The sequence below is a fragment of the Martinezella miluonensis genome, assembly GCF_900094545.1.
In the GTDB taxonomy this organism is placed as follows: domain Bacteria; phylum Pseudomonadota; class Alphaproteobacteria; order Rhizobiales; family Rhizobiaceae; genus Rhizobium; species Rhizobium miluonense.
Map to the genome: position 1 here is coordinate 1 of NZ_FMAH01000005.1, position 57671 is coordinate 57671.

Annotated in this window: 48 protein-coding genes and 1 pseudogene (1 of these 49 running past the window's edge); 37 read left to right on the top strand and 12 right to left on the bottom strand. The window is 60.2% G+C overall.

Translation table 11 applies throughout. The features are described 5' to 3' along the window. The 7 genes and pseudogenes from GA0061102_RS06990 to GA0061102_RS33850 all read left to right on the top strand — a co-directional run. Positions 1-429, top strand: a pseudogene (locus GA0061102_RS06990) (bifunctional methylenetetrahydrofolate dehydrogenase/methenyltetrahydrofolate cyclohydrolase); the annotation flags it as partial. Positions 430-541: 112 nt separating this feature from the next. Beyond that, the gene (locus GA0061102_RS06995; RefSeq protein WP_092845315.1) at positions 542-1675 is read left to right on the top strand and encodes an aminomethyl transferase family protein; all 1134 of its coding nucleotides are present in this window, start codon (positions 542-544) and stop codon (positions 1673-1675) included. A 10-nt stretch (positions 1676-1685) separates the two neighbouring features. After that, on the top strand, positions 1686-2291 hold the full coding sequence (locus GA0061102_RS07000) for a dimethylamine monooxygenase subunit DmmA family protein (RefSeq protein ID WP_092845317.1): 606 nt from the start codon (positions 1686-1688) through the stop codon (positions 2289-2291). Next, positions 2288-3253 carry a PDR/VanB family oxidoreductase gene (locus GA0061102_RS07005; RefSeq protein WP_092845319.1) on the top strand — a complete coding sequence of 322 codons (966 nt, stop codon included), beginning with the start codon at positions 2288-2290 and terminating at the stop codon, positions 3251-3253. Before GA0061102_RS07000 ends, GA0061102_RS07005 begins: the two co-directional genes overlap by 4 nt. A 29-nt stretch (positions 3254-3282) precedes the next feature. Continuing rightward, positions 3283-4323 carry a heme-dependent oxidative N-demethylase family protein gene (locus tag GA0061102_RS07010; RefSeq protein ID WP_092845321.1) on the top strand — a complete coding sequence of 347 codons (1041 nt, stop codon included), beginning with the start codon at positions 3283-3285 and terminating at the stop codon, positions 4321-4323. Positions 4324-4390: 67 nt separating this feature from the next. Continuing rightward, positions 4391-5728, top strand: coding sequence for an NAD(P)-binding domain-containing protein (locus GA0061102_RS07015; protein WP_092845323.1), 1338 nt, complete (start codon positions 4391-4393; stop codon positions 5726-5728). 117 nt (positions 5729-5845) lie between these two features. Further along, the gene (locus tag GA0061102_RS33850) at positions 5846-6445 is read left to right on the top strand and encodes a methyl-accepting chemotaxis protein (RefSeq protein WP_092845325.1); all 600 of its coding nucleotides are present in this window, start codon (positions 5846-5848) and stop codon (positions 6443-6445) included. On the opposite strand, the gene GA0061102_RS07025 is transcribed toward GA0061102_RS33850, so the two are convergent. After that, positions 6442-8811, bottom strand: coding sequence for a trimethylamine N-oxide demethylase (locus tag GA0061102_RS07025; protein WP_092845327.1), 2370 nt, complete (start codon positions 8809-8811; stop codon positions 6442-6444). The genes GA0061102_RS33850 and GA0061102_RS07025 overlap by 4 nt on opposite strands. 244 nt (positions 8812-9055) lie before the next feature. Between GA0061102_RS07025 and GA0061102_RS07030 the strand changes: the two genes are divergently transcribed. Then, positions 9056-10840: a trimethylamine N-oxide permease gene (locus GA0061102_RS07030; RefSeq protein ID WP_092845329.1), complete on the top strand. Its 1785-nt coding sequence runs from the start codon at positions 9056-9058 to the stop codon at positions 10838-10840. 643 nt (positions 10841-11483) lie between these two features. Here GA0061102_RS07030 and GA0061102_RS07035 read toward each other — a convergent pair. Beyond that, positions 11484-11789: a hypothetical protein gene (locus GA0061102_RS07035; RefSeq protein WP_092845331.1), complete on the bottom strand. Its 306-nt coding sequence runs from the start codon at positions 11787-11789 to the stop codon at positions 11484-11486. 608 nt (positions 11790-12397) lie between these two features. Between GA0061102_RS07035 and GA0061102_RS07040 the strand changes: the two genes are divergently transcribed. Then, positions 12398-13153, top strand: coding sequence for an IclR family transcriptional regulator (locus GA0061102_RS07040; RefSeq protein WP_092845333.1), 756 nt, complete (start codon positions 12398-12400; stop codon positions 13151-13153). Positions 13154-13365: 212 nt separating this feature from the next. Here GA0061102_RS07040 and GA0061102_RS07045 read toward each other — a convergent pair whose 3' ends face one another. Continuing rightward, positions 13366-14253, bottom strand: a complete 888-nt coding sequence (locus tag GA0061102_RS07045; RefSeq protein ID WP_092845335.1) for a helix-turn-helix domain-containing protein — start codon at positions 14251-14253, stop codon at positions 13366-13368. Positions 14254-14365: 112 nt separating this feature from the next. On the opposite strand from GA0061102_RS07045, the gene pobA reads away from it, so the two are divergent. Further along, complete coding sequence (pobA, locus tag GA0061102_RS07050; protein ID WP_092845337.1) at positions 14366-15538, top strand: 4-hydroxybenzoate 3-monooxygenase; 1173 nt, start codon at positions 14366-14368, stop codon at positions 15536-15538. A 6-nt stretch (positions 15539-15544) separates the two neighbouring features. Here the strand turns inward: pobA and pcaQ are convergent, their stop codons facing one another. Next, on the bottom strand, positions 15545-16471 hold the full coding sequence (gene pcaQ / locus GA0061102_RS07055; RefSeq protein WP_092845339.1) for a pca operon transcription factor PcaQ: 927 nt from the start codon (positions 16469-16471) through the stop codon (positions 15545-15547). A gap of 94 nt (positions 16472-16565) precedes the next feature. Here pcaQ and pcaD point away from each other — a divergent pair, with 94 nt between their 5' ends. The 14 genes from pcaD to GA0061102_RS07125 all read left to right on the top strand — a co-directional run bounded on the left by pcaD (position 16566) and on the right by GA0061102_RS07125 (position 31016). Further along, positions 16566-17375: a 3-oxoadipate enol-lactonase gene (pcaD, locus tag GA0061102_RS07060; RefSeq protein ID WP_092845341.1), complete on the top strand. Its 810-nt coding sequence runs from the start codon at positions 16566-16568 to the stop codon at positions 17373-17375. Continuing rightward, positions 17372-17776, top strand: coding sequence for a 4-carboxymuconolactone decarboxylase (gene pcaC, locus GA0061102_RS07065; protein ID WP_092845343.1), 405 nt, complete (start codon positions 17372-17374; stop codon positions 17774-17776). Before pcaD ends, pcaC begins: the two co-directional genes overlap by 4 nt. Before the next feature lie 12 nt (positions 17777-17788). Then, a complete protein-coding gene (gene pcaH, locus GA0061102_RS07070; RefSeq protein WP_092845345.1) occupies positions 17789-18538 on the top strand; it encodes a protocatechuate 3,4-dioxygenase subunit beta in 750 nt (249 codons plus the stop codon). Next, positions 18538-19152: a protocatechuate 3,4-dioxygenase subunit alpha gene (pcaG, locus tag GA0061102_RS07075; protein WP_092845347.1), complete on the top strand. Its 615-nt coding sequence runs from the start codon at positions 18538-18540 to the stop codon at positions 19150-19152. Before pcaH ends, pcaG begins: the two co-directional genes overlap by 1 nt. Before the next feature lie 3 nt (positions 19153-19155). Continuing rightward, positions 19156-20208 carry a 3-carboxy-cis,cis-muconate cycloisomerase gene (locus tag GA0061102_RS07080; RefSeq protein ID WP_092845349.1) on the top strand — a complete coding sequence of 351 codons (1053 nt, stop codon included), beginning with the start codon at positions 19156-19158 and terminating at the stop codon, positions 20206-20208. A 144-nt stretch (positions 20209-20352) separates the two neighbouring features. Next, entirely contained in the window at positions 20353-21525 is a 1173-nt protein-coding gene (locus tag GA0061102_RS07085; protein WP_092845351.1) for an ABC transporter substrate-binding protein, read from the top strand. 92 nt (positions 21526-21617) lie between these two features. Then, positions 21618-22481 carry a branched-chain amino acid ABC transporter permease gene (locus tag GA0061102_RS07090; protein ID WP_092845353.1) on the top strand — a complete coding sequence of 288 codons (864 nt, stop codon included), beginning with the start codon at positions 21618-21620 and terminating at the stop codon, positions 22479-22481. A gap of 1 nt (position 22482) precedes the next feature. Further along, positions 22483-23487, top strand: a complete 1005-nt coding sequence (locus GA0061102_RS07095) for a branched-chain amino acid ABC transporter permease (RefSeq protein ID WP_092845355.1) — start codon at positions 22483-22485, stop codon at positions 23485-23487. Next, positions 23484-24248 (top strand): ABC transporter ATP-binding protein, encoded by a 765-nt coding sequence (locus GA0061102_RS07100; protein ID WP_092845357.1) that lies wholly within the window; start codon positions 23484-23486, stop codon positions 24246-24248. Before GA0061102_RS07095 ends, GA0061102_RS07100 begins: the two co-directional genes overlap by 4 nt. Beyond that, the gene (locus GA0061102_RS07105; protein ID WP_092845359.1) at positions 24229-24945 is read left to right on the top strand and encodes an ABC transporter ATP-binding protein; all 717 of its coding nucleotides are present in this window, start codon (positions 24229-24231) and stop codon (positions 24943-24945) included. The genes GA0061102_RS07100 and GA0061102_RS07105 overlap by 20 nt, the downstream gene beginning before the upstream one ends. 138 nt (positions 24946-25083) lie before the next feature. Then, positions 25084-25476, top strand: a complete 393-nt coding sequence (locus GA0061102_RS07110) for a GFA family protein (RefSeq protein ID WP_092845361.1) — start codon at positions 25084-25086, stop codon at positions 25474-25476. Positions 25477-25612: 136 nt separating this feature from the next. Beyond that, positions 25613-29269, top strand: a complete 3657-nt coding sequence (locus GA0061102_RS07115) for a hydantoinase B/oxoprolinase family protein (protein WP_092845363.1) — start codon at positions 25613-25615, stop codon at positions 29267-29269. 86 nt (positions 29270-29355) lie between these two features. Further along, entirely contained in the window at positions 29356-29883 is a 528-nt protein-coding gene (locus GA0061102_RS07120) for a winged helix DNA-binding protein (RefSeq protein ID WP_092845365.1), read from the top strand. Positions 29884-30185: 302 nt separating this feature from the next. After that, positions 30186-31016, top strand: a complete 831-nt coding sequence (locus GA0061102_RS07125) for an MBL fold metallo-hydrolase (protein ID WP_092845367.1) — start codon at positions 30186-30188, stop codon at positions 31014-31016. A gap of 36 nt (positions 31017-31052) precedes the next feature. Here the strand turns inward: GA0061102_RS07125 and GA0061102_RS07130 are convergent, their stop codons facing one another. Both GA0061102_RS07130 and GA0061102_RS07135 read right to left on the bottom strand, forming a co-directional pair. Beyond that, positions 31053-31799: a polysaccharide deacetylase family protein gene (locus tag GA0061102_RS07130; RefSeq protein ID WP_092845368.1), complete on the bottom strand. Its 747-nt coding sequence runs from the start codon at positions 31797-31799 to the stop codon at positions 31053-31055. Then, complete coding sequence (locus GA0061102_RS07135; RefSeq protein WP_092845370.1) at positions 31789-32886, bottom strand: glycosyltransferase family 4 protein; 1098 nt, start codon at positions 32884-32886, stop codon at positions 31789-31791. Before GA0061102_RS07135 ends, GA0061102_RS07130 begins: the two co-directional genes overlap by 11 nt. Before the next feature lie 200 nt (positions 32887-33086). Here GA0061102_RS07135 and GA0061102_RS07140 point away from each other — a divergent pair, with 200 nt between their 5' ends. Both GA0061102_RS07140 and GA0061102_RS07145 read left to right on the top strand, forming a co-directional pair. Continuing rightward, on the top strand, positions 33087-34811 hold the full coding sequence (locus GA0061102_RS07140) for an adenylate/guanylate cyclase domain-containing protein (protein WP_092845372.1): 1725 nt from the start codon (positions 33087-33089) through the stop codon (positions 34809-34811). A 90-nt stretch (positions 34812-34901) separates the two neighbouring features. Beyond that, positions 34902-35780: an FkbM family methyltransferase gene (locus tag GA0061102_RS07145; protein ID WP_092845374.1), complete on the top strand. Its 879-nt coding sequence runs from the start codon at positions 34902-34904 to the stop codon at positions 35778-35780. A gap of 2 nt (positions 35781-35782) precedes the next feature. Here GA0061102_RS07145 and GA0061102_RS07150 read toward each other — a convergent pair whose 3' ends face one another. After that, on the bottom strand, positions 35783-36262 hold the full coding sequence (locus tag GA0061102_RS07150; protein ID WP_092845376.1) for a class I SAM-dependent methyltransferase: 480 nt from the start codon (positions 36260-36262) through the stop codon (positions 35783-35785). A 144-nt stretch (positions 36263-36406) separates the two neighbouring features. Here GA0061102_RS07150 and GA0061102_RS07155 point away from each other — a divergent pair, with 144 nt between their 5' ends. From GA0061102_RS07155 to GA0061102_RS07205, 11 genes are all read left to right on the top strand, one after another. Next, positions 36407-37582, top strand: a complete 1176-nt coding sequence (locus tag GA0061102_RS07155) for a DUF3095 domain-containing protein (protein WP_092845378.1) — start codon at positions 36407-36409, stop codon at positions 37580-37582. A gap of 375 nt (positions 37583-37957) precedes the next feature. Next, entirely contained in the window at positions 37958-39295 is a 1338-nt protein-coding gene (locus GA0061102_RS07160; RefSeq protein WP_092845380.1) for an adenylate/guanylate cyclase domain-containing protein, read from the top strand. Between the two features lie 160 nt (positions 39296-39455). Further along, positions 39456-41366, top strand: coding sequence for an ABC transporter ATP-binding protein (locus GA0061102_RS07165; RefSeq protein WP_092845382.1), 1911 nt, complete (start codon positions 39456-39458; stop codon positions 41364-41366). Then, positions 41360-43276, top strand: a complete 1917-nt coding sequence (locus GA0061102_RS07170) for an ABC transporter substrate-binding protein (RefSeq protein WP_092845384.1) — start codon at positions 41360-41362, stop codon at positions 43274-43276. The genes GA0061102_RS07165 and GA0061102_RS07170 overlap by 7 nt, the downstream gene beginning before the upstream one ends. Next, positions 43269-44267, top strand: a complete 999-nt coding sequence (locus GA0061102_RS07175; protein ID WP_092845386.1) for an ABC transporter permease — start codon at positions 43269-43271, stop codon at positions 44265-44267. Before GA0061102_RS07170 ends, GA0061102_RS07175 begins: the two co-directional genes overlap by 8 nt. Further along, complete coding sequence (locus tag GA0061102_RS07180; protein WP_092845388.1) at positions 44264-45439, top strand: ABC transporter permease; 1176 nt, start codon at positions 44264-44266, stop codon at positions 45437-45439. Before GA0061102_RS07175 ends, GA0061102_RS07180 begins: the two co-directional genes overlap by 4 nt. Positions 45440-45540: 101 nt before the next feature. After that, entirely contained in the window at positions 45541-46755 is a 1215-nt protein-coding gene (locus GA0061102_RS07185; RefSeq protein WP_092845648.1) for a glycosyltransferase family protein, read from the top strand. 17 nt (positions 46756-46772) lie between these two features. Further along, positions 46773-48032, top strand: a complete 1260-nt coding sequence (locus GA0061102_RS07190; RefSeq protein ID WP_092845390.1) for a glycosyltransferase family 4 protein — start codon at positions 46773-46775, stop codon at positions 48030-48032. Next, positions 48029-49174 (top strand): glycosyltransferase family protein, encoded by a 1146-nt coding sequence (locus GA0061102_RS07195; protein ID WP_092845650.1) that lies wholly within the window; start codon positions 48029-48031, stop codon positions 49172-49174. Before GA0061102_RS07190 ends, GA0061102_RS07195 begins: the two co-directional genes overlap by 4 nt. 238 nt (positions 49175-49412) lie before the next feature. After that, positions 49413-52127 (top strand): ABC transporter ATP-binding protein, encoded by a 2715-nt coding sequence (locus tag GA0061102_RS07200; protein WP_092845392.1) that lies wholly within the window; start codon positions 49413-49415, stop codon positions 52125-52127. A gap of 52 nt (positions 52128-52179) precedes the next feature. Continuing rightward, on the top strand, positions 52180-52656 hold the full coding sequence (locus GA0061102_RS07205) for a cyclic nucleotide-binding domain-containing protein (RefSeq protein ID WP_004124544.1): 477 nt from the start codon (positions 52180-52182) through the stop codon (positions 52654-52656). A 90-nt stretch (positions 52657-52746) separates the two neighbouring features. Here the strand turns inward: GA0061102_RS07205 and GA0061102_RS07210 are convergent, their stop codons facing one another. From GA0061102_RS07210 to GA0061102_RS07230, 5 genes are all read right to left on the bottom strand, one after another. Beyond that, on the bottom strand, positions 52747-52980 hold the full coding sequence (locus tag GA0061102_RS07210; RefSeq protein ID WP_139115038.1) for a hypothetical protein: 234 nt from the start codon (positions 52978-52980) through the stop codon (positions 52747-52749). Positions 52981-53029: 49 nt separating this feature from the next. Next, positions 53030-54172, bottom strand: a complete 1143-nt coding sequence (locus tag GA0061102_RS07215) for a fumarylacetoacetate hydrolase family protein (protein WP_092845396.1) — start codon at positions 54170-54172, stop codon at positions 53030-53032. A 180-nt stretch (positions 54173-54352) separates the two neighbouring features. Then, the gene (melA, locus tag GA0061102_RS07220; RefSeq protein ID WP_092845398.1) at positions 54353-55723 is read right to left on the bottom strand and encodes an alpha-glucosidase/alpha-galactosidase; all 1371 of its coding nucleotides are present in this window, start codon (positions 55721-55723) and stop codon (positions 54353-54355) included. A gap of 18 nt (positions 55724-55741) precedes the next feature. Further along, complete coding sequence (locus GA0061102_RS07225; RefSeq protein WP_092845400.1) at positions 55742-57412, bottom strand: ABC transporter ATP-binding protein; 1671 nt, start codon at positions 57410-57412, stop codon at positions 55742-55744. Between the two features lie 13 nt (positions 57413-57425). Then, on the bottom strand, positions 57426-57671 hold the 3' end of the coding sequence (locus tag GA0061102_RS07230; RefSeq protein WP_092845402.1) for an ABC transporter permease. The gene runs 882 nt beyond the window's last position; only the last 246 of its 1128 coding nucleotides appear in the window; its start codon lies off the right edge, out of view; its stop codon occupies positions 57426-57428.

Here is a 57671-nt window from a genome sequence, read left to right on the forward strand (position 1 = left end):
GACCTGTCGGGCCTCAACGCCGCCGTCATCGGCCGCTCCAACCTGTTCGGCAAGCCGATGGCGCAATTGCTGCTCAATGCCAATGCGACTGTCACGACGGCGCATTCGCGCACGAAGGATCTCGCATCCGTCGCAAGAGGTGCGGATATTCTGGTGGCGGCCGTCGGCCGGCCGGAGATGGTCAAGGCCGATTGGATCAAGCCGGGCGCGACGGTCATCGACGTCGGCATCAATCGTATTGATGCACCCGAGCGCGGCGAGGGCAAGAGCCGGTTGGTCGGCGATGTCGCCTTTGCACAGGCGTCCGAAGTCGCCAAGGCCATCACGCCGGTTCCGGGTGGTGTCGGACCGATGACGATCGCCATGCTGATGGCCAATACCGTCATTGCAGCTCATCGCGCAGCCAACAGAAAGCCGCCGAAGTTTTGAAGAAAATGCCCTCCGAGTGATGACAAAAAACCATTCGGATCGGCTTGCCAAGGCATGAAAGACGACTATAGTCAGGAAATAAATATTCCATACAAGAAAATGAGGGAACGAAATGGCATTATCATGGCGTTTCTCCGCCTTGGCGGACCGGCACCGTGCTCTCGGATCGAAACTCGAAGACTGGAGCGGTATGGGAACCGCCTGGACCTACGAGAAGGGCATGTCGGACGAACATGTCGCGATCCGTACCAAGGCCGGGCTAATGGACGTTTCCGGCCTCAAAAAGGTGCATCTGGTCGGCCCGCACGCCATCGCCGTGCTCGACTATATCACCACCCGCGACATGTCGAAGATCTATCCCGGCCGCTCGGTCTATGCCGCGATGCTGAATGATCGCGGCTATTTCACCGACGACTGCATCGTCTATCGCACCGGACCGAATTCCTGGATGCTGGTGCACGGCTCGGGCTCCGGCCACGAGGAACTCGTCAAGCAGGCTGCCGGCCGCAACTGCGCTGTCCTCTTCGACGACGATCTGCACGACCTCTCGCTGCAGGGTCCGATCGCGGTTGACTATCTCGCCAAATATGTGCCCGGGATCCGCGACCTCAAATATTTCCATCATATGCAGACGACGCTGTTCGGCGCTCCTGTAATGATCTCGCGCACCGGCTATACCGGCGAGCGCGGCTATGAAATCTTCGTGCGTGGCCAGGATGCGCCGATGGTCTGGGATCGCATCGTCGCGGAAGGCAAAGAGATGGGGATCATTCCCTGCTGCTTCAGCGTCCTCGATATGCTGCGCGTCGAAAGCTATCTGCTCTTCTACCCCTATGATAACTCGCAGATGTATCCTTTCGCCGATCAGCCTCCCGGTGACAGCCTCTGGGAACTCGGCCTCGACTTTACCGTCAGCCCCGGCAAGACCGGCTTCAGGGGTGCCGAGGAACATGCCCGCCTCAAGGGCAAGGAGCGCTTCAAGATTTTCGGCATGCTGATCGATGCCGATGGCCCGGCCGATCTCGGCGACGAAGTCTTTGCCGATGGCAGACGAGTCGGCGTCATTACCTGCCCGTGCTATTCTGCGCTCACCAAGAAATCGATGGCCATCGCCCGTCTCGATGTCGACAAGGCGGTGCAGGGCACCAAGCTCGAGGTGCGTGGCAAGAGCCTGAAGGCAAGCGCCATCGCCCATACCCTGCCATTCGACGATCCGGAAAAGAAGAAGAGGACGGCCATCGGCTAAGGAGGCGCTCATGCTTGTCGAAGGCATCAAGAGCCGGCCGGTTTACCATGGTCTCGCAATCCAGCCGCATGCTCGCCGGCACCTCTTCGTTCTCGAAGGGGAGGGCGCTCATGCTCTTCTCGATCACAGGCCCGCGCTCGACGACACGATCCTGTCGCGTAGCGAAATCCTCTATGTCGCGCGCGGCTCGCAGGGCAAGGGCCATGACGAGACCCTGCGTAGCCTCGGCGCCGACATGTTCTTCACGGCGCCGACCATCGCAACGCTGCTCTTTCGTCTGAAAGGGTCGCTTTCGACGGCCCATATGGGGACGCGGCTTTATATCGCCGGCACGGAAGGCTTCATCGGCCAGGCGATGATGGTGGCGCTCGATTACGGCATGGACCATGCCTCGATCATCTCGGAGCATCGCGGTTCGCTGGCGCGCCGAGTCCAATGCGTCCACTGCAAGGGCATCACCGAGGACGTCACCCACAGTCCGTTCAGCTGCAGCCATTGCGGGCTTCCGCTTCTGGTGCGCGATCATTATTCGCGTCGCCTCGGTGCCTTCCAAGGCGTCAACATCGACGCCGAAGAGCCCGGCAGTGCGCCCGATCCCGAGGAGTTGTTCCTATGAGCGGTGGTACGGAAATCCCAGTCCGCGTTGCGAAGGTCACTCCCATTGCCGAGCGCATCAAGCGGTTTCGTTTCGAGCGCCTCGACGGCAAGCCCATGCCATATTTCTCCGGCGGCGCCCATGTGATCGTCTCGATGAACGACGAAGGGCACATGAGGCGCAATGCCTATTCGCTGATGTCGCCGCCGCATGATTGTTCGGCCTATGAGATCAGCGTGCTGCGCGTCGAGGATTCGCGTGGCGGTTCGGCCTTCATGCATGAGAAGGTGAGGGAGGGCGACCAACTCAAAGTCAGCTATCCTGTCAATCTTTTTCAGCCGGATTGGCGCGGCCGCAAGCACCTCCTCATCGCCGGCGGCATCGGCATCACGCCCTTCATCGCGATGATGCAGCAGTTTTCGCGCGAGGGGGTCAATTTCGAGCTGCATTATGCCGTGCGTTCGCTGGATCGCGGAGCCTATTGCCGCGAGCTTGTCGAACAATATGGCTCGCAGCGCGTGAAGATCTATTGCGATGCAGACCGCAATTTCATCCCCGTCGCCCGTCTCCTCGAAAGCCAGCCGCTCGGCACGCATCTCTATGTCTGCGGCCCCTCAGGCATGATCGACGGCGTGCTGAGAACGGGTATCGAGGCCGGCTGGCCAGAGCAGAACCTGCACTCCGAGCGCTTCCTGTCCTCGCAGCCCGGCAAGCCTTTCTCGATCGAGCTGACGCGCTCCGGCAAAACTGTTCACGTCGGCCATCATGAGAGCATGCTGGAGGCGATCGAGGCAGCTGGCGTCGACGCGCCTTTCCTCTGTCGAGGCGGCGCCTGCGGGCAATGCGAGACCGGTGTTGCCGTCTGCGACGGCAAGCTTCTGCACCAAGACGTTTATCTGACCGAACAAGAAAAGGCTTCCGGCCGAAAGGTGATGATCTGCGTTTCCCGTTTCGAGGGAAGCGCACTGCATCTCGACCTTTAGGCATCGGGCCGATACCCAGGAGAACGGACATGGCAATCGCCTTCAAGCAGGAAACGTTCCGGGACGATTTCAGCTATCGCAACAGTCCGGAAAACATCCGGCGCTTTCCGTTCCCGTTCGATCGCGACGAGTACATGTACTCGGTCAACATGGAACCGCATGTGACGGGGCAGAAGAACACGATCTACGAAAGCCTGATCGATGTCGACGAACACTACGTCGCTGAAATGCATGACAGGGCGCTGGTGCTGAAGGAAGATCCGCTGCGCTATCAGGCGCTGCCGCATATGATGTCGGCCCAGTGGGATACGTTGGAACTGCTGATGGAGGAGCAGGCCGCCGGCTATCCCGAGCACTTCACGCTCACCAAGAACGGTGATCAGTGGCGCTGGATCAACCGGCCGCTCGGCATCGACGACACCTTTACCTTCGGTGATGCGTCGACATTGCCTTACGAACCCTTCGAGTACATCACCCGCCAGGCGCAGGGCGATTTCTGTATCGTCGACCAGCGCGACAGCAATCTCTGGATGGATGCCGGCATGGTGACGACCCAGGCCGACTGGTCGCTCGATTTCGACATCGGCATGAATTTCATGGAGTGGCATGGGCCGGTACCGCTCGCCCACCAGATCGGCGTCTTCGACCGTGCCTTGAAATTCCTTTTGAACCTGCAGCAGGGCAAGCCGACACGCCGATTCAACTGGACGATGACGATCAATCCTCGTCTCGATACCAGCCCGGAAAACTATCCGAAGTGGGGTCCGGACCGCACCACGGTGACGCCGGACAATGTGGGCGAGAAGGTGCATCTGCGCGTCGAACTGCAGAGCCTCTGGCGCCTGCCGCGCTCGAACGCCATTCTCTTCGTCATCCGCTGTTACCTGATGAACATGAACGAGCTCGTGACCGTGCCGAAATGGGCGCGTCGCTTCCCGCGCGTGCTGCGCACCCTGCCGCCGGAGCTCATCGACTACAAGGGCCTCACCCGCTTCCGCGAGATGACGATCGACTGGCTTTCGAAATATGACGACGGGGCGCCGACCAGCGCCGGCACTTTCCCGGATTGATCCCGACCGCCGGGCCGAACGACCGCATGCGATAAAAATTCGATACAATCGAGAAGGGGAATGCTTCATGACAAGAGTTGCCGTTATCGGTGCCGGACCTTCGGGGCTTGCCCAGTTGCGGGCCTTCCAATCGGCAGCGCAGAAGGGTGCCGAGATTCCGGAAATCGTCTGCTACGAAAAGCAGTCCGACTGGGGTGGGCTGTGGAATTACACATGGCGCACCGGCCTCGACGAATATGGCGAGCCCGTCCACGGCAGCATGTATCGATACCTCTGGTCGAACGGCCCCAAGGAATGCCTGGAATTTGCTGACTATTCTTTCGAAGAGCATTTTGGCAAGCCGATCGCCTCCTATCCGCCGCGCGCCGTACTCTGGGATTATATCAAGGGCCGTGTCGAGAAAGCCGACGTGCGCAAATGGGTGCGTTTCAGCACCCCCGTGCGCATGGTGCGCTTTGACGAGGAAACGAAGAAGTTCACCGTGACGGCGCATGATCGCGCCCAGGACCGGATGTATGACGAGGAGTTCGATTACGTCGTGGTCGCTAGCGGCCACTTCTCGACGCCGAATGTTCCCTATTTCGAAGGCGTGAAGACCTTCAACGGCCGCGTATTGCATGCGCATGACTTCCGCGATGCGGTGGAATTCAAGGGCAAAGACGTGTTGCTCGTGGGCCGCAGCTATTCAGCCGAAGATATCGGTTCGCAATGCTGGAAATACGGCGCGAAATCGGTCACGACGAGCTATCGTTCCAAGCCGATGGGCTTCAAATGGCCCGGGAATTTCGAGGAGCGGCCGCTGCTGACGCGGCTCGAGAACAAGACGGCCCACTTCCTCGACGGCTCTTCCAAGGAGGTCGACGCACTGATCCTCTGCACCGGCTATCACCATCATTTTCCGTTCCTGCCGGATGAGTTGCGGCTGAAGACGGCCAACCGCCTCTGGGCCGATCATCTCTACAAGGGCGTGATCTTCGACAAGAATCCGCAGCTGTTCTACATCGGCATGCAGGATCAGTTCTACACCTTCAACATGTTCGACGTGCAGGCCTGGTGGGCGCGCGATGTCATGTTGGGCCGCATCAAGTTGCCGCCGGAAGACGAGCTGCAGGCGAATTTCGACAAGTGGCGTGCGCGTGAGGAAACGCTCGAGGATGCCGAGCAGATGATCTGGTACCAGGGCGACTATGTGAAGGAATTGCTCGCCGAGACCGATTATCCGAGCTTCGATATCGAAGGCACGAACAAGACTTTCATGGAATGGGAGCACCACAAGGCGGAGAATATCATGGGCTTCCGCGACCACGCCTATCGCTCGTTGATGACCGGCAATATGTCGCCGAAACACCATACGCCCTGGGTCGATGCGCTCGACGACTCGATGGAAGAATATCTGCGCAACTGATGCGCCCGGCACATTTCCGCGTAAACCGGCAGGGGAGGCTGAAGCCGATCCCTGCCGGCCTGTTTGAGTTGAGATGAAGCAATTTGATCAGCAACTTTTCCTTCGGGTACGGCCTTCATGGATTTTCAAACCAGCGTCCTTGGACGCATGAGCGGCTTCCTTTATCGTTGCCGTGCTGACGAGAACTACACGATGCTTGACATGACCGACGGCATCGAACGCATCTTCGGCTATCCCGTCGACGAGATCGTCGGCAACCGCGCGCGGACCTTCACCTCCATCATGTACGAGGAGGATGTTCCACTCATGGACGAGGTCGTCGGCAGGGCGTTGGAGAGCCGCACGGACTGGACGATGGAATATCGGATCCGTCACCGCGACGGCCATCTCGTCTGGGTGACGGAGACAGGCGGCGGCGTCTGGGACGAGGCCGGGGAGCTGCTCTATCTCGAGGGCAGCATCATCAACATCGAGTCGCTCTATCAGCGTATCGACGAGCAAACCTCGGGCATGCGGGTCACAGCTTCCAAGACCAACGAGATCCTGCAGTCGCTGCGCTACCTGAAGCTCCTTGCGGTCAATGCCGGCATCGAGGCCGCAAGAGCCGGAACGGCAGGGTCCGGTTTTGCGGTCTTGGCCGCGGAAATGCGCTCGCTTGCAAACTCTTCAGAAGAAGCCGCGCGCGCGATCTCGAACGCGCAGAGGAAGACAGACTAGGAGCGTGGCCGCGTCTTCTGCGGGTCGTAGTGGGAAAGCGGCACGATCGTAGCCGGCAACCGCTTCTGGTGGCCATCGAGCTTGCCGATTTCGACCTTGGTGCCTACCGCCGCATGCGTGACGTCGACACGGGCAAGTGCGATCGTCTTGCCGAGGATCGGCGAGCGTGTCGCGCTGGTGACGACGCCGATCTGGGCACGGCCGATATGGATGCAATCGCCGTGGCCGACCGCCTCATTGGCTTCTACATCGAGCCCCACCATCAGGTGGCGCGGATTTTCCTTTCGCCTGATCAGCGCCTCGCGGCCGATGAAATCATCCTGCTTGGATTTCAACGGCACGCTGAAGCCGATACCGGCCTCGAAGGGATCGGTCTGATCGTCGAATTCATGATGGGCAAAGATCAAGCCTGCCTCGATGCGCACCATGTCGAGCGCCTCCAGACCCATGGGCCTCAGCCCAAATGGCTCGCCGGCTTTCCAGACGGCATCGAAGACGGCCGAAGCATCCTTCGGGTGGCAGAAGATCTCGTAGCCGAGCTCGCCGGTATAGCCGGTGCGTGAGACAACGACCGGCGCGCCTTCGAAGTGGCCGATACGGCCCACCGCGAAACGAAACCACTCGAGTTCGCCGATCGTCGGCTGGCGCGGCGCCGTCCAGATGATCTCCTTCAGGATGTCGCGGCTCTTCGGGCCTTGCAGCGCGATGTTGTGCATCTGGTCCGTGGAGGAGCGGACCCAGGCCTTGAAACCTTTCTTCTCCGCCTGTTCGCGCAGCCAGATGCCGCTATAGTCATCGCCGCCGATCCAGCGGAAATTCTTGTCACCGAGACGAAACAGCGTGCCGTCGTCGATCATGCCGCCATGTTCGTAGCACATGGCGGAATAGACGACCTGGCCGGTCGAAAGCTTGCGGACATCGCGGGTCAGGCAATATTGCAGCAACTCTTCCGCGTCCGGTCCGGTCACCTCGAACTTGCGCAGCGGCGAGAGGTCGATGACGACGGCGCGTTCGCGGCAGGCCCAATATTCCTCGATCGGTCCTTCGGAGGAGAAGCGGTTCGGCAGCCAGAAGCCGCGATATTCTGTGTAATCCCGCGTCAAGGCTGAAAGGCGAGAATGGAATGCGGTTTCCCGCGTCAGTTCGGGGTCAGCGTCAGGGGTCATGCGATAGGCCACCGCTCGTGTGAATTTCTCTTTGCCGGAAAAGGTGCGGACATGAATGTCGGTCGGATCCCAGCCGTTGGCCGCGTCGATATCGTCGGGGCAGGAGGAGGAGACGCAAACAAGATCGGTCAGCGCGCGCATCAGCACATAATCGCCCGGCCGCGACCAGGGTTCGTCGAGATAAAGCTGATTATTGTGATCGACGTTGGTGTTGTAGAAGTAGTTGAGTGCCTCCCAGCCTTTGCGGCCGGGAATGCCGTAAGGAGCGAGTACCGCATTGAAGTTGTCGGTGCAGTTCACATGGCCGGGATAGCCAATATCATCGTAATAGCGTGAATTGCAGGCCGTGGCGAAGGCGTCGTGCCGGCCGACCGTATCCTGGACGATTTCCACCAGCGGTTCGAAATCCCGGTCGAAAGCTTTCGATGGCAGACCAGGAGTTGGATAGCTGCGGCCGAGCAGGGTGCGCGTGACGGTGGAGTCGAGCGCAAGATCAAGCCCCTTGTCCACCTTGCGGGCAGAAAAGGCCTGGAAGTCCGTGCACTGCCGCCCGTAAACGTCGATGATCTGGATGAATTCTCCGGCGCGAACGAAATAGGCCGAGGCGGTTGCCGCTCTGATGCGGATATCCTCTATGGGGTCGGCCAAGGGTTCGGGCAGGGCAGAGGTGTAGTCCTGCAGGATCGTGGTGCGCCGGATCCTGATTTCCAACGGCGTTGCGGTGTCCTGCGCCTCGGGCGACATGGGCGCGCCCGGAGCGCAGACGATCAGCAGACCTTTCAGAGCAATGGTAAATTCTGCCGTGCTGCCCGGTGGCGAAGCCTGGCCGAAGACACGCAGCGCCCCTGCGGAGGCGAGATCGGCGCCGCGCCGCTGCAATGCCGCACGCACGCGCGAAGCGCTTTCCTCCTTGGAGGACAGGATGGATTTCAATCCTTCGGCGGCGCAGGTGAAGGCGGTGCCCAATCCGGCGGACTGAAAACGGCCCTTCTCGTCGAGGAAGGAGAGCTCGCATACCTGACCGCCCTCGCAGTCGCTCAGCGTCGCACGGTCGCCCGGCTCCACACGCACGACCAGCGTTCCGCCCCCCTTGCAACGATAGCGTTCCGTGTCGTGTGGTAGCGTCGGAATGCCTGGATAACGAACAGTACTTACCGAAATGGGCCGTATTCCGGCGATCGGCGGATGGAGATCTCGCATGTAGCCCTCTCGGGAAAATGATGTGCCTCACCACACCGGAATCATGCTGACAAAATGCCGCCGGAAAGTAAAGTGATGTTGACTAAAAAGAAAATATCTTCACTATGCATAAAGGTCTTGCCTCTGGAAATCCGCGCACAGACGCGGCTCTCGAAAACCTCCAGCAAGCCCGCAATGCCATGGGAGGCACGTTCAGGAAGACGTACGAGAGATACGTCCGGAACAAAGATGGGGAATATCACCGATGACGGATATTGTGGACGCCGGCGTTTCTGCTGGCACCGAGGGTAAACTTATACGCGCGCTCGACTGGAAGGGCGCGTTCTGGGTGGCTGCAGGTGTGCCGCCGCTCGTTCTTTTCTCCATCGGCGGCATCGCCGGCACGACGGGCAAACTCGCCTTCGTCGTCTGGATCATTTCGATGATCATGGGGTTCCTGCAATCCTTTACCTATGCGGAAATTGCCGGCATGTTCGGCAACAAGTCGGGCGGCGCCTCGGTTTATGGTGCGACGGCCTGGCTGCGTTACTCGAAATTCATCGCTCCGCTTTCGGTGTGGTGCAACTGGTTTGCCTGGTCGCCGGTCCTGTCGCTCGGCTGCGCCATTGCAGCCGGCTATATTCTCAATGCCTTTTTCCCGATCCCGGCGGCGGATTCGCAAGCTGTTCTCAGCTGGATCAGTGCGCATGCGACGTCTATCACCGCCGATAGCCCGAGGGTCGCAGAATATATCGCTGCGCATGCCGGCACCTCTCCGCAAGATGCGGTAAAAGCGCTTCTGAGCGCTGATGGCGTTGCGGCATTCACGCCTGCCATTCGCAACTGGTCGCTCGTCAGCTTCAACATTCCCTTCCTTGCCACGGCCAACATCAATGCCACCTTCTTCATCGGCGGCATCCTGATGCTGGTCATATTCGCGATCCAGCATCGCGGTATCTCCGAGACGGCAAGCGTGCAGAAGTGGCTGGCGATCATCGTCCTCGTGCCGTTGCTCATCATCGGTATCTATCCGATCGTCAGCGGCCAGATCGCCTCCAGCAACGTCACCGGCTTGCTGCCGCCGACCGCCGCCTATGCCGGCACGGACGGGACATGGAGCAATGGTGGCTGGACGCTTTTCCTCGGCGGTCTATATATTGCAGCCTGGTCGACCTACGGGTTCGAAACGGCCGTTTGCTATACGCGGGAACTGAAGAACCCGAAGACGGACACCTTCAAGGCCATCTTCTATTCCGGTCTTGCCTGCTGCATCTTCTTCTTCCTCGTGCCGTTCGCCTTCCAGGGCGTGCTCGGCCATGCAGGCATGCTGGCGCCCGGTATCGTCGACGGCACCGGCGTTGCCGAAGCGCTCGGCGGCCTGATCGGCGCCGGCCGCGTCGTCACCCAGCTCCTTGTCATCCTGATGATCATGGCGCTCTTTTTGGCCATCATGACAGCCATGGCCGGCTCGTCCCGCACGCTCTATCAGGGCTCGAAGGACGGCTGGCTGCCGAAGTATCTCGACCATGTGAACGAGCATGGCGCACCGACCAGGGCGATGTGGACGGATTTTGCCTTCAACCTCTCGCTTCTCGCTATTGCGTCCGACACCAGCGGCTACTTCTTCGTGCTCGCCGTCTCCAACGTCGGATACATCATCTTCAACTTCCTCAATCTTAACTCCGGTTGGATCCACCGCATGGATTCCGGCCATGTAGAGCGCCCGTGGAAGGCACCTTCCTGGCTGATCGGCCTCAACACCGTTCTCGCTTTCGTCAATGCGCTCTTCCTCGGTGCCGGCGCCAAGGTCTGGGGCTATGCGAACGCACTCTGGATAGGCTTTGCTTTTGCCGCATTGATCCTGCCGGTTTTCGCCTACAGGCACTATGTCCGTGACGGCGGCAAGTTTCCGGCCGGCGCCATGGACGATCTGGGTCTTGTCGGCCAAGATCTGGGCGTGAAGAAAGCAGGAATTCTGCCGTACCTGGCCTTGGTCGGCGGCCTAGCCATCGTACTGATTGCCAATTGGGCCTTCCAGTTGCCGGCTTAGAAAAAGACGGATGAAATTAGCTGTCCCCGCTGTGGCGAGCCACGGCGGGGCGACTCTTAGGAGATCTTAGAAGCGGCGGCGACTCCGCCCCCAAAGTTAGAGCTAAATGGAAAGTGTCGAGTCTCGATAATATTTGCTGGCGCAACACCTCAGCCCGTCGCCTGGGATGGCAAAATCGACTGCGACGAGCGATCACCGCCATTCAAGCGCGAAATTCATCGTTGTCGTCGGAGGTTCGTTCGATTCAGCTGAATGACAGTTCCTCCGTCCAAATGCTTACTATCAGCTGCCCCGACAGCATTGGCATTTGAGCGGCCTATCTGGACCATTTCCTCTCCAGCCATATCACGCCGGCTCGCCAGCATTCGGATCCCAGCGCGTGAGCCGAAGTTTAACCATTGTTCCCACTTGTTTTCAGTTCAACCCTGTTGCCGCTGAGAACGACGATCTTGTCAGCCACTGACATTTTCTCGACGTCATCGCGGGTAACGTAGATCATTGCTGTTCCACGTCCGGTATGGAATTCGCATCAACTCGATGCGCTTGTATTTCCATCGCGAAGAACGGTTGTGGATAGCTCCACTCGATTTTGATTTTACCACTCACCGCGCATCGAATCTGCGCGACATGGCGGCGCGAGCTCTTAAATCCCTGATCCGTCGAGCTGCTGGGCGTCGCCGCCTTCCCAAGGCGAGGGCATCGAGGTGCGATTGGGATTGGCCGAAGGCATCGGCATCCAGCACTTCAATTCCGGCTCGGCATATTCGATGATGTGGCCGGGCGAGGAATCGGAGGCGCGCCAGCCTTCTGTACCGAACTGATCGCCATGCGACCAATATGCGAGATCAACTTCTGCCGGCCCCTGTTCGGACGGGCGGATCGTGACAAGGATCCGACTGCCGTCTTTCGGCGCGCTTGCCATGTGACGCCAGCGGTCTGGTTCTTCCATCGCTTTTCCTCCTGCCTTGCTGCAGGTTGCGAGTGTCGCCTTGTCATCGAAAAGGGTCAACTCAAACTTTGAACAACCCATCCGCTATCAATTGGCTTTTCGATCGAGAGATCACTCGGAATCTCCTCAACATCGGCGGAACGCCGCTACTGATGTGGCTCATAGCTCCGCCGAAGAGAGCGGGGCGCAAACTATCAACAGGCAATTTAACCCCAGGCTAGTCCCCGTTCAGTCCCTGCACCCCTCGAAACGTTTAGCGGCAAGCAGGCGACGTCCGGCGCAGGGCGGGCGCTCGAACAGCCGTGTGAGGTGGATGGCTATCTTCCACTTTGGTCAAAACTGCCGGTGAGACGTCCGCGTGCCACAGTGTCTTCCCGCATCCGGTGCAGGTTCTGAACAGACGAAAGAGAACAGCCTTCGCGGGCACCGCCAAACTAGGCTGATGGAACGGTCTCGGGCAGAAAATCACACTTTTTGACGAACTGGCGTCGACAGAGCCGAGCCCCCGGATTTATGCTGACAAATCAAAACGATGCGCACCGTGAATCTCGCAGCAAAAACAGTGTTGAGAATTTGCGCTATGGACACAACAAAAGTGCAGGATCAGGATGCGCGAAACAGATTTCGTCAGCGGCTTTGCCAAGGGATTGAAAGTCATCGAAGCCTTCGGCGAGACGCGGCAGCGCCTGACGATTGCCGAAGCGTCGAAGCTGACCGGGCTCGACCGTGCCACCGTGCGCCGTTCGCTGCTGACGCTTTCTGAGCTAGGCTATGCCGTCTATGACGGGAAGTTCTTCACGCTGACGCCGAAGATCCTCAGGCTCGGTCATGCCTATCTTGCCGCGACGCCGCTGCCGATCATCATCCAGCCGCACCTCGATCAGCTTGCGGAGCGCGCCGGGCAGAATGCTTCGGCTTCCGTGCTCGACGGGACGGAAGTCGTCTATATCGCGCGGGCCTCCCAGCGCCGGGTCATGTCGATCAATCTGACGCCGGGGAGCCGCCTTCCGGCCTTTTGCGCCTCGATGGGCCGCGTCCTGCTCGCCGCCTTGCCGGAAAGTGAGGCGCGTTTGGTGCTTGGGCGGACCGACCTCAAGGCGAATACGCCGAATACCAAGACCGATCCCGAGGAGCTGATGGCCGAATTCCGCCGGGTGAGGGAGCAGGGCTATGCCGTCATCAATCAGGAGCTGGAAATCGGCCTCTGCTCGATAGCGGTGCCGGTGGAAAACGACCGCGGGCAGACCGTGGCGGCAATCAATATCGGCGCACCGGCCGCCTATGTCGCCGCTTCCGACATGGTGGAGCGGTTCCTGCCGCTGCTGAAGGAGACGCAAAAGGCGCTGCGGCTGGTGCTGCCTTAAGCTTCACGGCTCTCGGGGCCATCCTCGTCCTTCGAGGCTCCGCCTTCGGCTACGCACCTCACGATGAGGATTGAGCATGCCCGGTGATCGATATGCTTTGCAGCCTTTTTAGCGAAGCGAAAAGATCAGCCCTCATTGTGAGGAGGCCCAAAGGGTCGTCTCGAACCACGAGGGCGGGTGGTTGCCTGATTTTTCCGCTCAGATTGCTGTGCTTACAAGCCCAGCCTCTCCCGCTCCTCGATGCGCCAGGCGCGGGGCGTCTGGCCGGTCTGCTTCATGAAGAAGCGGGAGAAATAGGCCGGGTCGGCGAAACCGAGGCGATAGCTGATTTCCTGGACGGTCGCGAAGGTGAAGACCAGTTCGCGCTTGGCCTCATCGAGCAGCTTGCGGGTGATCAACTCGTGTGCGCCGTGCCCGGTCCGGCCGCGCACGATGCGGCTGAGATGCGCCGGCGAGATGCCGAGGCTTTCGGCATAGAAGGCGGCCGGCTTGTGCGAGCGGAAGTGGCGCTGGATGAGGCCCTGCAGCATCTCCATCCGGCGCTCGCCGTCATCGTCCGGGCCAGATCCTTCGTCAGCCTTCTGAGCGATGCGCGCCGTCAGCAACAAGGCCGAGGTCAGATAGGCCTCGAGCAAATCGTTGCGGCCATTGCGGTGGCTGGCAAACTCTTCACCCAGGCGCTTTAGCGTGCTGGCGACATGCGCAGCGTCCTCGTTTTGCATGTCGAGCAAGGTCAGATGCGGATCGGCAAGCCATGCTCCCAGCCGGCTGCGATCGCCCGGAGAGGCCTTCAGATGCGAGATCAGCACCGTGATGACGAAGCCGTCTATGTCTCTCGAAAACCGGAAGCCGTGGTTGAGACGTGGCGGCACCGTAATGACGGCGGGTGGCGTAATGGGGTGGGGAACGCCGTCAAATACGGCGTCGCCGGATCCGGCATCTATGTACAAGATCTGAAAGAAGCTCTCATGCCGATGCGGGCGGATTTCCCAGTGATGAAGGCTGCTGCGAGACGGAATCGTCTCGCAATGCAGCCAGAAATCCGGCTTTCGGCCAGTATTTTCACCATAGAGCTCATAGATCGGCACATTCTTCGTCATGGCTCTTCTCCCTCGAAATGTTCGATTTGTGCAATTTCATGACCGAAATGTCCATTGCGAACTTGCGATGCGCCGAAGAGACTTGAAGCAAGATCACGCATGGGAGGAGACGATGCGCACTCAAGTCGCCATTATCGGTTCAGGGCCATCCGGGCTGCTGCTCGGCCAGTTGCTGACGGAGGCCGGCATCGATAACGTCATTCTCGATCGCGTCGGCAAGGATTACATCCTCGGCCGCGTGCGTGCCGGCGTTCTGGAGGAAGGCACCGTCCGATTGCTGGACGAGGCGAAGTCCAGCGCCCGCCTGCATGCGGAGGGACTGCCGCATGATGGCTTCTCGCTCGCCTTCGACGGCCGCGACCATCGCATCGACCTCCATGGTCTCACAGGCGGCAAGCGGGTCGTCATCTACGGCCAGACGGAGATGACCCGCGACCTCATGGCCCGCCGCGAGGAAAGCGGCGCTCCGACCATCTACAGCGCGATCAATGTCCAGCCGCACGGCTTCGATGGCGATACGCCCTATCTGACCTACGAGAAGGACGGCGTTTCCCATCGCATCGATTGCGATTTCATCGCCGGCTGCGACGGCTTTCATGGCGTCAGCCGCAAATCGGTTCCGGAAAAGGCGGTCCGCAGCTTCGAAAAGGTCTATCCTTTCGGTTGGCTCGGCGTGCTGGCCGACGTGGCGCCCGTCAATCATGAGCTGATCTACGCTAATCATCCTCGCGGCTTTGCGCTATGCTCCATGCGCTCGATGACGCGCAGTCGCTATTACATCCAGTGTCCGCTCGACGAAAAGGTCGAGGACTGGAGTGACGACCGCTTCTGGGATGAGCTGCGCCGTCGACTGCCCGCTCATCATGCCGAGGCGCTGATTGCGGCACCATCCTTCGAAAAATCGATCGCGCCGCTGCGCTCTTTCGTGGCCGAACCCATGCGTTTCGGTCGCCTCTTCCTCGTCGGCGACGCCGCCCATATCGTGCCGCCGACTGGCGCCAAGGGGCTCAACCTGGCGGCGAGCGACGTGCACTACCTGTTTTCAGGTATTGTCGAGCATTACCAGGATCGCTCCAATGCCGGATTGGATGCCTATTCCGTGCGTGCGCTCGCTCGCGTCTGGAAAGCAGTGCGTTTCTCCTGGTGGATGACGACGATGATGCATCGCTTTCCCGATACCAGCGATTTCGATCAGAAGATCCAGGAAGCCGAGCTCGACTATCTCACCCATTCGCGCGCCGCTTCGACCGCGCTCGCCGAGAATTATGTCGGTTTGCCGTTCTAGGCAGGCCTAGAGCCTCTGGGTAACTTCGCTTGCCGCTTCCCGGATCGTCTGCATCAGGATCGACAATGGAAGGGTGGGGATGGAGTCGGTGCGCATGGTCAATCCCACCGGTCCCTTTGTCTCGCTGGTGTCGATCGGCAGGAGCGCCAGTAACCCGTCATCAACATCGCCGGCAACGACGCCGGCGGAGATGATCCAGATCGCGTCACAGGAACGCACGAAGGCGCGGCCAAAGGAGTCGGAAACAGTATCGATCTGGTTGGGCAGCCCGCCGGCGCCGTTGGCGATCAGAAAACTCTCGACGAAGGGGCGGATGATCGAGCCGCGCGTCGGCATGAGGATCGTGTAGCGATTGAGATCGGAAAACAGCGATTGCTGGGAGGAAAGCAGCGGATGGTCTGCCCGAACGGCGAAAACCACCTGCTCTGAGTAGAGGTGCTCAAAGGAAAAGCCCGTCATGTTTTCGGGGCTTGCAAGCCGCCCAACGACGAGATCGAGATCGCCAACGCGCAACTGTTCAAGAAGGACGGCGTTCTCGCCGGTCACGATCTTGATGCGGCTCCAGGTCTCCTCCTTGAGAAACAATTCCATCGCCCGCGGCATGATCCGCGTCGAAACCGTCGGCAGCGCGCCGACGCGGATCGGCGGCGCTTCACCGGAACGTTCCTGCGAGACGGAATCCAACCCCTGGCGGAGTGCGGTCAGCGCAGCACCGGCATGGCGGAGGAAGACTTCGCCGTAGCGGGTGATGCGGATGCCGCGCCCGTCGCGTTCGAAGACGGCGACGCCGAGCGCCTCTTCCAACTCGCGGATCGTCTTCGTCACCGCCGGCTGGCTGATATTCAGCAGGCCGGCCGCCTTGATCACGCTTTTCTGGCGCGCAACCTCGACAAAGGTTTGCAGATGGCGGAACTTAATGCGTGCGTCGAGCATGCTCACTCATAACCGTGGAGTTATCGTAGGGCAAAGAAATATCATTTTACCTAACCAGATTATACATCCAATCTCGCGCATGAGGAGATTTCCAGTGCAGTTTGCCCGCATCAACGACGTCACGATCCACTACCAGATCATTGGTGGCCCCGCCGACAAGCCGGTTCTTGTCTTTGCGAATTCGCTCGGCACCGATTTCCGGATCTGGCGGGATGTGATCGTTCGTCTTGCCGGCGATTTCGCCATCGTGCTTTACGACAAGCGCGGCCATGGCCTCTCCGATCTCGGCCAGATGCCCTATTCCATCGAAGATCACGCCACGGACCTTGCTGGCCTGCTCGATTTCCTCTCGGTCAAGAATGCCGTGATTTGCGGCCTGTCGGTCGGCGGGCTGGTCGCGCAATCGCTCTATCAGCGGCGCCCGGATCTGGTGCGGGCGCTGATCCTCTGCGACACCGCCCACAAGATCGGCACGGCGGAGAGCTGGAATGCCCGTATTGCGCAGGTCGAGACACACGGCATCGAATCCATTGTCGATGCGATCATGGAGCGCTGGTTCACGCCTGCCTTTCGCCGCCCGGAAAACATCGCCTTCGCCGGCTACTGCAACATGCTGCTCCGCCAGCCGGTCGCAGGTTACGCCGCAACCTGTGCCGCGCTCCGCGATGCGGATCTGACTGAAGCCGCCGCCAAGATCGCCGTGCCCACCATCTGCATCGTCGGCGATCAGGACGGCTCCACCCCGCCTGAGCTGGTGCTCTCGACGGCAAAGCTCATTCCGAATGCGCGCTATGAAGTGATCAAGGACGCCGGCCATATCCCCTGCGTCGAACAACCCGAGGCGTTGACCGAAGTCATCCGTGCCTTCGTCGATGTCGTCCTGCGTGGAGAACAAGCCCCATGAATGACCCCACCACGCCGTCCGAGCGCTATCTGCAGGGCATGGCCACGCGCCGTGCCGTGCTCGGCGACGGCCATGTCGATCGCGCCCAGCAGGGATCGACCGAGTTTGACCGACCTTTCCAGGAACTTATTACCGAGGCAGCCTGGGGGCATGTCTGGTCGCGCCCGACGCTCAGTTGGCGCGAGCGGTCCATCGTAACGATCGCGCTGCTTGCGGCGCTCGGTCAGGACGACGAGGTGGCGATGCATGTGCGCGCGACGCGCAACACCGGCGCGACGCGCGACGATGTTTGCGAGGCGCTTCTGCATGTGGCGATCTATGCCGGCGTGCCGGCTGCCAACCATGCGATCAAGATCGCTAAGCAGGTTTTCGAACAAATGGACGCCGAAGAGGCGGCATGAAGCGAGGCAGACATGTCCGATAGAACCAACAGCAAGCCCGAAACGGGCGCCTTTTTCGCCAGAGACCGCGCCTGGCATCCGCCGGCGTTTTCGCCAGGATACAAGACTTCCGTGCTGCGCTCGCCGCAGCGGGCATTGCTGTCGCTCGACGGCACCGTCTCCGAAATTACCGGGCCGGTCTTCGGCCATTCCATATTGAACGACCTGGACAACGACCTGATCCATAATTTCGCCAAGCCGGGTGAAAGCGCGATCGGCGAGCGGATCATCGTTCACGGCCGCGTGCTCGACGAGCGCGGCCGGCCGGTGCCGGGCGTCTTGCTCGAATTCTGGCAGGCCAATGCCGGCGGGCGTTATCGCCACAAGAAGGAAACCTATCTCGCCGCCATCGATCCGAATTTCGGCGGTTGCGGCCGCGCCATCACCGACGATGAAGGGCGCTACGCCTTCCGCACCATCCGTCCCGGCGCTTATCCTTGGCCGAACGGCGTCAACGACTGGCGGCCGGCCCATATCCACTTCTCGGTCTTCGGCCATGGCTTCGCGCAGCGGCTGATTACGCAAATGTACTTCGAGGGTGATCCAATGATCTGGAAATGTCCGATCGTCGGGACGATCCCCGACAAACAGGCGATAGAGCAGCTAATCGCACCGCTCGACTGGGGCAACACGATCCCGATGGACGCTCGCGCCTATAAATTCGATATCGTGCTGCGCGGTCGCCGTTCGACCCTGTTCGAAAACCGGCTGGAGGGCAATTGATGGTACAGGAACTCGGCTATCTCAAGGAAACGCCGTCGCAAACGGCAGGGCCTTACGTCCACATCGGCCTGACGCCGAATTACAGCGAGATCGGCGGCATCTACGAAACCGATCTCGGCTCCTCCATGGTCAACGACAAGACGCTCGGTGAACGCATCACGGTGACGGGCAAGGTCCTCGACGGTGCGGGCGCGCCGGTCAAGGATGCCGTCCTCGAAATCTGGCAGGCCGATAGCGCCGGACTTTACAATAGCCCCTCGGAACTGCGCGGCACAGCCGATCCGAACTTTACCGGCTGGGGGCGTTGCCCGACCAACTCGGCCGACGGCGTTTTCCGCTTCGAGACGATCAAGCCGGGTCGCGTTCCCTTCAAGGACGGCCGCAAGATGGCGCCGCACATCACCTTCTGGATCGTGGCGCGCGGCATCAATATCGGCTTGCACACGCGCATGTATTTTCCGGAAGAGGCTGCCGCAAACGCCGAAGACCCGCTGCTTGCGCGGATCGAACACAGGGATCGTGTTGCAACGCTGGTTGGGGTCAAGGCAGGCTCTACCTACACCTTCGACATCCATTTGCAGGGCGACAAAGAAACGGTTTTCCTCGATATATAGGCCATGAGCGTTTCTCCCTTCGACCATCCGTTCCTGTCCGGTCTCCTCGGTGACGAGGAGATCGCGGAGTATTTTTCCGCAAAGGCCGATATCCGTGCCATGCTTGCCTTCGAAGCTGCGCTTGCCAAGGTCGAGGCGCAGCGTGGGCTGATCTCGCCCGCGGCGGCCGGGCGGATCGCGGAGGTTTGCACGGGTTTCGAGCCCGATCTGGAGAGCCTGAAGGCGGCAACGGCGTCGGATGGCGTCGTCGTGCCTGAACTTGTCAGGCAGCTGCGCAAGGCGGTTGGTGAGGATGCGGGCAAGCATGTTCACTTCGGCGCCACCAGCCAGGACGTCATCGACACCAGCCTGATGATGCGGCTGAAGGCGGTGGCATTTGTCTTGAGCGGTCGGCTCTTCGCCGTATCGTCCGCGCTGACCAAGCTGGAGGAGCGTTTCGGATCGAACAGGCTCATGGGCCGCACCCGAATGCAGGCCGCGATCGCGATCGCCGTGTCCGACCGGCTGCGGGCATGGCGCCATCCGCTCGACCAGTATCGCGATCGGCTGACGCAGGAGACTTTCCCGCTGCAGTTCGGCGGTGCCGCCGGCACGCTGGAAAAATTCGGGCCGCAAGCGGCCGAAATCAGGAGCTCGCTGGCACAGGCGCTCGGCCTGACGGATGAGCCGCAGTGGCAAAGCCAAAGGGGGCGCATCGCCGAGTTGGCGGGATTGCTGTCGATGATCTCCGGCAGTCTCGGCAAGATCGGCCAGGATGTCGCGCTTCTGGCGCAGACAGGTGACGAGATCGAGCTTGCCGGCGGCGGTGGCTCCTCGGCCATGCCGCACAAGCAGAACCCGGTCGCAGCCGAAGTGCTGGTGACGCTTGCCCGCTTCAACGCCGTCCAGCTTTCGGGCATTCATCAGTCCCTCGTCCATGAGCAGGAACGCTCGGGCGCTGCCTGGACGTTGGAATGGCTGCTATTACCGCCTATGGTGGTGGCAACGGCGGCATCGCTGCGCCATGGGCTGCAACTGATCGGCACGGTCAAGCGCCTGGGAACGATAGGGAAGTAGGATATTCCTAGTCATCCATAACCAAATGAGTATGGATGATGACCTTTATTTCATTTTACATCACCATTTCCTATGAGAAATTGGCGGTGATCAGAATTTGAACGATCAAGGGCGGCTCGGAAAATGGCTGCCGGGAGGAGAAAAATGAAACGGTTTGTATTGGCCGCTATCGCGGCTGTTGCTCTTGGCGGTACCGCCTATGCCGACACGATCAAGGTTGGCGTCATCGGTCCTTTCTCCGGTCCATTCGCATTGCAGGGCAAGAACTTCAAGGCCGGTATCGACGCCTACATGGCTGTGAATGGCAAGAAGGTCGGCAAGGACGAGGTGGAGGTGATCTACCGCGACTTGCCCGCGGCTGATCCCGCCCAGTCGAAGTCGCTGGCGCAGGAGCTCGTCGTCAAGGAGCATGTCCAGTATCTCGCCGGCTTCTACTTTACGCCGGATGCGATGGCCGTGACGCCGATCCTCAAGCAGGCCAATGTGCCGATGGTGATCTTCAATGCTGCGACATCGGCAATCGTCACCAAGAGCCCGCTGGTCGTGCGAACCTCCTTTACCACCTGGCAGACTTCGACGCCGATCGCCAAAGTTGCCTATGATGCCGGCGTGAAGAAGGTCATCTCCGTCGTCAGCGATTACGGTCCCGGCATCGACGCCGAAAATGCCTTCAAGGCCGGTTTCGAGAAGCAGGGTGGCCAGGTGGTTCAGGCGATCCGCATGCCACTTTCAACCAATGACTTCAGCCCGATCATGCAGCGTATCAAGGATTCCGGCGCACAGGGCGTCTTCGCCTTCCTGCCGTCAGGCCCGACGACGCTCGGCTTCGTCAAGGCCTACAATGAAAACGGACTGAAGGCTGGTGGTATCAAGCTGTTTGCGCCCGGCGATCTGACGCAGGAATCCGATCTGCCGGCGCTTGGCGACGCCGCACTCGGTATGCAGACGACCTTCCATTATGCGATTTCCCACGATTCTGCTGAAAACAAAGCCTTTGTAGCAGCCGCTGGGAAGGCGATCGGCAATCTCGCCGAGCTGACCTTCCCGGCCGTCGGTGCCTTCGACGGCATGCATGTCATCTACAAGATGATCGAAGCGACTGGCGGCAAGCAGGATGCGCAGAAGGCTGTCGATGCCGTCAAGGGTCTGTCCTGGGTCAGTCCTCGTGGCCCCGTCACCATCGACGCCGAAAGCCGGCATATCACGCAGAATATCTATCTGCGCGAAGTCGCCAAAGGTAACGATGGCAAGTACTACAACAAGGAAATTCAGACCTTCGAGAAGCAGGGCGATCCTGGCCTTGCTGCCGCGAAGTAAAGCGCTCTTGTAACGTCGCCGGCCTGAACGGAAAACTTCGCTCGAGCGGGTGACGGCAGCGGTCGCGCAACAAAAACGGACCAGCGATTTCAATGCAAACCGTGCTCAGCATAGCAGTCGATGCCCTCGCTTACGGCATGGTGCTGTTCGTCATCTCCATCGGCCTCTCCGTCACCATGGGGTTGATGCGCGTCGTCAATCTGGCCCATGGCGCCTTTGCCATGATCGGCGGCTATATCGCCTCCTATGCAGCACACGACCTTGGTCTTGGCTATGCTGCGGCCGTATTGCTGGCCGTGGTCGGCACCGTCATCATCTCCATCCCGATCGAGCGGCTGCTCTACCGACGCATCTATGGCGCGCCGGAATTGACGCAGGTGCTGATGACGATCGGCATCACCTTCTGCATCATCGGTATCGCCAACTACGTCTTTGGCCCGACTTTGAAGACCATCCCCTTGCCGGGCAGCCTGCAGGGTTCCGTCGATCTTGGGTTCCGGACCATCGGCACCCATCGCATCTTCGCGATTGTCTGCGGTCTCGTGGTCGCTCTTGCGCTCTGGTATTTGATCGAGAAAACCTCGTTCGGCGTCAAGCTGCGCGCCTCCGTCGACAATGCCGCAATGGCGGCCGCCCTCGGCGTGCGGACCGAAATCGTCTACGCGGTCAGCTTTGCCGTTGCCGTCGGGCTTGCCGCCTTCGGCGGCGTGGTGGGTGCGGAACTTCTGCCGGTCGAACCCTATTATGCCCTGCGCTATATGGTGACCTTCCTCGTCGTCGTCTCGGTCGGCGGTGCCGGCTCGATCTCCGGCGCATTGCTCGCCTGCCTCATCCTCGGCTGCATCGACACGACCGGCCGTTACCTTATGCCGGAATATGGGGAATTCTTCTTTTATCTGGCCGTCATTGCCATCGTCTGCGTCTTCCCGCGCGGCTTTGCCGGGAGAATGAAGTAACATGGCATTGACCCTTGAAAGAGAGACGGCTGTGACCGTGACCAGACATCGTACATTCGGGCAGGATCTGATCGCGGTCGCGGTCATCGTCGTCGCGGCTGCCGCCGGCTACCTGCTGTTTCCTGATAATCTCGCTCTCCTCACTCGCCTGATCGCGGTCGCGCTTCTCGTGCTCTCGCTTGATCTCGTCACCGGTTATTGCGGCGTGGCAACACTCGGTCATGCGGCGCTGTTCGGCGCCGGCGCCTATGCGGCGGGTATCGCATCCGCCCACTATGGCATCAACGATCCGCTGCTGATGACGTTTGCGGGCATTGTCGCCGGAGCCATCGCCGGCCTGGTGTGTGGTGTCGTCATCTTAAGGGCGCACGGATTGCCGCAGCTCGTGCTGTCGATCGCGCTGGTCTATCTCTTTCACGAGTTCGCCAACAAGGCATCCAGCTGGACCGGCGGCAGCGATGGGTTATCAGGCATTTCGCCGGATCCCTTGTTTGGCACTTTCGAATTCGATCTCTATGGCCACACGGCCTATATCTACGGCGTCGCGCTGCTGCTGACTGCGCTTGTACTGCTGCGCTTTCTCGTGCGCTCGCCCTTCGGCATGCTCTGCCGCGGTATCCGTCAGGATCCCTTGCGCATCCGGGCCATGGGTGCATCGCCAAAGGCGGCGCTGATCAAGATGTATATGATTTCCGGCGCTGTTGCCGGCATCGGTGGCGCCTTGAACGCGATCTCGACCCAGGTCGTCGGCCTCGACAGCCTCTCCTTCACGCAATCGGCCGAGGCCCTCGTCATGCTCGTGCTCGGCGGCACTGGCTCGTTGTTCGGTGCGCTCGTCGGCACGCTGATCTTCATGCTGTTCGAGGACTACGTCTCGGCCGCCAATCCCTTCCATTGGCTGACGATCGTCGGCGCCTTGCTGATCCTCGTCGTTCTCTTCGCGCCCAAGGGCATTTACGGCACGGCCGCCGCCTACATTGCTCGTCGCAGGGAGGCGCGGGCATGAGAGCGATTTTCGAGGTCGGCAATCTGAAGAAGGCGTTCGGTGGCCTGACGGTGACCAACAATGTCAGTCTGTCCATGGCGCCGGGAGATCGCGTCGCCTTGATCGGCCCGAACGGCGCCGGCAAGACCAGCTTCGTCAATCTCGTGACAGGCAATTTGCCGGCGGATTCCGGCGAGGTCCGCATCGCCGGGCAAAACGTCAACAAGCTCGATGCCATCGGCCGTGTCCGGCGCGGCCTGGTGCGCTCGTTCCAGGTGACGCGGCTGTTTCACGACATGACGCCGGCCGAACATGTCGGCATGGCGGTGTTGCAGCGAACAGGCCGCTCCGGCCGCATGTTCGGCAATTTCCTCGCCATGCGCGATGTTATGGCCGAGACCGAGGAGTTGCTTGGCACGCTCGGCCTTGCCGGGCTGATGCATCGCAAGGTCAGCGAGATCGCCTATGGCCAGCAGCGGCTATTGGAAATTGCTGTCGCCATGGCCCTGAAGCCGAAAGTGCTTCTGCTCGACGAGCCCGCCGCCGGCGTGCCGCAAAGCGATACGGGCCGCATCGAGCAGGCGCTCGCCGATCTGCCCGCCGATCTCGCCGTGCTGATGATCGAGCATGACATGGATCTCGTCTTCCGCTTCGCCAAGCGCGTCGTGGTGCTGGCCGCCGGCACAATCATATTCGACGGGTCACCGAAAGACGTGACGCAGGATGCGCGGGTGCGCGAAGCCTATCTTGGGAGCTACGCCAATGCCGGCCACGCCGCTTGAAGTGGAAAACCTGTCGGCCGGCTATGGTCCGACGCGGGTGCTGGAAGGGGTTTCCTTTTCGGTTCCGGCCGGCGGCCGGCTTGCCGTGCTCGGCCGCAACGGCATGGGCAAGAGCACGCTGCTTGCCACCCTTGCAGGCCAGACACGCCGCTATGATGGCCACATCCGGCTGGGCTCGGCCGATATCGCCGGCCTGCCAAGCGCCAGACGCGCCCATCAGGGCCTCGGTTACGTGCCGCAGACGCGCGACGTCTTTCCGACGCTGACCGTGGAGGAGAATCTGTCCGTCGGGCTGAAGGGACGGCCGAAGAGCGCCTTGCAGGAAGCCTATGACATGTTCCCGCGGCTGAAAGAGCGCCGCCGGAACCTCGGTGGCCAGCTTTCCGGCGGCGAACAGCAGATGCTGTCGACTGCCCGCACGATCCTCGGCCGCCCCTCCGTCCTGCTTCTGGACGAGCCGCTGGAGGGGCTCGCCCCTGTCATCTGCGAGGAATTGATGGCCGCCTTTGCCAAACTCGCCAAGTCGGGTGACATGACGATCCTGCTCGTGGAGCAACGCATCCAAAGCGCGCTGGATTTTGCAAGCGATGTCATCATTCTTGAACGTGGGCGGCTTGCCTGGAAGGGTACGCCCGAGGCGCTGGCGCGGGATCATGATGCAGTCGAACGCCTGCTCGGCGTTGGCGGATTGCACTAGCACATCCGCCTTGCGGCCGTGCGCCGATGTGGCGCGACTTCGATTTCGTACGGTGCATTTCCGCTCGCCGCGTGCAATTGCCGTAGCAGTTTTGCTGTCGTAGACACTCCGCCTGCCTGAATTTGGAGGAGGTGCAACATGGACCGATTCACTGGAGGTTGCCTGTGCGGCAAGGTACGAATAGTGGCGTCGGGGCGCCCATATCGTGTCGGCATTTGTCACTGTCTCGACTGTCGCAAGCATCATGGGGCGCTTTTTCACGCTTCCGCGATCTTCCCTGAGGATGCGGTGACGATCGAAGGCGAAACGCGCGACTATGCCGGCCGGTTTTTCTGCCCTCATTGCGGCTCGTCCGTTTTTTCGCAAAGCGCTGACGAAATCGAAGTGAACCTGGGGTCTCTCGATGCCCCTGATCAGCTGACACCGACCTACGAACTCTGGACCATCCGCCGCGAATCCTGGCTGCCGCCGTTTCCGCTCGCGAGACGATACGAGCGTGATCGCGAGGCAGCGAGCCGCTTCGAGGATTAGGTCGCACTCGCAGCAAGGATTATACTAAGAAAACCTGTCGAAGGTTGCCGAAACCGGCGATTCAGGTTGACGACAAAACGTTGATAATTTATCGATATATTATCATTGTTATGGCGTCGCACTGCTGGAGGCGGATTTGTCGGAGAACACTTCGGGTCGTTGGGACTTCTGGATCGATCGCGGCGGTACCTTTACCGACGTTGTCGGGCGCGATCCGTCTGGCGCTCTCCACGCACGCAAGGTCCTGTCGGAAAATCCCGAAGCCTATCGCGATGCGGCCGTTCATGGCATCCGCCTTCACCTCGGTCTCGGCAAGAGCGAGCCGGTTCCCGAGGGTACGATCGGCGAGGTCCGCATGGGCACCACGGTCGCCACCAATGCGCTGCTTGAGCGTAAGGGCGAACGCCTCGCTCTGGTGACGACGAAGGGTTTCAGGGACGCACTGCGCATCGGCTATCAGGAGCGCAAGAAGATCTTCGCGACCGAGATCGTCAAGCCGGAAGCGCTGTACGAAGACGTCGTCGAGATCAAGGAGCGGGTGCTTGCCGACGGCACCATTGAGCGCGCTCTGGATGAGAAGACGGCAGAGATGGCGCTACGCGACCTTCTCGCCAAGGGCTATCGCTCCGTCGCCATCGTCTTCATGCATGCCTATAAGTTCCCGGCTCATGAGGCTGCAGTCGCCAGGATCGCGAGATCCCTCGGTTTCGAGCAGGTCTCGGTCAGCCATGAGGTCTCGCCGCTGATCAAGCTGGTCGGCCGTGGCGATACGGCTGTCATTGACGCCTATCTCTCACCAGTGCTCGGCCGTTATATCGGCCAGGTCTGCGATGAGCTCGATGTCGAGCGCACCGGCGCGCGCGTCATGTTCATGATGTCATCAGGCGGACTGACGGCGGCCGATATGTTTCAGGGCAAGGATGCGATCCTCTCTGGCCCGGCAGGCGGCGTGGTCGGGCTGGCGAAGACCGGCGAACAGGCGGGCTTTGCCAATGTCATCGGCTTCGACATGGGCGGCACCTCGACGGATGTGGCGCATTTCGATGGCGAATATGAGCGCGCTTTTGAGACGGAAGTGGCCGGTGTGCGCGTCCGCGCGCCGATGATGCTGATCCATACCGTGGCTGCAGGCGGCGGCTCGATCCTGCATTTCGATGGCGATCGCTTCCGCGTCGGGCCAGATTCTGCCGGTGCCTTTCCGGGGCCCGCCTGCTATCGCAACGGCGGCCCGCTGGCGGTCACCGACGCCAATGTCATGGCCGGCAAGCTGCTGCCGGAATTCTTCCCCTCCATCTTCGGACCCGATCAGGATCAGCCGCTCGATGTCGAGACAGTGCGCGGCAAGTTCGCCGCACTCGCCGCTGAGATCGGTGACGATCGCAGCCCGGAAGATGTGGCCGACGGCTTCATCCGAATCGCTGTCGCCAATATGGTCGAGGCGATCAAGAAGATCTCGGTGCAGCGCGGTTATGACGTGACGCGCTATGCGCTCAACTGCTTCGGCGGCGCCGGTGGGCAGCACGCCTGCCTGGTTGCCGATGCGCTCGGCATGAAGAGCATCCTTCTGCATCCGATGTCCGGCCTTCTTTCGGCCTATGGCATGGGGCTTGCCGATATCAGGGCAACGCGCCAGAAGGCGCTTGGTGTCTCCCTTGATGGATCGGCACCTGCCGCAATTGCAGCGCTTGGTAGCGAATTGCGCGGCGAATGTGTGCCCGAGCTCGAAACGCAGGGCGTTGCAACGGGCAACATCAAGACGGTCCAGCGCGCCCATATCCGCTATGCCGGCACCGATACTCTTCTGGCAGTCGAGACGACCTTCCCCGAGATTGACGACCCCTTGCGGTTGCGCAGCCAGTTCGAGACGCTGCACAAGCGCCGCTTCGGCTTCGTTGCCGAGGACAAGCCCTTGGTCGTCGAGGCCGTCGAAATCGAAACGATCGGCGGCGCGGCTGCCGATATCGAAACGATCGGCGGCGCGGCTGCCGATATCGCAGTCGAGCTGGAAGCCGCTGGCGAAGGCGAGGCGCAAACTGCAAGGCGCACGGCTTTCTATTCGGGTGGCGAGAGCCACGATGCGGCCGTTGTCCTGCGCCAGGCGATCAAGCCCGGCCAGACAGTCACCGGCCCGGCTATCATCATCGAGCCGAACCAGACGATCGTGATCGAGGACGGCTGGCAGGCGCAGCTGACGGTCAAGGATCATATCGTCCTCAAGCGCATCAAGGCGCTGCCCGAGCGCAATGCCATCGGCACCAAGGCGGATCCCGTCATGCTGGAGATTTTCAACAATCTCTTCATGTCGATCGCCGAGCAGATGGGCATGACGCTGCAGAACACCGCCTATTCGGTGAACATCAAGGAGCGGCTGGATTTTTCCTGCGCCGTCTTCGATGCGGATGGCAATCTGGTCGCCAACGCACCGCATATGCCGGTTCATCTCGGCTCCATGGATGCGTCCGTGGCAACCGCGATCCGTGAAAACCCCATCATCCATCCGGGCGATGTCTTCCTCATCAACGCGCCTTACAATGGCGGCACGCACCTGCCTGATCTGACCGTCTGCACTCCGGTCTTCGACGACACCGGCCAGAAAATCCGCTTCTGGGTCGCCAGCCGCGGCCATCATGCCGATATCGGCGGTATTTCGCCGGGCTCTATGTCGCCGCTCGCTACGCATATCGAGGAAGAAGGCGTCTATATCGACAATTTCAAGCTGCTCGATCGCGGCCGCTTCTGTGAAGCGGAGCTTACCAAGCTGCTGACAGGTGCGCGCTATCCGGTGCGCACGCTCGCCCAGAACGTCAACGATCTCAAGGCTCAGGTCGCCGCGAACGAGAAGGGCGTCGCCGAGCTGAAGAAGATGATCGTCCACTTCGGCGAAGACGTGGTCGACGCCTATATGGGTCATGTTCAGGACAACGCAGCGGAAAGTGTTCGCCGTGTTCTCGACCGTCTGTCCGATGGCGAATTCAGCTATGAGATGGATCAGGGCTGCAAGATCGTCGTCAAGATCTCGATCGATAAGGACAAGCGCGAGGCGACGGTCGATTTCACCGGCACTTCGCCGCAGCGTTCGGACAATTTCAACGCACCGCAGCCCGTAACGCGCGCCGCCGTGCTCTATGTCTTCCGTGTGCTCGTCGAGGCCGATATTCCGATGAATGCCGGCTGCCTCAGGCCGATCCGGATCATCATCCCCGAAGGCACGATGCTGACGCCGGAATATCCGGCGGCTGTCGTCGCCGGCAATGTCGAGGTCAGCCAGGCCGTGACCAACTGCCTGTTCGGTGCGGTCGAGGCGCTTGCTGCAGCTCAAGGCACGATGAACAATCTGACCTTCGGCAACGACGCCTATCAGTATTACGAGACGATCTGCTCCGGCGCGCCGGCAGGCCCAGGCTTCAATGGCGCCGATGCCGTGCACACGCACATGACCAATTCGCGTCTCACCGATCCCGAAATCCTTGAGACGCGTTTCCCGGTCGTGCTGGAGGATTTCCACATTCGTCCGAAGTCCGGCGGGCGTGGCAAGTGGAATTCCGGCAACGGCACACAGCGCACCATCCGCACCCGTGAAAAGCTGGAGTTCGCCATCCTGTCGGGCCATCGACGCGTGGCACCCTTCGGCGTCAAGGGCGGCGAAGCGGGGCAGACCGGCCGCAACTATGTCCGTCGCAACGATGGGGCCATCGAGGAGCTGATCGGCTCGGCCCATACCGTACTAGAGGCGGGCGAGGCCTTTACGGTCGTTACCCCCACCGGCGGTGGCTACGGAAAGCGGGACGAATAAGAACGCAATGCCGAAGCCGGGCAGCAATCGGTCGCTCGACTTCGGCAATCTGCAGGTGCCTTGATCCGGTTCGAAGGAGTTTTCAGGTGACGTCTGAGGAAAAGAGTAAGCGACGCGAGTTGATCGTATCGTCAGCCCATCTTGCAGGCGGCAGTTCGCCGGCTCTGTCGGAGCTGGAATACGGGTCGATCCTCTTTTCCCATGCCTTCAATCGTTGGCTTGTCCGCTGCATGGCGGCGGCCGGCGTGCCCGGCCTTTCGCCGGTCGAGATCCTGGTCATTCATTCCGTGCGGCATCGCGACAGGCCGAAAACGCTTGCCGATCTCTGCCTCGTCCTCGATATCGAGGATACGCATGTGGCCAATTACGCCATCAAGAAGCTGGAAGCGGCAGGCTTGGTCAAGAGCGGCAAGGCCGGCAAGGAAAAGACGATCCGGGTCACCGACAAGGGCCTGGATGCGTTGAAGCGCTATACCGAAATTCGCGAACGGCTGCTGGTGGAGGCGACCAAGGTGTCCGGTCTTTCGCAGGATGGCCTTTCCGATATCGCCTCGCATCTCAGGGCATTGTCCGGCTATTACGAACAGGCCGCGCGCTCGGCAGCCACGCTGTAAAACAGCAATAGGGACGAGCCTGTCGCAAATTCAGATCCTCCCAAGATCGGCCTTCCGTTCCGGGAGTAATTTCGCGCCGAACGACCGGGCCGCGACAGTCGAGCCCAGCCCCTTATCTATTTTGTCGTAGCATACCTATATTAGATTTGTGCGATCCGTTGGTGGTACTCGCCAAACGATCCTTATCGATAGAAAGATGAGATCCAGTTTTTACCACCGCGCAACTTTTGGAAATTGCTGGCTTCGCACGATAGCAAAAGTGTGCTTTTTTTGACCGAAAGGGGAATGGTGTAAAAACTTCCATGAACAACGATAGTTTCGAGCTGAAATTTTGGGGCGTGCGGGGAAGCATCCCGGTATCGGGACCGGAATTTGAGCGGTACGGCGGCAATACGTCGTGCATAGAGTTAAAACATGCCGGCAGGCATATCCTATTCGACGCCGGGACCGGTTTGCGCGAAGCGGCCGCATCCCTTGCCAGGGAAGGGGTCCGCAATATCGATCTCTTCTTCACCCATTCGCACTACGACCACATCATCGGCCTGCCCTTCTTCAACGCCATCTATGATCCGCGCGTCAGCGTCGATCTCTGGTCGGGCCATCTCGCCGGCAAGACGACGACACGGCAGCTGATCGGCCAGTTCATGCGGCCGCCATGGTTCCCGGTCGAACCGGATATCTGTCGCGCCGCGATGAATTTTCGCGATTTTGCCGCGGGCGACACGCTGAAACCGCATCCGGGGATCGTCATGCATACAACTCGTCTGAACCATCCCGGCGGCTGTATCGGCTATCGCATCGAATGGTCGGGCCGGGTGATCGCCATGGTCTACGACACCGAGCATGTGAACGGCCAGCTTGATGAAGCCGCACTCGCGCTGATGGCCGATGCCGACCTTGTGGTATACGACGCGACCTATATCGAGACCGAAATGCCGAAATATCTCGGCTTCGGCCACTCCACCTGGGTGGAAGGCATCAAGCTCGCCAAGAAGGCGGGCGCCAAGCGGCTTGCCCTGTTTCATCATGCGCCCGGCCGTACGGATCGCGAGCTGGATGAGATGCAGCGCGAGGCGCAGAAGAGCTTCCCCGAAGCGTTCTTCGCCTTTGACGGACAGTCGCTGCAGCTCTGAGCGCTCGCAGCGACAGACCGAACTGGCTGCACGGCGTTAGTGAACGAAGTTGCCGACCGGCCGCCATTCTATGGCGGCATGGCCGGCCGTTTCCTCGAACAGCGTCTCGATGAAACTCCAGGCAAGAGCGTCATGCACGAGATGATGTGTCATCACCCCAATCGGCTCGTCATTGCCGTCAAAGCGGTTTTGAAGTTCTTCCACCAGGCGTCCGATGATTTCGGCATGCGATAAGCCTCCGCGCACGCCATGCCATCTCATGATGTCGATATGCGTGTTGATCAGGCCGATAGGGGCCTGTTTTGCCAATCCGAAAACCGAGACGGCGCGATAGCCGAAGGGGGCGAGATGCGGCAGCAGCGCATCGTCGATCCGGTTCCACGGCGGCACGAGCAGCGGGACGAACTGCTGGGGATAAAGGGCTTTCAGCTTGTCGAAGCCCCGATGAAGTTCGTCGAGCACGACCTCTTGCGGTCGGTGCAGGCCAAGCTCCTGCTTCTTGGTATCATCCGGGGCATAGTTCCGGTGCGTCCAGCCATGCACCGTGGCGGTGATGCGGTTTGCATGCGTCAGTCGTTCGGCCAATGCTTGCCCGGTCGGGCCTGGAATGATCGCAAGCGTCATCGGCACCTCGAAACGATCGGAGAGCGACAGCAGGCGATCGAGGGCAGGGGTCGGCTCGATCGCGTCGTCGTCACGGAACCAGAGTTTTGCCTTTCGTCCCGCCTTGCTCCATCGCTGCAGCTCGGAGCGCAGGGGCTGCCATTCGGCTCTATCGCTCATAATAGGTATCTCCCAAATATTTTCGAAGAATGGTTTCCAATCGCTTCGACGCGGCGGTCAGGGACCGCTCCTGATGAACGAAGTCATAGGCTGCATCTGCCATGGCCTGCCGCCTGTCCGGATCGTTTAAAAGCTGGGCGATGGCGTCGGCATAGGCGCCCATATCGCCTTCCGGCGTCAGCAACCCCGTCCTATTAGCCATCACCACTTCCGGCACGCCTGCCGTCGCCTGCGCGACGACGGGAAGGCCTGCGGCCTGCGCCTCCAGATAGGCAAGGCCATAGGCCTCGTTGCAGCCGGGCCAGACATAAAGGCCGGCTGTCGCAAGCTCCGCTGCGATCTCGGATGTGGAGCGCTCTCCGCGCCAGATGATCCGACTTTCGTCAAATGTGGAAAACAGCGACCTGACCTCGGTCCGCATCGGTCCGTCGCCGATGATGGTTAGGGTCCAATCCTGGTCGCGGATCAGATCGAGCGCGCTTGCCAGCATCGCATAGCTGTCGAATTTATCGCCTTTGCGCAGCATGGCCACGGCAATCAACCGCCGCGGATCGGGGTTAGAGCGGGCAAAGGGCGCGGCGTCGATGAAAGGCAGGAAGCGCTCGTAACGGCCGTCGGGGATGGCGTCCAGCAGACCGATCCGATCCCGTTCGGTAAAGCACAGATTGACGGCGGCGAGCCGAACCGCATCGGCGATGAGGCGCTGGTTCTCATCCCAGCCATTGGCATCATGGCGTCGAGAATAAGACGCTTCCGCGGTAACATAGGGAATGCCGATCCTGCGGGCGATCTGCGGGCCGAGGAGATCGGGCGTCTTGTAGTAAGGATGATAGGTGAACCACAGGTCAGGGGTGGGCTCATTCTGCCATCGGCCAAGCAGCCGGACTATTTCGCTTTCACCCTGCCGGGAAATTTCCGCTCGCGGAGCGGCTTCAGGGTTTGGCGTGAAACTGCGCAATTCGGAAGCGATTTCGACCCGATGTCCCGCCATTTCCAGCGCTGCGATGATCTGCCGGGCCATCAACCTGTCGCCGGATGGGACCGGATGGCCGGGCGATTTCAGCGGAGCGTAGAAAGCGATCTTCATGATGCCGGCACACGGTTGACGATTAAGTGATGATGGAAGCCTGAATCGTGAAAGGATTGCCCGAATTCCGACCGGTTGCGTGACAATAAGGTGCCTGCTTCAAAACGCCGCATGCTCGACAGTATGCAGCGTTGCGGCTAGATGAATAGGCGATAGCCGTTTTCGCTTCTGTTGTGAACGGGCAATATACATTGGGTACGATGACCATCGAGGCAAGAAAGCCAATCATTTCCGATCGCCTTGTGCGAAAGCTGCGACTTGGCTCGGGTTTGGTCGTTTTTACCTTCGTGATCATGCATCTGGCCAACCACTCCCTCGGGTTGATCTCGCTCGGTGCAGCCGAATCTGCGCAGCATTGGTTCATGGCGGTCTGGCGCAATCCGGTCGGAACCGTGCTTCTTTATGGAGCACTGATTCTCCATATCCTGCTCGTGCTGCGAACGCTTTACAGGCGCAGAACGCTGGTCATGCCCGCCGGCGAAGCTTTTCAGATCGTGACCGGTCTGCTGGTGCCCCTTCTCCTGATCGACCACATCGTTGCGACGCGCATCGTCCATGACGTCTATGGCTATCACGATTCCTACAAGGCGATCGTGCGCAGCCTATGGGTGACGACACCGTTCAACGGTGTGCGTCAGTCGCTCGTGCTCCTGATCGTTTGGCTGCATGGATGTATCGGCGTTCATTTCTGGCTGCGCTACCGCCCTTGGTATGCGGCGATCGCTCCCGTGATCCTGTCGCTCGCTATCGTTCTGCCGGTTCTCGCCTTGCTCGGCTTCGCGGCGATGGGCAAGACCGTGGCACATGAAGTCGCTCACGAGGATGAGCGCGGCTATCGCGGCGGCTATTACAGCGACGTGCGGAGTTATGGCGAGACTGGCTCCGTGCCGGGTAGTCAGATGGCTGAAGCCTTGTGGCCATATCGGGCCGGGTTCTATGGCGCCTTCAGCCTGTCGATCGTTGCTCTCTTCGGTTTCCGCACGCATCGCAGATTGCGCGAGCGGCTATTCCAGGTCGCGATCCGTTATGCCGGCGGCGAGGTCGTACACGCGCCGCGCGGCTTCAGCGTCCTGGAAGCGAGCCGCCTCGGAGGCATCCCGCACTATTCCGTCTGTGGCGGCAAGGGCCAGTGCTCCACCTGCCGCGTCCAGATCATCGATGGCGCCGAGAACCTGCCGCCGCCGGAAGCCTTGGAGCAGAAGACCCTGAACCGCATCGGCGCTACGCCGGATGTCCGTCTTGCCTGTCAGCTGCGGCCCACCGGAAATGTCAGCGTCGTGCCGCTCCTGACGCCGATGGCCGAAGCGGCCATCCCGGTCTATAGCCACGCCGCCAGCCCCGGCCGTGAACGAGAAATCGTCGTGTTCTTCTGCGATCTCCGCCATTTCACCGCGCTGACGGAATCGCGCCTGCCTTTCGATATCGTTTTCCTGCTCAATCGCTATTTCGCTATCGTCGGACGCATCATTGAGGAGAATGGCGGCCGGATGGACAAGTTCATCGGCGATGGCGCCATGGCCCTGTTCGGTCTTCGCACCACCCCCAAGGAAGCCAATCGTCAGGCGTTGAAAGCGGCTGCCGCGATCGTGCGGGAAATCGACAAGCTCAGCGCCGAACTCGCCGACGAGTTGACCACCCCTCTCGAAATCGCCATCGGCCTGCACGCCGGTTCGGCGGTGGTCGGTTCGATGGGATATGGCAGCGTGAAGAACGTGACGGCGATCGGCGATACGGTCAATGTCGCCAGCCGCCTGGAGAGCGTCGCCAAGGAGTATAACAGCGCCTTGGTCTTTTCCGAGCCGGTGGCCCAGCTTTCGGAGATCGACGTCGCTGGCGTCGAAAGCCGCGAGATTGCCGTTCGAGGCCGCGGCGAGCCCTTGCGGGTCTATATCGTTTCGAAGGAAGCGAGCAGCCGCTTTGTCTGATGTCTCAAGTCAGGCCGTGCAGTCTGATGCAGCGTGCGATCCCGTGTCCCCCGTTTGCAACGGGAAGGCGCTGGTGTAGGGATAGCGCCCATGTTCGACGGCAAGATCCTCACGAGAAAATACTGGAAACGCGCCTTCCGCAGAAAGCGGGATGCGATCGCGACGCGCCTGTTTAATACCCGCCTCGGTCGGGATATCCTCGTGAGTGCGCTTGGTCCGCGCGTCAAGACGATGACGGTGGATTGCGGCGATCACGTCATGAGCTTTTCGCCGGCCGATTACATCGGCCGCAAGGTCTTTCGGAAGGGGCATTTCGAGCGCGACCATGTCGACCGGCTGCTGAGCGTGCTGCGCGAGCGTGGCCTGTTGCGCAAGGGGTCGGCCTTGCTGGAACTCGGCGGCAATATCGGCACGCAGACCTGCTATTTCGCTCTCAGCGGCGTCTACGGGCGCATCGTCAGCGTCGAGCCGGACCCGCGCAATTTCCGGCTGCTATTAACCAACATTGCTGACAACGGCTTTCAGGCCGCCGTGACCGTGGTCAATTGCGCCGCTGGCGATCGCGCTGGGCAACTCGATTTCTATCTGAATCACAAGAACCACGGCAAAAGCAGCGCTCTGCGCCAGAGCGCAAGCGACGAAAAGATCTCGGTTCCCGTCCGGCCTGTCGCCGATATTCTGATGCAGGCCGGTGTCGATCCCGCCGATGTCGGCCTGATCTGGATGGATATCGAGGGTTACGAGCCGGTCGCTTGCCGGTCGATGCGGATGCTGATGGCCCGCAAAGTACCGCTCTACATGGAGTTCACGCCCGCCTTCTACGGCCAAGAACAGGCCGCGGCCTTCGTCAGTGATCTCGCCAGCCACTACAGCGACTGCTTAGCCTTTCTCGAAGGCCGCGAGGAGACGATGAAGGTGGCTGATCTGCCGACAAAGGGTGAGCAGTTCGACGTCCTGTTTCTGGGCTGAAGCTATTCGCGTCGATAGATGAAATAGCGTCCTGCCTTGACGGTATCCGGCAGCGGCAAAGCTTGGAGGTCGGGATGGTCGAGTGGGAGGCCGCTGACCGCAAGTCCGCCTGGCGCCAGAACGCCGGCCATGATACCGGGCAGCCAGGTGAGTGTGACCGCATCCTTGTCTTCGTAGCCGGTGCCGATATCGGCATGGGCAAGCGAGGCTCCTGCCCCAACGAAGCCCCCGACCGTGTCCTTGATTTCACCGAGAACGAGATTGTCGGCTGACGGCATGGAAGGACCGTAGGCGTTGGCGGCCCGGTCGAAGGCGATAATGCGGCGATCTGGGAAGAGTTCGCGCAGGTGATCGAAAGTGCGGCCATTGCCCAGACCGAGCTCTAGTACCGGGCCCTCAAGCAATCTGACCTGATCGGCAACGGCATTGAGAATATCGCGCTGCGCGCTCAGGCGGCGAATGAAACTATCCAGGCGGCTCATCGTATCTGTTATATCCTTGGCGTTTTTGATGCCTCTGTCGCTCGCAGTAGCACGGCCGGCATTGTCGGTCGACCGCCCGCTGGTTTTTCGGCATGTTTGCTGTAGGGATAGAGTGTTGCGGTGCTCATGAAAGGGGGAGCAGTCATGGTCGAGATACCCAATGACGATTTCTTCCACAAGCTGACGGCTTTTACCCGCTTCGAGGGTGTGACCGACAGCGCCAATTATCGGCCTCTTCCGGATGATTGGCTGATTGCGATCGCCGACATCGTCAGCTCGACAAAGGCAATCGCGGCAGGCCACTACAAATCCGTCAACATGGCGGGCGCAAGCGTGATCTCCGCCGTGCTCAACGCACTCGACAAGGGCGACTATCCCTTCGTTTTCGGCGGCGACGGCGCACTGGTTGCCATTCCGCCGACGGGAGAGGCACGGGTGCGACCGGCCCTTGCGGCAGTGCGCAGCTGGGTCAAGGAGGAATTGCAGCTCGATCTGCGTACCGCGCTCGTGCCGATGTCGGCCGTTCGCAGCGAGGGGCTGGATGTCATGGTCGCCCGCTTCAGCCCCAGCGAATACGTGTCCTATGCCATGTTCTTCGGGGGTGGCACGAGCTGGGCCGAAAAGCAGATGAAGGCGGGCAATTTCATCGTGGAGCCGGCGGCGCCGGAAGCCAGGCCTGACCTGACCGGCCTGTCATGCCGCTGGAATCCGATCAAGGCCAATAATGGTGAAATCGTCTCCATCATCGCTGTTCCCGGCGATATCGGTAACAGCGTGAAATTCCAGCAACTCGTCGCCGATATCATCGCCATTTCCAGAGAAGAGAGCCGCGACGGCCATCCGGTACCGGCCGAGGGGCCGACACCGTCGCTGGTCTTCGACGGAGTCGATATAGAGGCACGCGCTCAGGCGCCGGCTGCCGATCGCTGGTGGCGCAAGCTAGCCATCGACGCGCAAGTTGTTCTCGTCTACATCCTTGATAAGTTCGGGCTGCGCGTTGCGTCTTTCGACGCGAAGATCTACAGGCGTGACTTGGCCGCCAACTCCGATTTCCGCAAATTCGACGACGGCCTGAAGATGACCATCGATGTCGATGCCGACCACCTCTCGCGCATCGAGGCGAGGCTGCGCCAGGCAGAGGCGGAAGGCGTCTGCCGCTATGGTCTGCATCGGCAGGACAGCGCGCTAATGACCTGTTTCGTGCCGACGCCGTTGATGCGCGATCATATGCATTTCATCGACGGGGCAAGCGGCGGTTATGCGATGGCCGCCATGGCAATGCGGGGCAAGAAGCCGCCTGAGTTTGCGGTCGGCGGTTGATTACGCAGATTCCGGGCGAGCGATACATTTCGTCGGCTATTTTGCCACGGAAGCAATTTTATCGAGCCAACGTGTCTTTTGCCCATTGTTTCAGCGATATGTTCGCCTTATCTGAAGGAGAACAAAACGAGAGTCGGCGATTTTGGCCGCTGTCTTTTGCCGCATTTCGACGGCGTCGAGCGCGCGAAGAAGTGCAGCCAATTTTTACAGCGTTGGTGCAATCCTGGGCTTTCGCGGAGGAGTGCCGCTGCGTCATATGATTGTTTCATCCGACCCAACTGGGCCGGAGGCACTGCGGAGGGCAGCCTGGGAACTTGGTCGCCGCTGCTTTGCTGGGCGACGCGTCGATAATTGCAAAGATAGGCCGCGGGGATAATGACTGCTCATTCGACTGTTTCCGATATTCTTCTCGACAAGGTTGCAGAGTGGTTGACCCAGGCGGCGTTGACCGGGGAGAACCTTGAGACCATCGTTCGGGGGTTCTGCGAGCGCATGGCGGCTACCGGGATGCCGATCAATCGGGTGCACCTGACCTTCTCGATGCTGCATCCGCTCTATGACGCGCTCGGCTTCACCTGGCGGCGAGCCGGCGGGCTGACGATCGAGGGCTACAGGCATGTGAACGAGAAGCCCGAACGCTTCGTACAGAGCCCCTATTATTATCTGCTGTCGAATAATCTTCAGCACTTGCGCCGTCGGATCGATCTGGACGGCGCCATCGAATTTCCGATTTTCGAGGATTTGCGTAAGGAGAAGGTCACCGATTACCTGGCCTTCGTGCAGACCTTCGGCGCGGGTTCGGTGCAGGGCATGATGGGCTCCTGGTCCACCGACAGCATCGGTGGCTTCAGCGAAGATATGATCGGTGCGCTGATGCGCATCCAGAATCATCTGGCCATGGCTGCCAAGATGGCGGTCCTTGGCAGGCTCGCCAACAACATGCTGACGACCTATCTCGGCGGCGACGCCGGCAAGCGCGTGCTGAACGGGCAAATCCGCCGTGGTGATGGTGAGACGATCCGTGCCGCATTGGTCATGGGCGACATGCGGCAATCCACCGTCTATGCCGAGAAAGAAGGGCGGCAGGCCTATATCGATACGCTCAACGAATTCTTCGACGCGATCGCTGCGCCATTTAATCGCAATGGTGGCGAAATAATGAGTTTCCTCGGCGATGGATTTCTGGCCGTCTATCCTTGCGGCCGGCACAAGGATCCGTCGAAAGTGGCCTGCGAGGCGGCGCTATCGGCTGTCTTCGAAGCGCAGCGTCGCGTCTCCGCCTTGAACGAGGAGCGCCAGTCACGCAATCTGAGCGCCGTGCGCTACGGGATCGGCCTGCATGTCGGCAATGTCATGTTCGGCAATGTCGGCTTGAAGGACCGGCTGACCTTCTCGGCCTTCGGTGCTGCCGTCAACGAAGTGGAGCGGCTGCAATCCCTGACGAAGAAATATGCGACCGAGGTCGTCGCAAGCCAGGCATTCTCCGGCTACACGGACTGCGAATGGGGAACGCTCGGGGAGGAGAAGCTGCGCGGCGTGCGTCAGCGCTTTACCGTCGTCTCTCCGAAGCCCGCAACGGCGGCCAGCCGCGTGGCGGATATCTTCAGCGATGCGGAGACGGATGGGTTATCCGAGGCGGAGCAGGTCATTCTGTTGCACAGGGATGCCAAGAAGTTCGAAAGCCATCTTCAAGTCGATAGGTTCCGGCCCTGACTGTTGCATTCTGCCAGTTCAGCATAAGCCCATATATCACTGGAAAGACGACAGTTTTTTAACAGCCCCACCACTACTTTGACAAGCTGGACACCTGTTCTGGCCTACGTTAGTGTGCCGTATAAGGCCACAACGGTCAGGTGAGTGGGAAGTAATATGTATGGCGTCAGGGACTGATCTGCTGCGTATCGAGAACCTCGACGTCTCGTTCTCGCTTTATGGGGATAAGCTGAATGTCGTCAAGAATGCCGGCCTGAGGGTGCTTCCCGGCAAGGTTACGGCATTGGTCGGCGAATCCGGCTCAGGAAAGTCGATTATCAGTCAGTCGATCATGGGCATTCTTCCCGCTGCGGCAAAGGCAACGGGACGTATTCTCTTCACCGATCCGCTCGATGGCCAGACAACGGACCTTCTCCAGCTGCCGCGTGATGGCGTTGAGATGCGCAGGCTGCGCGGCGCACGCATGGCGAAGATCTTTCAGGAGCCGATGACCTCGCTGTCGCCGTTGCACACGGTCGGCAATCAGATCAGTGAGGCGCTCCGCATCCATCGTCCCGGCATCAGCAGGGCGGAGCAGCGCGAAATGACCGAGGAGATGCTGGGCCTCGTCGGCTTTCAGGATCCCTACCATACGTTCAACATGTATCCCTTCGAGCTTTCGGGGGGCATGCGTCAGCGTGCGATGATCGCCATGGCGTTGATTTGCAACCCGGCGCTGCTGATTGCAGACGAGCCGACGACGGCGCTCGACGTCACCATCCAGGCGCAGATCCTCGGCTTGCTGCGTAATTTGCAGCAGAGCTTCAACATGGCGATACTGTTGATCACCCATGATCTTGGCGTCGTTGCCAACATGGCCGATGAGGTCGTTGTCATCTATCACGGCGAGATCATGGAGGCGGGGCCGGTCGATACGATCTTCCGCAAGCCGCAGCATCGCTATCTGAAGGCTCTGATGTCGGCCGTGCCGCATTTCGACATGAAACCGGGCGAGCGGCTGAAGGCTTTGCGCGAGGTTCCCGTCAATCTCGGCACATTCTCCGGCAAGAAGAAGCTCATTGGCAGCAGCCCAAGGACTTCGGGCACGGCGCCCGAAGTCCTGCTCAGCGTGCGCAACCTGACCAAGACCTATACTTCGAAGGCCGGTGGGCTGTTCGGTAAGCGGGATGGCACGAAATTCCGCGCGGTGGATGACGTCAGCTTCGATATTCGCCGCGGCGAATGTCTTGGTCTGGTCGGCGAAAGCGGCTGCGGCAAGACGACGGTGAGCAAGATCCTCATGCGGGCGATCAGGGCCGACAGCGGCTCCGTCAGCTTCGACGACGGCGGCGGCAAGATCGATGTGCTCGCCGTCAAGGGCAGGGAGTTGATGGATCTGCGCACGAAGATACAGATGGTCTTCCAGGATCCTGTCTCGTCGCTCTCGCCGCGCATGACCATCCGCAATATCCTAAGCGAGCCCCTGGAAATCCACGGGCATGGCGACAGCGACGAACGCAAGGAGAAGGTCAAGGCGCTGATGCAGGCGATCGGGCTCGATAAGCACTATCTGAGCCGCTATCCCCACAGCTTTTCCGGCGGCCAGCGCCAGCGCATCGGCATTGCCCGTGCCTTGGCTCTCGGGCCGAAGCTTCTGATCCTCGATGAACCCGTCTCGGCGCTCGACGTCTCGGTCCAGGCGCAGATCCTCAATCTTCTCAAGGATCTGCAGAAGGAGCTCGGCCTGACCTATCTGTTTATCTCGCATAACCTTGCCGTGGTCGATTACATGGCCGATCGGATTGCCGTCATGGCGCGGGGCCGCATCGTCGAAATCGCACCGCGTGAGATCATCCTGCGCGAACCCGTCCATCCCTACACGCGCTCGCTGCTCGCCGCCGTGCCGTTCCCCGATCTCGACCGGCCGCTGGATTTCTCGGCGCTGAACAGCGAGGGTCCGGCAGCCAGGCAGAAATGGGGGCCGCAATTCTCGGAAAGTGCGGATGCGGATCTCGCCTATGCCGATTTGGGCGGCGGTCATTTTGTTCGCGCCCGCCGGGGTGTCGATGCCCAGGAGTTGCGCAAATGGTAACTCGCAGAACTTTTCTTGGCCTGCTGGCCTCCACGGTGCTTCCTGCGCCTCTTGCCGCAGCCGATGTCGACAACGAGCCCGAATATCTCGCCGATTGGCTGAGAGCCGGCCAGTTGCCGCATCTCGCCAAGCGCCTGCCGAAATTCCCGCGCGTCGTCAACGTCGCCGGCATGGGGCGTGCGCCAGGCCACTATGGTGGCTCGGTGCGCACCATCATCGGCAGCCAGAACGATATCCGTTTCATGACGATCTACGGCTATGCCCGTCTCGTCGGCTACGATCGCAACCTGACGCTGCAGCCGGATATTCTGGAGTCTTTTTCCTCCGTCAATGACATGGTTTTCACCTTCAAGTTGCGCGAAGGGCATAAATGGTCGGACGGGCATCCCTTCACCGCCAATGACTTCCGCTACTGGTGGGAAGATGTCATCCTCAACAAAGAGTTGACACCCGGCGGCGGGGCCCTGGAGCTGCGACCGCACGGCAGCCTGCCGCGTTTTGAGATGCTCGACGAATTGACGGTGCGCTATTCCTGGGATGATCCCAATCCGGGTTTTCTGTCGATTCTTGCCGCCCCGCAGCCGCTGGTCATCGCCGGCCCGGCGCATTATCTCAAGCAGTTCCACAAGAAATACCAGGACAGCATTCGCCTTGCTTCGCTGATGCAGGAAAACCGGGCGAAGAAGTGGCAGGACCTTCATATCAAAATGGGCCGCTCGTACCGGCCTGAAAATCCCAATCTGCCGGTACTTGACCCCTGGAAAAACACGACTGCACCGCCGGCCGAGCAGTTCATATTCGAACGCAACCCTTATTTTCATCGCGTCGACGAGAACGGGCGGCAGCTGCCCTACATCGACCGCCTGATCCTGAACATCAGCTCGTCGTCGATCATCGCCGCCAAGACCGGTGCGGGAGAGAGCGATCTTCAGGCAACCGGCATAGACTTCAGCGACTATACCTTCCTGAAGGAGGCGGAGAAGCGCTATCCGGTCAAGGTCAATCTGTGGAAATCGGTGCGCGGCTCGCGCGTCGCGCTGTTTCCAAATCTGAACAGCGCCGATCCCCTCTGGCGGGATGTCCTGCGCGATGTCAGGGTGCGCAGAGCCATGTCGCTGGCGATCGACCGCCATGAGATTAACATGGCCGTCTTCTACGGCCTTGGCACGGAGAGCGCGAACACCGTCCTGCCGGACAGCCCGCTCTTCAAGCCGGAATATGCGTCGGCCTGGATCGCGCACGATCCGGATCAGGCCAATGCTCTCCTTGATGCAGCCGGTCTCGCCAAGCGCGACGAGGACGGCATCCGCCTATTGCCGGATGGGCGTCGGATGGAGATCACCGTGGAAACGCCGGGTGAAAGCACGCTTGATTCCGACGTCCTGGAACTGGTGACCGATCACTGGCGCAAGGTCGGCATTGCGCTTTTCACACGAGTCTCGCAACGCGATGTTTTTCAAAGCCGCGCCATGGGCGGGCGCATTCAGATGTCGTTGTGGTACGGCCTCGACAATGGTGCGCCGACGGCGGACATGAATCCGGCGGAGCTGGCACCGACGACCAACGACCAGATGCAATGGCCGCTCTGGGGCATGTATTACCTCTCGCGCGAGACGAAAGGGGTTGCGCCGGACGTTCCGGAAGCGGCCAAACTCGTCAAGCTGCTTCATGAGTGGGAGGCGGCCGCCTCCTCCTTCGAGCGTGCCGAGACCTGGCACAACATGCTGGAGATCTATACGGACCAGGTTTTTTCCATCGGGCTCGTCAATGGCACGCTGCAGCCGATCGTTCACTCGTCGCGCATGCAGAACGTGCCTGATAAGGCGCTCTATGGCTTCGCTCCGACCTGCTATCTCGGGGTCTACATGCCAGACACCTTCTGGATGAAGGAGGATCGTCCCAATGCTTAGATATATCTTCTGGCGCATTGCGGTGATGATCCCGACGCTGATCGTCATCTCCATGCTGGTCTTCACCATCATCCAGCTCCCGCCTGGCGATTTCTTCGAAAGCCAGATCGCCGAGCTGCGCGCTCAGGGCGAGACCGCGGACCTTCAGAAGATTGAGGAGCTTCGCCACGAATATGGGCTCGACCGTCCGCTTCCGGTTCAATATCTCCGCTGGGTCGCCGGCATGCTGCAGGGCGATTACGGCTACTCTTTTGAATATCAGTTGCCGGTATCGGATGTGGTCGGCGACCGCCTGTGGCTGACCATTCTGGTGTCGATGACAACAATCCTCGTGACGTGGCTCATCGCCTTCCCGATCGGCATCTATTCGGCCACGCATCAATATAGCTGGGGCGATTACGGCCTCACCTTTCTCGGATTGCTTGGCATCGCCATCCCGAACTTCATGCTGGCGCTGATCCTGATGTATTTCGCCAATGTCTGGTTCGGCGTGTCGGTCGGCCATCTGATGGATCAAAAATACCTGTCGCAGCCGATGAGCTGGGAAAAGGCGCGTTCGATCTTGGCGCATCTGTGGATCCCCGTCATCATCGTCGGCACGGCGGGGACGGCGGGTATGATCCGCCGCCTTCGCGCCAACCTGCTCGATGAAATGCCGAAGCAATATGTCATCACCGCGCACGCCAAGGGCCTGCATCCGCTGAGGGCGCTGGTCAAATATCCGTTGCGCATGGCGTTGAACTTCTTCGTCGCCGATATTGGTTCCATCCTGCCGTCGATCATTTCCGGCGCCGAAATCACCGCCATTGTGCTGTCGCTTGAGACGACCGGGCCGATGCTGATCCGTGCCTTGCAGAGCCAGGACATGTATCTTGCCGGCTCGTTCCTGATGTTCCTGGCCTTCCTCAACGTTATCGGCGTGTTGATTTCCGATATCGCTCTCGGCTTTCTCGATCCCCGCATCCGCTTGCAAGGCAGGAGCACAAAGTGACCGCACCCCTGCCAAGCCCTGGCGCCCCACTGGAGCATTATGTCTCGAGCGCGGATTTCGATCCGGATCAGTTCGAGGCCATGTCCGCTGGCCAGCAACGCTACTACATGGCCTCTCAAAAGAAGCTGATGTGGTGGAAGTTCAAGAAACACAAGCTCGCGCTCGCATCCGGCATCTTCCTGGCGCTGATGTATGGGATGATCCTGATCGTGGAGTTCGTGGCGCCCTACGGGCTGCACAGCCGCAACGTCGACTATATTCATTCGCCACCGCAGGCGATTCACTTCTTCGACAAGGGCAACTTCGTCGGGCCGTTTGTCTATGGCCGCAAGATGACACTCGATATCGACACGCTGCGCAGGAGCTATACCGACAACACATCGGACGTGCAGCCCATCCGCTTCCTCTGTCGCGGCGATGCCTATCGCTTCTGGGGGCTGGTGGATTCAAACGTCCATCTGGTTTGCCCGGCCGTCGGCGGCCAGATGTATCTGCTGGGAACGGACCGGCTCGGCAGGGACGTGCTATCGCGGATCATTTATGGCGCGCGCATTTCTTTGACGATCGGGCTGATCGGCATTGCCATCAGCTTCGTGCTCGGGATCGTCATCGGCGGTCTTGCGGGATATCACGGCGGCTTGTTCGACCTGCTTGTTCAGCGCGTGATCGAAATCCTTCAATCGATACCAAGCTTGCCGCTATGGATGGCGCTAGCCGCGATCATGCCGGTAAGCTGGAGCCCGATCATCGTGTATTTCGGCATTACCATCATTCTCGGCATTCTGGACTGGACGGGTCTTGCGCGTGCCGTTCGCTCCAAGCTTTTATCGTTGCGCGAGGAAGACTATGTGCTTGCCGCCCAGCTGATGGGCGCACCGACAAGGCGCATCATCGGCCGTCATCTTGTGCCGGGCTTTATGTCGTATCTGATCGCTGCGGCGACGACCGCGGTTCCTCGCATGATTCTCGGCGAGACGGCGCTGAGTTTCCTCGGATTAGGCCTGCGCCCGCCGATCACGAGCTGGGGTATTCTGCTGACCGAGGCCAAGGACGTCAGTGTGATCGCCTTCTATCCGTGGCTTCTTTTCCCGATGATCCCGGTGATTTTGGTCATTCTGGCGTTCAACTTTTTAGGAGACGGCTTGCGCGATGCCGCCGATCCCTACAAATAGCAGGGTGAATGGCGAAGACAGGATTGCAATTCGAGGAGCGGACGCGGATGTCGTTTGCCGACATCCGCGTACATGACTTTCATCCCCCAGAGGTTTTGCCCATGAAGCGGCGCTTAGAAGATGCTCGAATCCTCATGTATAGCCACGACACGTTCGGTCTCGGCCATCTCAGACGATGCCGTACGATCGCACATTCTCTCGTGGAGGATTATCGCGGGCTGAACGTATTGATCATTTCCGGCGCGACGATCGCCGGTGCCTTCGACTATCGGTCGCGCGTCGATTTCGTCAAGGTGCCGAGCGTCATCAAGCTGCGGGACGGCGAATATACCTCGATGGCAAGCCATGTCGCTCTTCAGGAAACGCTGAAGATGCGGCAATCGATCATTCGCCACACCGCAGAAACATTTCAGCCCGACGTCTTCATTGTCGACAAGGAGCCGATGGGGCTCAAGGGCGAAATCGAAGAGACGCTGACCTATCTCAAGGCGCGGGGCACGACACTTGTTCTCGGCATGCGCGACGTCATGGATGCACCGCACCTTTTGGATGCGGAATGGAAGAAGAACAACGTCCTGCACAAGATCGACCAATTCTACGATCGCGTCTGGGTCTACGGTCCGCCGGATTTTCATGATCCGCTCGTCGGTCTCGACGTTCCCATGGGCGTACGCCGGAAGATGGAGTTCGTCGGCTTCCTGCAGCGCAGTGTTTCCACCCTCGGCACGAAGTCGGAACATGTGCCGGATGAGGATTATATCCTGGTCACGACGGGCGGCGGCGGCGATGGCGCGGACCTGGTCAGCGATGTCCTCGGCGCCTTCGAGCACGACGAAACCCTGACGCACAAGACGCTGATCGTCCTCGGCCCCTATATGCCGGCTAAGGAGCGAAGCCAGCTCTTGGAACGCGCAAGCAGGATTGCCTGTCTGCAGGTGATCGAGTTCGACAACAAGATGGAAGAGCTGATCGCCGGCGCAAAGGCCGTCGTTGCCATGGGCGGCTACAATACCTATTGCGAGATCCTCTCCTTCGACAAGCCGGCGCTGATCATTCCACGCACCCGGCCGCGCGAGGAGCAGCTGATCCGAGCGCAGCGGGCAAGCGAGCTCGGTCTCGTGGATATGCTGCTGCCCGAGGAATCCGCGGATCCGAAGCAGCTTGCCGCGGCCTTGAAGCGGCTGCCCAACCGTGCACCGCCATCGGCGAGCAGCAGCAGTATGCGCCTTGAAGGGCTGGTGCATATTTCGCGCACCGTCGGCGAGTGGTTCGATGATCGCGAGCGCTATACGCCGCTGTCGATCGTTGCCGAGTAGATCGTCGGGACTCGTCGATGCGAAAGAAAATACTGGTAGTCCTCAAGGGCTATCCCCGCCTGTCGGAAACCTTCATCGCGCAGGAACTTCTCGGCCTGGAAAAGGCCGGGTTCGACCTGACGCTGATTTCGATGCGAAAGCCGACGGACAAGAAGCGCCATCCCGTGCATGACGAGATCAAGGCGCGCGTGGTCTATCTGCCGGAGTATCTGCACAACGAACCCTTAAGGGTCCTGCGCGCCTTCTTTGCTAGCCTCGGCAAGCCGGGATTCAAGCGGCTGCTGAAGCAGTTCTGGGCGGATCTCAAGCGGGATATCACGCCGAACCGCGTGCGCCGCTTCGGTCAGGCATTGGTGCTGGCGCATGAATGGCCTGACGGGGGCGGATGGCTGCATGCGCATTTCATCCACACGCCAGCTTCCGTGACTGCCTATGCCAGCATCATGACCGGCATTCCTTGGACCTGCTCGGCGCATGCCAAGGATATCTGGACCTCGCCGAACTGGGAGCTTTCGGAAAAGCTTGGTCGGGCCCGTTGGACGGTGACCTGCACACGCAATGGCTTCGAGCACATGCGTGATCTGATCAAAGTGGATGATAAGGTCTATCTGAGCTATCACGGCTTGGATCTCGACCGCTTCGGACCTTTTGCCGGCGAACATTCCAACCGCGACGGCACCGAGACGTCCGATCCCGCCTTCGTCCTCAGCGTTGGGCGCGCGGTGGAGAAGAAGGGGTATGACGTGTTGCTGAAGGCGCTGGCACTGTTGCCGGGCGATCTCAGCTGGCGTTTCACCCATATCGGTGGCGGCGACGGCCTGTCTAAATTGAAGGTACTGGCCGAGACGCTCGGTATTGCCGATCGCATCACCTGGAAGGGAGCGTTGGCACAGGAGGAGGTGCTGGCGCATTACCGCCAGGCGGATATTTTCGCGCTCGCCTGCCGCGTGGCCGCCGATGGCGATCGCGACGGTCTGCCGAATGTGCTTGTCGAGGCGTCCAGCCAGCGCCTTGTCTGCATCTCAACCAATGTCTCGGGCGTTCCGGAACTGCTCGATGACGGCGAAAACGGCCTCGTGGTTCCCACGGAAGATCCCCAGGCGCTTGCGGCGGCGCTGGAGCTTGCGATCCGCAATCCGGCGCTGCGCCACCGGCTCGGTGATGCGGCTGAGCGGCGGGTGCGCGAGCATTTCGACCATCATGCCAGCATTCGGCAATTGACACGGCTGTTCGAAGAGCAGTGGCAAAAGGAAGATCAATGGCGGAAATCCGCATGACAGCCACGCATGCCAGCCCCTTGCGCATATTCTTCTACGTCCAGCATCTGCTCGGCATCGGCCATCTGGCCAGGGCCAGCCGCATTGCCAGCGCCATGGCGAAGGACGGCTGCCAGGTGACGGTCGTCACAGGCGGTATTCCGGTGAATGGCTTTCCCGGCAGCGACGTGACCTCCGTCACGCTGCCGCCGGTAGTCGCCAGCAGCGCCGGCTTTTCCGGGCTTGCCGATCAGTCCGGCAACCCGGTCGATGAGGCGTTTCTGGCACGCCGTTGCGAGCTTCTGCTCGAAGCGTTTCGGCGGGCCGAGCCGGATGTCGTCATCATCGAAGCCTTCCCCTTCGGACGGCGGCAGATGCGCTTCGAGCTGCTGCCCTTGCTCGATGCCATCGCCAAGGCCGATCGCAAACCGCGGCTCTACACATCGGTACGGGATATTCTACAGCAGCAGAAGAAGCCGGGGCGCGACGAGGAGACAGTAGGGCTGCTTCGCGATCATTTCGACGGCGTTCTCGTTCACGGTGATCCTCATTTCATTCGGCTGGAAGAAACCTTTCCTCTGACCGCATCCATCGCCGACAAGATCGCCTACACTGGGCTTGTTGCGCCGGCGCTCCCCCCGGAGCCCGCCGAGAGCTTCGATATGGTCGTGTCGGCTGGCGGTGGTGCCGTCGGGCGCGACCTCATCCGCGCATCGCTCGAGGCCGCAAGCCGTGTGGCGATCGACCGCCGCTGGCTGTTGGTGACCGGACCGAACTTGCCGGAACAGGATTTTGCCGATCTGGCCGCCGACGCGCCCGAAAATGTCGAGCTCGTCCGCTTCCGCAAGGATTTCCCGTCCTTGCTGAGAGGGGCGGAGCTGTCGATTTCCCAGGCGGGCTACAATACGGTCGGCGACCTCCTCGTTGCCGGCTGCCGCGCCATTTTGGTGCCGTTCACGGCCGGCGGCGAAACAGAACAATCGGTTCGGTCCGAGCGACTGGAAAAGCTGGGTCTGGCACTCGCTTTGCCGGAAGCGGGACTGACGACGGATTTGCTCGTCACGGCGGTCGAGACGGCGCTGTCACGGCCCAAGCCGAATAGCCCCGACATCGATCTTAGCGGAGCGGCAAGGACCTCGGCCATTGTTCGCGGCGCCGCGTGACGGACAAGGCGGGACGCCGATCGTGATGACCCGTCGATTTATGCTCCTGGATTCCTGCAATCTTGTGATATAAATCAAGAAATCGATGAATCGGGAGGAGCGTGGACGAAGGACCGGGCGGAGTCCCTTTTCACAATGGGGCCACGTATCCACAACAAACTCACCCTGTATTTCTGCAACAACGGTGCCGGCATCCGGTCGGCGCTGGGCGTTTGAATCTGAAAGCCTGCAATAAGCGATGGAAAAAAGCCTAGCGCGATATATTTGGTCGAATACCCGGCTGGAGCAGGTTTGGATCCTGCTGGTCGTTGCGGCTTCGATGATCCCTTACTTCCTGTCCTTCGACCTGCCGAAGCAGATCGTCAACGGGCCGATCCAGGGTAAGGGTTTCGAGCATCCCGGCGACACACAGACGTTCATGCACATCGCCTTCGACGTGCCGTTGATCGGCCATATCGTGTTGTTTCACGGCATACAGCTTACCCGTATGTGGATGCTGGTCGCGCTGAGCCTGGTGTTCCTGGCGCTCGTCGTCCTCAATGGCCTCTTCAAGCTCTATATCAACACCTATAAGGGCCGGCTCGGCGAGCGCATGCTGCGTCGTATCCGTTTCGAGTTGATCGATCGGGTATTGCGGTTCCCACCGGCGCTTTTCAAGCGGGTGAAGCCCGCTGAGATTGCCACCATGATCAAGGATGAGGTGGAGCCGATGGGCGGCTTCACGGGCGATGCCTTCGTGCAGCCGGCGCTCCTGGGCGGTCAGGCGGTCACCGCTCTCATCTTCATCATCATGCAGAATTTCTGGCTGGGCATGATCGCCGCTGGCATCGTCGCCGTGCAGGCGATCGTCATTCCCCGCATGCGCAAGCGGTTGCTGGAGCTCGGCCGCCAGCGGCAGCTGACGGCACGCGAGCTTTCCGGCCGCGTCGGCGAGATTGTCGATGGTATCGGCACCATCCATGCCAACGACACGACGAACCTGGAGCGCGCCGACATCGCCCACCGCCTCGGGCTGATCTTCTCGATCCGCTACGATCTCTATCAGTGGAAGTTCCTGGTAAAATTCATCAATAACTTCCTCGCACAGGTCACACCCTTCCTGTTCTATCTGGTCGGTGGCTTCCTCGCCTTGCAGGGGCGTTTGGACATCGGTCAGCTCGTCGCCGTCATCAATGCCTACAAGGACTTGCCAGGCCCCCTCAAGGAGCTGATCGACTGGGACCAGTCGCGCCAGGACGTTCAGGTCAAGTACAATCAGGTGGTCGAGCAGTTCAGTGTCGACCAGCTGATCGATCCGAAAATTCAGGTCGTTTCGCACGCACCCGCAGGCCGCATCACCCATTCCCTGGTTGCGACCAACGTGACTGTCGTCGATGACAGCGGCGCCCGCGTGCTCGATCACATCTCGGTCGAGATCCGTCCCGGAGAAAGGGTCGCGGTCGTTGGCGACAGTGGCGCCGGTGGCGAATATCTGGCCGAAGCATTCGGCAGGCTGGTCTGGCCCGATAGCGGTCGCGTCTCGATTGACGGGCGTGACCTATTGGAATTGCCGGAGTCTCTGACCGGAAGGCGCATCGCCTACGCATCCTCCGAAACCTTCTTCTTCCACGGCACGTTGCGCAGCAATCTTCTCTATGGCCTCAAGCATGCTCCGCTCATTCCTCCCGTCTATGACGAGGAGGAGGCCACTAAGGCCAAGTGGCGCATGAACGAGGCACGGCGCGCGGCCAATCCCGAGCTGGAGCTCAACAGCGATTGGGTCGATTATGCTGCGGCAGGCGCGACTGGTCCGGACGATATCTATTCGGCTATCCGCCCGGTTCTGGATGCCGTTGCCATGTCGCAGGACATTTTCGACATGGCGTTGCGCTCGAATGTTGATACGGCGACACATCAGGATCTGACGTCGCGCATCGTCGAACTGCGTCAGGCATTGCGGCTAAGGCTGCAGGAGGAGAAGCTCGAGGATCTCGTCGTTCCCTTCCAGTTCGATGCCTATAATCCGCAAGCGACCGTTGGTGAAAACCTGCTGTTCGGCACGCTGAAGCGGCCGCAGATGACCAATCGCAAGCTTGCAGCGCATCCGTATTTTCGGCAATTGTTCGCAGAAACGGGGTTGATTTCCGACCTCTACGATATGGGTCTGGAGATAGCAGAAAACGCCGTCGAACTCTTCACGGATCTTCCGCCGGACCATCCCTTCTTCCAGCAGCTGACCTTTATGACGGCGGAGGATATTCCGACCTATGAGGCGCTGCTGCAGAAGCTGAACGGCAAGGGCTATGAGGCGGCGACCGACGACGAACGCTCCGCGATCATCCGTCTAAGTTTCTCCTACATCGAGCCTCGCCACCGTTTCGGTCTTCTGACGCAGATGCTCATGGAGAAGATCGTCGAGGCGCGCGCGAAGTTCTATGAGAACATTCCGGCGGATCTTGCCAGCGTCATCGAGCGCTATGATCCGGAACGCTTCACCGCTTCCGCGACCCTGATGGACAATGTGCTGTTCGGTCGCATCGCGCATCAGCAGGCGAATGCCCCCGAGCAGATTCACCAAATCATGTATGATGTGTTCGGGCGTCTCGGCATGCACGATGGCGTTCTGTCGATCGGCCTGGATTTCGATGTCGGTTCGGGTGGCAAGCGCCTGACGAATGTGCAGCGTCAGAAGCTCAATCTTGGACGCGCGCTGTTGAAACGGGCGGATTACATCATCTGCAATCGTCCTCTGCCGGCGCTCGACCATCGCATTCAGGACCAGATTGCGAGAGCCATCCTCGGTGATCTCGACAATGGAGGCCATGCGCCGGCGATCATCTGGGTCCTGTCCAATCCGAGTTTTGCGGAGCTGTTCGACCGTGTGCTGGTCTTCGATCACGGCAGCCTTGTCGAAAGCGGATCGACCACCGATCTTTTAGAGAAAAACGGTATGTTCAAAGAACTGTTATCGTAATATTCTATCTGCACAGTGGCGTCTGGGGCCGAACACTGGGGGTTTGAAGCTCATGCTTCTGAAAGATGAAGTCGAAATGCTGAAGCGGGTGCCGATTTTTTCGCGCATCGCACCTGCGAAGTTGAAACTTTTGGCGTTTACGTCAGATCGCGTTAGCTACAATGCTGGCCAGATCCTGTTTCATCAGGGCGATCAAGGCGACGCGGCCTATGTTGTTCTTTCAGGAACTGCTGATATTCTCGTCGATAGCCCAGCCGGCGAGATCAAAGTTGCCGAAGTCGACCTCAACTCCATCGTCGGCGAAATTGCCATCCTCTGCGACGTCTCCCGTACCGCGACCGTGAAGGCCACCTCGAAGCTGGAGGCATTGAAGATCAGCAAGGAGCATTTCCTGAAGCTGCTCAGCGATTTCCCGGAAATGGCCGTCGAGATCATGCGCGTTCTTGCCGATCGTCTGAACCATACGACCTCCGAACTCACCGCCGTTCGCAGCCGTTTGAGCCAACCGCAGCCAATGTCCACGCATTGAGGCGGGACGATCCCCCTCGTTCGGCTAAAATTCCTTGCGAAGAGCGCTGCGTAATCCAACCCAGATCGGACTACGCTTATCCTTCGCCTGCTAGTAGGCGATAAAGAAGGTCGAGATCAGAAGCGTGATCCCGACCCAGCCGATGAGAAGCAGGCGCCAGGTCGCCTTCATCCTTCCCCGAACGAAAGCCTTTCTCGCTGCCTTATCAGTCTTGAAAGCCGGATTGCTCGCGGCTTGGACATTCGTTGCGACGATGCGACGCCATCCGCCGCCGATCCCGATAATTGCGAGGATGAGGCATGCGATGCGAACAATATCGATCATTCCGAACTCGCTGAAAAAGACCATTGCCAAGCGTCGGCCGTCTGGCTTTTCAAATCAATCCACGCCGTGCCAGATTGCGCATCAGGTGAGAGACGCCAAAGGTCCATGGCGGGCATTCTGTCGATAGAAGCACACGGTTCCGCAAGGCGCCCAACCTATCGTTGGAGATGGTGACGATGTCGCCAACCTTGTGGGTGAAGCCTTGCCCGGGAGTGTCACGATCTTCGACGGGTGCAAAAAGTGTTCCCATGAACAGCACAACGCCGTCGGGATATTGGTGATGGCGGCCGATGGTCTGCGAGACGAGATCAAGGGGATCGCGGCTGATTTCCTTCATCGACGAGCGGCCGTGCAATACATAGCCGTCCTCGCCCTCGACCTTCAGGTCGAGATCGGCATTGCGCACATCATCGAGCGTATAGGTTTCGTCGAAGAGGCGGATGAATGGCCCGATAGAGCAGGAGGCGTTGTTGTCTTTTGCCTTGCCGAGCAGCAGTGCGGACCGTCCTTCGACATCGCGCAGATTGACGTCGTTGCCGAGCGTTGCGCCTTTGACCCGGCCCTGGCTGTCGACGGCAAGGACGATTTCCGGTTCCGGATTGTTCCACTTGGAGATCGGATGCAGGCCAACGTCCGCGCCCAGCCCGACCGAGGACATCACCTGCGATTTGGAAAAGACCTCAGCATCGGGACCGATGCCGACTTCGAGATATTGCGACCAGACACCTTCCTCGATCAGCGCGGCCTTGACCTTGGCGGCTTCAGGCGAGCCGGCCTTGAGGTTGCGCAAGCTGTCGCCGATCAGCGCGGTCACCTTGCCGCGGATCGCTTCGGCAAGATCCGGATTGCCGGCTGCGCGCTCCTCGATGACGCGTTCGAGCATCGAGCGAGCGAAGGTGACGCCGCAGGCTTTGATCGCCTGCAGGTCGACTGGAGCGAGAAGATGAATGGTCGCACGATCGGCCTTTGCTGCGAGCAAGTCGTCAAGCTTTGCGACCGCTTCGCCCTGCTGCGCGCGGACGAAAGCGACCGCATCGTCTTTCTCCAGAAGGTCGCGCGCAGTCGGCGCCTCTTTCGAGGTGATGTCGTAAACGGTGCCATCCTGGACTGTGACGAGAGCAGGGCCTTCGACATCGGGGCGCCAGATACGTCCAATAAATGTACCGGTACTGAAAATGTCTGAATTGGCCATGTCTTCGATCTCCCCAAAACTCCGACCCGTTTCTAGCGCAGTCGGTCCGGCTTTGCCATCCGGCGTCTGTCGGTAATTCAGCGTGTTGCGGACATTTGTTTTCTGCCGGTGGGCCAAAGACATAAGGCCTCGCGGCAGCGCCGCGAGGCCCCTTGGGCCGCAAGCCGGGAGAGAGTAGCTTTAGGCGGCCTGAACCTTGCGATTGCCACGCGCCCATTCCGGCAGCCAATCGCCATGAGCGACCAGCAGCTCGTCGACCAGCGACCAGATCTGGTCGAGATCGAGTTCGGCGGCCGTGTGCGGATCCATCATCGCTGCGTGGTAGATGTGCTCGCGATTTTCAGTCATCAGGGCTTTCACCGTCAGTTCCTGCACGTTGATGTTCGTGCGGATAAGGGCGGTCAACTGCGGCGGCAGATCGCCGACATAGGTCGGCTGGATGCCGGAGGCATCGACTAGGCAAGCGACTTCCGCGGCGCAATTGTACGGCAGCGAGGTGATGCAGCCATTGTTACGGACGTTGCCATAGATGACGGAAGGTTCGCCGGTCCAGACCGAATTGATGATCGAGGAGGCATATTCCTTCGATTGCTTGACTTCGATCTTCTCGGCGGTGCGATATTCCTCGGCCTGGTTCTTCCAGCGCGCCACCTGCTCGATGCAGCGCTTCGGATATTCGTCGAGCGGAATGCCGAATTTCTCGATCAGGTCCTCGCGGCCTTCCTTGATGAAGTAGGGCGTGTATTCGGCGAAATGTTCGGAGCTTTCGGTGACGAAATAGCCGAGGCGGGTCAGCATCTCGTAGCGTACCTTGTTCGGGCAGCGCGGATTCCAGCCGGGCTTCGGCGCACGTCCTTCGCGATAGGCGCGGACGAGATCCGGGTAGAGATTGCGATAGGAACCATCCGGCTGGCGATGCTCGAATTCGAGATAGAAGGCCATGTGGTTGATGCCGGCCGAACGATAGCGGATCTCGTCATAGGGAATGTCGAGATCGTGCGCCAGTTCCATGGCAGTGCCCTGCACGGAATGGCAAAGGCCGACCTGCTTGATCGTCGGGTACTTCTCGCCGATCGCCCAGGTGTTGATCGCCATCGGGTTCACATATTGCAGCATGATTGCGTTCGGGCAGACGGCGAGCATGTCTTCGCAGATCTTCCACAGATGCGGAACCGTGCGCAGGCCGCGCATGATGCCACCGACGCCGAGCGTGTCGGCGATCGTCTGACGCAGGCCATATTTCTTCGGCACTTCGAAATCGGTCACCGTGCAGGGCTCATAGCCGCCGATCTGGAAGGCGACGACGACGAAATTAGCGCCGTCCAGCGCCTTGCGCTGATCGGTAAAGATCTCGACCGTGGCCGGAGCGCCGAGCGTCGAAGCCAGCTTGCGGGCGACGATCGCGCTTTCTTCCAGCCGCTGCGGATTGATGTCCATCAGAGCGATTTTTGCGCCTGCGAGCGCCGGGCGCTGCAAGACGTCGCCGATGATGTTCTTCATGAAGACAGTCGAACCGGCGCCGATGAAAGTGATCTTGGGAGTGCTTGTCATTTCAAAATCTCCTGGATGCTATGAAGCTACCTCGAACGCCGCTCTAACGAGGCGTTCGGTGTAAGCGGTCTTGGGATGGGACAGAACCTCGTCGACCGGCCCTTCCTCCATGATCTTGCCGTGCTGCATGACGATCACGCGATGGCAAAGGGCGCGGACGACCTTGAGGTCGTGCGAGATGAAAAGGTAGCTCAAGCCCCGCTCGTCCTGCAGCTTGCGCAGGAGGTCGATGATCTGGGCTTGAACGGAGAGATCGAGCGCGGAGGTCGGCTCGTCGAGCAGGATGAATTCCGGTTCGAGCGCGATGGCACGGGCAATCGCGATACGCTGGCGCTGTCCGCCGGAAAACTCATGCGGGAAGCGCGAGAGAATGTTGGCCGGCATGCCGGCGCTGACGAGCGCGTCCTTGACGCGGTCCAGCCGCTCGGCCCTGTTGGCGCCGATATTGTTGACCACCAGCCCCTCGGAAATGATCTGGCCGATGGTCATGCGCGGATTGAGCGACGAGAACGGATCCTGGAAGACGACCTGCATACGGGACCGCAAAGGCCGCATCTCGGCGCGAGATCTGCCATGGATTGCCTGCCCGTCGAAGAAAATCTCGCCGCTATCGGCATCGATCAAGCGCAGAAGTGCCTGGCCGAAGGTCGTCTTGCCGGAGCCGGATTCGCCAACCAGCCCGAGCGTTTCATGACGGCGAAGTTCCAGGTTCAGACCGTTGACGGCGACGAGCTCGCGCATGTCGGGTTTGAAGAAGCTGCCATGCCGCATCATGAAGGCGACCTTGACGGACTTGCCTTCGAGAACGGTATCACAGTTCGGCGGCAGTGGTTTTGCCCGGCCGCGCGGCTCCGACGACAGGAGATGCTTCGTATAGGGGTGCTGCGGATGAGCAAACAAGGCTTCCGTCGTATTGTGCTCGCGCATTTCTCCGTGCTGCATCACGTAGACATAATCGGAAAACTGGCGCACCACGGTCAGGTCGTGGGTGATCAGGATCACCGCCATGCCGAGCTGCTTTTGCAGGTCGCGGATGAGGTTCAGGATCTGCGCCTGCACGGTCACGTCGAGCGCCGTCGTCGGCTCGTCGGCGATCAGCACGTCCGGATCGTTGGCAAGCGCCATGGCGATCATCACACGCTGGCGCTGGCCGCCAGAGAGCTGATGCGGATATTGCTTCAGCCTTGCTTCCGGATCGGGAATCTGAACCTGCTTCAATAGATCGAGCGCCCGCTTTTCGGCGTCCCGGCGGCTAACCTTGCGATGAACACGGATCGCCTCGACGATCTGGCTGCCGATCGTATAGATCGGGTTGAGCGAACTCATCGGCTCCTGGAAGATCATCGAGATGCGGTCGCCGCGCAGTTGCCGGCGGGCGCGCTCCGAGAATTTCAGGACATTCTTGCCGTCATAATGAACGACAGACTTGTCAGAAACCACGGCGCGTTTGGTCAGCAGCCCCATCACGGTGCGGGCCGTTACCGATTTTCCGGAACCGGACTCGCCGACGATGGCAATGGTCTCACCGCGATAGAGCTGGAAGGAGATATCCTTGACGGCATCGACCACGCCGTCCTCGACCTTGAACTTGACGGCGATGTTGCGGGCATCGATAACAGGCGCGACGGCCCTTTCGCCGGCGTCGAAGCGAATGTCGGGAGCGAAGGGATTGACGAGTGCGAGAGCCATATCCGTTCTCCTTTCAATAAGGGTCGATCGCGTCGCGCAGTCCGTCGCCGAGCGCATTGAAGGCGAAGACGGTGACGAGAACGAAGGCGACGGGCGAGAGAATCCAGGGGTAGGAGCCGATGACCGAATAGGTCGACGTATCCTGCAGCATCAGACCCCAGGAGATCAGCGGCGGTTTGACGGCAAAACCCAGGAAACCCAGGAAGGATTCAAGCAGAACCACGCTCGGGATCGCAAGCGTCACGGCGACGATGACGTG

Excerpts from the sequence above, each read along its gene's own strand:
- GA0061102_RS07140 (WP_092845372.1), top strand. The coding sequence starts at position 33,087 with ATGACCATCGAGGCAAGAAAGCCAATCATTTCCGATCGCCTTGTGCGA.
- GA0061102_RS07010 (WP_092845321.1), top strand. The coding sequence starts at position 3,283 with ATGGCAATCGCCTTCAAGCAGGAAACGTTCCGGGACGATTTCAGCTAT.
- GA0061102_RS07150 (WP_092845376.1), bottom strand. The coding sequence starts at position 36,262 with ATGAGCCGCCTGGATAGTTTCATTCGCCGCCTGAGCGCGCAGCGCGAT.
- GA0061102_RS07185 (WP_092845648.1), top strand. The coding sequence starts at position 45,541 with ATGAAGCGGCGCTTAGAAGATGCTCGAATCCTCATGTATAGCCACGAC.
- GA0061102_RS07015 (WP_092845323.1), top strand. The coding sequence starts at position 4,391 with ATGACAAGAGTTGCCGTTATCGGTGCCGGACCTTCGGGGCTTGCCCAG.
- GA0061102_RS07135 (WP_092845370.1), bottom strand. The coding sequence starts at position 32,886 with ATGAAGATCGCTTTCTACGCTCCGCTGAAATCGCCCGGCCATCCGGTC.
- GA0061102_RS07035 (WP_092845331.1), bottom strand. The coding sequence starts at position 11,789 with ATGGAAGAACCAGACCGCTGGCGTCACATGGCAAGCGCGCCGAAAGAC.
- GA0061102_RS07125 (WP_092845367.1), top strand. The coding sequence starts at position 30,186 with ATGAACAACGATAGTTTCGAGCTGAAATTTTGGGGCGTGCGGGGAAGC.
- GA0061102_RS07085 (WP_092845351.1), top strand. The coding sequence starts at position 20,353 with ATGAAACGGTTTGTATTGGCCGCTATCGCGGCTGTTGCTCTTGGCGGT.
- GA0061102_RS07000 (WP_092845317.1), top strand. The coding sequence starts at position 1,686 with ATGCTTGTCGAAGGCATCAAGAGCCGGCCGGTTTACCATGGTCTCGCA.
- GA0061102_RS07155 (WP_092845378.1), top strand. The coding sequence starts at position 36,407 with ATGGTCGAGATACCCAATGACGATTTCTTCCACAAGCTGACGGCTTTT.
- GA0061102_RS07045 (WP_092845335.1), bottom strand. The coding sequence starts at position 14,253 with ATGACGAAGAATGTGCCGATCTATGAGCTCTATGGTGAAAATACTGGC.
- GA0061102_RS07205 (WP_004124544.1), top strand. The coding sequence starts at position 52,180 with ATGCTTCTGAAAGATGAAGTCGAAATGCTGAAGCGGGTGCCGATTTTT.
- GA0061102_RS07190 (WP_092845390.1), top strand. The coding sequence starts at position 46,773 with ATGCGAAAGAAAATACTGGTAGTCCTCAAGGGCTATCCCCGCCTGTCG.
- GA0061102_RS07040 (WP_092845333.1), top strand. The coding sequence starts at position 12,398 with ATGCGCGAAACAGATTTCGTCAGCGGCTTTGCCAAGGGATTGAAAGTC.
- pcaQ (WP_092845339.1), bottom strand. The coding sequence starts at position 16,471 with ATGCTCGACGCACGCATTAAGTTCCGCCATCTGCAAACCTTTGTCGAG.
- GA0061102_RS07145 (WP_092845374.1), top strand. The coding sequence starts at position 34,902 with ATGTTCGACGGCAAGATCCTCACGAGAAAATACTGGAAACGCGCCTTC.
- GA0061102_RS07095 (WP_092845355.1), top strand. The coding sequence starts at position 22,483 with ATGGCATTGACCCTTGAAAGAGAGACGGCTGTGACCGTGACCAGACAT.
- GA0061102_RS07110 (WP_092845361.1), top strand. The coding sequence starts at position 25,084 with ATGGACCGATTCACTGGAGGTTGCCTGTGCGGCAAGGTACGAATAGTG.
- melA (WP_092845398.1), bottom strand. The coding sequence starts at position 55,723 with ATGACAAGCACTCCCAAGATCACTTTCATCGGCGCCGGTTCGACTGTC.
- GA0061102_RS07025 (WP_092845327.1), bottom strand. The coding sequence starts at position 8,811 with ATGCGAGATCTCCATCCGCCGATCGCCGGAATACGGCCCATTTCGGTA.
- GA0061102_RS07105 (WP_092845359.1), top strand. The coding sequence starts at position 24,229 with ATGCCGGCCACGCCGCTTGAAGTGGAAAACCTGTCGGCCGGCTATGGT.
- GA0061102_RS07175 (WP_092845386.1), top strand. The coding sequence starts at position 43,269 with ATGCTTAGATATATCTTCTGGCGCATTGCGGTGATGATCCCGACGCTG.
- GA0061102_RS07215 (WP_092845396.1), bottom strand. The coding sequence starts at position 54,172 with ATGGCCAATTCAGACATTTTCAGTACCGGTACATTTATTGGACGTATC.
- GA0061102_RS33850 (WP_092845325.1), top strand. The coding sequence starts at position 5,846 with ATGGATTTTCAAACCAGCGTCCTTGGACGCATGAGCGGCTTCCTTTAT.
- GA0061102_RS07090 (WP_092845353.1), top strand. The coding sequence starts at position 21,618 with ATGCAAACCGTGCTCAGCATAGCAGTCGATGCCCTCGCTTACGGCATG.
- GA0061102_RS07200 (WP_092845392.1), top strand. The coding sequence starts at position 49,413 with ATGGAAAAAAGCCTAGCGCGATATATTTGGTCGAATACCCGGCTGGAG.
- GA0061102_RS07225 (WP_092845400.1), bottom strand. The coding sequence starts at position 57,412 with ATGGCTCTCGCACTCGTCAATCCCTTCGCTCCCGACATTCGCTTCGAC.
- GA0061102_RS07130 (WP_092845368.1), bottom strand. The coding sequence starts at position 31,799 with ATGAGCGATAGAGCCGAATGGCAGCCCCTGCGCTCCGAGCTGCAGCGA.
- GA0061102_RS07210 (WP_139115038.1), bottom strand. The coding sequence starts at position 52,980 with ATGATCGATATTGTTCGCATCGCATGCCTCATCCTCGCAATTATCGGG.
- pcaH (WP_092845345.1), top strand. The coding sequence starts at position 17,789 with ATGTCCGATAGAACCAACAGCAAGCCCGAAACGGGCGCCTTTTTCGCC.
- GA0061102_RS07030 (WP_092845329.1), top strand. The coding sequence starts at position 9,056 with ATGACGGATATTGTGGACGCCGGCGTTTCTGCTGGCACCGAGGGTAAA.
- GA0061102_RS07165 (WP_092845382.1), top strand. The coding sequence starts at position 39,456 with ATGGCGTCAGGGACTGATCTGCTGCGTATCGAGAACCTCGACGTCTCG.
- GA0061102_RS07195 (WP_092845650.1), top strand. The coding sequence starts at position 48,029 with ATGACAGCCACGCATGCCAGCCCCTTGCGCATATTCTTCTACGTCCAG.
- pobA (WP_092845337.1), top strand. The coding sequence starts at position 14,366 with ATGCGCACTCAAGTCGCCATTATCGGTTCAGGGCCATCCGGGCTGCTG.
- GA0061102_RS07170 (WP_092845384.1), top strand. The coding sequence starts at position 41,360 with ATGGTAACTCGCAGAACTTTTCTTGGCCTGCTGGCCTCCACGGTGCTT.
- GA0061102_RS07160 (WP_092845380.1), top strand. The coding sequence starts at position 37,958 with ATGACTGCTCATTCGACTGTTTCCGATATTCTTCTCGACAAGGTTGCA.
- GA0061102_RS07100 (WP_092845357.1), top strand. The coding sequence starts at position 23,484 with ATGAGAGCGATTTTCGAGGTCGGCAATCTGAAGAAGGCGTTCGGTGGC.
- GA0061102_RS06995 (WP_092845315.1), top strand. The coding sequence starts at position 542 with ATGGCATTATCATGGCGTTTCTCCGCCTTGGCGGACCGGCACCGTGCT.
- pcaC (WP_092845343.1), top strand. The coding sequence starts at position 17,372 with ATGAATGACCCCACCACGCCGTCCGAGCGCTATCTGCAGGGCATGGCC.
- GA0061102_RS07005 (WP_092845319.1), top strand. The coding sequence starts at position 2,288 with ATGAGCGGTGGTACGGAAATCCCAGTCCGCGTTGCGAAGGTCACTCCC.
- GA0061102_RS07080 (WP_092845349.1), top strand. The coding sequence starts at position 19,156 with ATGAGCGTTTCTCCCTTCGACCATCCGTTCCTGTCCGGTCTCCTCGGT.
- pcaG (WP_092845347.1), top strand. The coding sequence starts at position 18,538 with ATGGTACAGGAACTCGGCTATCTCAAGGAAACGCCGTCGCAAACGGCA.